General features: G+C 46.3%; 49 protein-coding genes, 5 tRNA genes, 1 other RNA gene and 2 pseudogenes (1 of these 57 running past the window's edge). 28 read left to right on the top strand and 29 right to left on the bottom strand.

All coding sequences use genetic code 11. The annotated features are described in order from the left end of the window. From KV201_RS03645 to KV201_RS03540, 22 genes are all read right to left on the bottom strand, one after another. Nucleotides 1-255, bottom strand: the 5' portion of a protein-coding gene (locus tag KV201_RS03645) for an ArsR family transcriptional regulator (protein ID WP_226058536.1). Its footprint begins 42 nt before the window's first position; only the first 255 of its 297 coding nucleotides appear in the window; the start codon lies at nt 253-255; the stop codon falls past the left edge of the window. Then, on the bottom strand, nt 255-593 hold the full coding sequence (locus KV201_RS03640; RefSeq protein WP_012197073.1) for a DUF2730 domain-containing protein: 339 nt from the start codon (nt 591-593) through the stop codon (nt 255-257). Before KV201_RS03640 ends, KV201_RS03645 begins: the two co-directional genes overlap by 1 nt. Then, nucleotides 590-814 carry a hypothetical protein gene (locus KV201_RS03635; RefSeq protein WP_226058535.1) on the bottom strand — a complete coding sequence of 75 codons (225 nt, stop codon included), beginning with the start codon at nt 812-814 and terminating at the stop codon, nt 590-592. The genes KV201_RS03640 and KV201_RS03635 overlap by 4 nt, the downstream gene beginning before the upstream one ends. 84 nt (nt 815-898) lie before the next feature. Beyond that, the gene (locus KV201_RS03630) at nt 899-1483 is read right to left on the bottom strand and encodes a hypothetical protein (RefSeq protein ID WP_226058534.1); all 585 of its coding nucleotides are present in this window, start codon (nt 1481-1483) and stop codon (nt 899-901) included. Continuing rightward, nucleotides 1480-2046 carry a lysozyme gene (locus KV201_RS03625; protein ID WP_226058533.1) on the bottom strand — a complete coding sequence of 189 codons (567 nt, stop codon included), beginning with the start codon at nt 2044-2046 and terminating at the stop codon, nt 1480-1482. Before KV201_RS03625 ends, KV201_RS03630 begins: the two co-directional genes overlap by 4 nt. Beyond that, the gene (locus tag KV201_RS03620) at nt 2036-2383 is read right to left on the bottom strand and encodes a hypothetical protein (RefSeq protein ID WP_226058532.1); all 348 of its coding nucleotides are present in this window, start codon (nt 2381-2383) and stop codon (nt 2036-2038) included. The genes KV201_RS03625 and KV201_RS03620 overlap by 11 nt, the downstream gene beginning before the upstream one ends. A 75-nt stretch (nt 2384-2458) precedes the next feature. Then, complete coding sequence (locus KV201_RS03615; protein ID WP_226058531.1) at nt 2459-2914, bottom strand: hypothetical protein; 456 nt, start codon at nt 2912-2914, stop codon at nt 2459-2461. A gap of 52 nt (nt 2915-2966) precedes the next feature. Next, a complete protein-coding gene (locus KV201_RS03610) occupies nt 2967-3533 on the bottom strand; it encodes a hypothetical protein (protein WP_226058530.1) in 567 nt (188 codons plus the stop codon). A gap of 43 nt (nt 3534-3576) precedes the next feature. Further along, the gene (locus KV201_RS03605) at nt 3577-4485 is read right to left on the bottom strand and encodes a hypothetical protein (protein ID WP_226058529.1); all 909 of its coding nucleotides are present in this window, start codon (nt 4483-4485) and stop codon (nt 3577-3579) included. 76 nt (nt 4486-4561) lie between these two features. Beyond that, nucleotides 4562-4759 carry a hypothetical protein gene (locus tag KV201_RS03600; RefSeq protein WP_212600751.1) on the bottom strand — a complete coding sequence of 66 codons (198 nt, stop codon included), beginning with the start codon at nt 4757-4759 and terminating at the stop codon, nt 4562-4564. A gap of 231 nt (nt 4760-4990) precedes the next feature. Further along, nucleotides 4991-5446 (bottom strand): Mor transcription activator family protein, encoded by a 456-nt coding sequence (locus KV201_RS03595; RefSeq protein ID WP_226058528.1) that lies wholly within the window; start codon nt 5444-5446, stop codon nt 4991-4993. Continuing rightward, nucleotides 5439-6089, bottom strand: coding sequence for a gp16 family protein (locus KV201_RS03590; RefSeq protein ID WP_226058527.1), 651 nt, complete (start codon nt 6087-6089; stop codon nt 5439-5441). Before KV201_RS03590 ends, KV201_RS03595 begins: the two co-directional genes overlap by 8 nt. After that, nucleotides 6086-6304 (bottom strand): hypothetical protein, encoded by a 219-nt coding sequence (locus KV201_RS03585; protein ID WP_226058526.1) that lies wholly within the window; start codon nt 6302-6304, stop codon nt 6086-6088. Before KV201_RS03585 ends, KV201_RS03590 begins: the two co-directional genes overlap by 4 nt. A 16-nt stretch (nt 6305-6320) precedes the next feature. Continuing rightward, an RNA gene (locus tag KV201_RS03580) (hammerhead ribozyme type II) lies at nt 6321-6393 on the bottom strand. An 11-nt stretch (nt 6394-6404) separates the two neighbouring features. Next, a complete protein-coding gene (locus tag KV201_RS03575) occupies nt 6405-6704 on the bottom strand; it encodes a hypothetical protein (protein ID WP_131525304.1) in 300 nt (99 codons plus the stop codon). Between the two features lie 19 nt (nt 6705-6723). Beyond that, complete coding sequence (locus tag KV201_RS03570; protein WP_226058525.1) at nt 6724-7359, bottom strand: DUF3164 family protein; 636 nt, start codon at nt 7357-7359, stop codon at nt 6724-6726. 1 nt (nt 7360) lies between these two features. Further along, on the bottom strand, nt 7361-7573 hold the full coding sequence (locus KV201_RS03565) for a hypothetical protein (protein ID WP_063884365.1): 213 nt from the start codon (nt 7571-7573) through the stop codon (nt 7361-7363). Nucleotide 7574: 1 nt separating this feature from the next. Further along, a complete protein-coding gene (locus tag KV201_RS03560; RefSeq protein WP_226058524.1) occupies nt 7575-8090 on the bottom strand; it encodes a hypothetical protein in 516 nt (171 codons plus the stop codon). Then, complete coding sequence (locus KV201_RS03555; RefSeq protein WP_226058523.1) at nt 8087-8536, bottom strand: hypothetical protein; 450 nt, start codon at nt 8534-8536, stop codon at nt 8087-8089. The genes KV201_RS03560 and KV201_RS03555 overlap by 4 nt, the downstream gene beginning before the upstream one ends. 90 nt (nt 8537-8626) lie before the next feature. After that, nucleotides 8627-9349, bottom strand: coding sequence for an AAA family ATPase (locus KV201_RS03550; RefSeq protein ID WP_226058522.1), 723 nt, complete (start codon nt 9347-9349; stop codon nt 8627-8629). Nucleotides 9350-9409: 60 nt separating this feature from the next. After that, complete coding sequence (locus KV201_RS03545; protein WP_226058521.1) at nt 9410-11626, bottom strand: DNA-binding protein; 2217 nt, start codon at nt 11624-11626, stop codon at nt 9410-9412. Next, entirely contained in the window at nt 11619-11846 is a 228-nt protein-coding gene (locus KV201_RS03540) for a hypothetical protein (RefSeq protein WP_219233604.1), read from the bottom strand. Before KV201_RS03540 ends, KV201_RS03545 begins: the two co-directional genes overlap by 8 nt. A 289-nt stretch (nt 11847-12135) precedes the next feature. Between KV201_RS03540 and KV201_RS03535 the strand changes: the two genes are divergently transcribed. The 14 genes from KV201_RS03535 to nth all read left to right on the top strand — a co-directional run bounded on the left by KV201_RS03535 (nt 12136) and on the right by nth (nt 24055). After that, nucleotides 12136-12879 carry a S24 family peptidase gene (locus tag KV201_RS03535; RefSeq protein ID WP_012089131.1) on the top strand — a complete coding sequence of 248 codons (744 nt, stop codon included), beginning with the start codon at nt 12136-12138 and terminating at the stop codon, nt 12877-12879. Between the two features lie 1196 nt (nt 12880-14075). Then, nucleotides 14076-14151 (top strand) — tRNA-Asn (locus tag KV201_RS03530). Nucleotides 14152-14209: 58 nt separating this feature from the next. Then, nucleotides 14210-14285: transfer RNA gene (locus tag KV201_RS03525), tRNA-Asn, on the top strand. Nucleotides 14286-14317: 32 nt separating this feature from the next. Beyond that, nucleotides 14318-14393 (top strand) — tRNA-Asn (locus KV201_RS03520). 43 nt (nt 14394-14436) lie between these two features. Further along, a tRNA-Asn gene (locus KV201_RS03515) sits at nt 14437-14512 on the top strand. A gap of 49 nt (nt 14513-14561) precedes the next feature. Continuing rightward, nucleotides 14562-14637: transfer RNA gene (locus tag KV201_RS03510), tRNA-Asn, on the top strand. A 209-nt stretch (nt 14638-14846) separates the two neighbouring features. Continuing rightward, nucleotides 14847-16751 (top strand): GGDEF domain-containing protein, encoded by a 1905-nt coding sequence (locus KV201_RS03505; protein ID WP_226058520.1) that lies wholly within the window; start codon nt 14847-14849, stop codon nt 16749-16751. Nucleotides 16752-16876: 125 nt separating this feature from the next. Then, nucleotides 16877-17455, top strand: a complete 579-nt coding sequence (gene rsxA / locus KV201_RS03500; RefSeq protein ID WP_226058519.1) for an electron transport complex subunit RsxA — start codon at nt 16877-16879, stop codon at nt 17453-17455. Between the two features lies 1 nt (nt 17456). After that, nucleotides 17457-18071 carry an electron transport complex subunit RsxB gene (gene rsxB / locus KV201_RS03495; protein ID WP_006081542.1) on the top strand — a complete coding sequence of 205 codons (615 nt, stop codon included), beginning with the start codon at nt 17457-17459 and terminating at the stop codon, nt 18069-18071. After that, entirely contained in the window at nt 18065-20713 is a 2649-nt protein-coding gene (gene rsxC / locus KV201_RS03490; protein WP_226058518.1) for an electron transport complex subunit RsxC, read from the top strand. Before rsxB ends, rsxC begins: the two co-directional genes overlap by 7 nt. A gap of 26 nt (nt 20714-20739) precedes the next feature. Beyond that, the gene (gene rsxD, locus KV201_RS03485) at nt 20740-21789 is read left to right on the top strand and encodes an electron transport complex subunit RsxD (RefSeq protein WP_226058517.1); all 1050 of its coding nucleotides are present in this window, start codon (nt 20740-20742) and stop codon (nt 21787-21789) included. A 56-nt stretch (nt 21790-21845) separates the two neighbouring features. After that, nucleotides 21846-22484 carry an electron transport complex subunit RsxG gene (gene rsxG, locus KV201_RS03480; RefSeq protein ID WP_226058516.1) on the top strand — a complete coding sequence of 213 codons (639 nt, stop codon included), beginning with the start codon at nt 21846-21848 and terminating at the stop codon, nt 22482-22484. Beyond that, nucleotides 22477-23175 (top strand): electron transport complex subunit E, encoded by a 699-nt coding sequence (locus KV201_RS03475; RefSeq protein ID WP_006081538.1) that lies wholly within the window; start codon nt 22477-22479, stop codon nt 23173-23175. The genes rsxG and KV201_RS03475 overlap by 8 nt, the downstream gene beginning before the upstream one ends. Before the next feature lie 244 nt (nt 23176-23419). Then, nucleotides 23420-24055: an endonuclease III gene (nth, locus tag KV201_RS03470; RefSeq protein ID WP_226058515.1), complete on the top strand. Its 636-nt coding sequence runs from the start codon at nt 23420-23422 to the stop codon at nt 24053-24055. 110 nt (nt 24056-24165) lie between these two features. Here nth and KV201_RS03465 read toward each other — a convergent pair whose 3' ends face one another. Beyond that, nucleotides 24166-27945: an SIR2 family protein gene (locus KV201_RS03465; protein WP_226058514.1), complete on the bottom strand. Its 3780-nt coding sequence runs from the start codon at nt 27943-27945 to the stop codon at nt 24166-24168. A 136-nt stretch (nt 27946-28081) separates the two neighbouring features. Between KV201_RS03465 and KV201_RS03460 the strand changes: the two are divergent. Continuing rightward, nucleotides 28082-28183, top strand: a pseudogene (locus KV201_RS03460) (endonuclease III); the annotation flags it as partial. A gap of 55 nt (nt 28184-28238) precedes the next feature. On the opposite strand, the gene KV201_RS03455 reads toward KV201_RS03460, so the two are convergent. Then, complete coding sequence (locus tag KV201_RS03455) at nt 28239-28496, bottom strand: hypothetical protein (protein WP_226058513.1); 258 nt, start codon at nt 28494-28496, stop codon at nt 28239-28241. Nucleotides 28497-28959: 463 nt separating this feature from the next. On the opposite strand from KV201_RS03455, the gene gloA reads away from it, so the two are divergent. Continuing rightward, nucleotides 28960-29370, top strand: coding sequence for a lactoylglutathione lyase (gloA, locus tag KV201_RS03450; protein WP_006087315.1), 411 nt, complete (start codon nt 28960-28962; stop codon nt 29368-29370). A gap of 158 nt (nt 29371-29528) precedes the next feature. On the opposite strand, the gene msrQ is transcribed toward gloA, so the two are convergent. Both msrQ and msrP read right to left on the bottom strand, forming a co-directional pair. Beyond that, nucleotides 29529-30197, bottom strand: coding sequence for a protein-methionine-sulfoxide reductase heme-binding subunit MsrQ (gene msrQ / locus KV201_RS03445; RefSeq protein WP_226058512.1), 669 nt, complete (start codon nt 30195-30197; stop codon nt 29529-29531). 46 nt (nt 30198-30243) lie between these two features. Continuing rightward, nucleotides 30244-31278, bottom strand: a complete 1035-nt coding sequence (msrP, locus tag KV201_RS03440) for a protein-methionine-sulfoxide reductase catalytic subunit MsrP (RefSeq protein ID WP_226058511.1) — start codon at nt 31276-31278, stop codon at nt 30244-30246. A 264-nt stretch (nt 31279-31542) separates the two neighbouring features. Between msrP and rmuC the strand changes: the two genes are divergently transcribed. The 9 genes from rmuC (at nt 31543) to recD (ending at nt 50593) form a co-directional block, all read left to right on the top strand. Beyond that, nucleotides 31543-33102, top strand: coding sequence for a DNA recombination protein RmuC (gene rmuC, locus KV201_RS03435; protein ID WP_006087313.1), 1560 nt, complete (start codon nt 31543-31545; stop codon nt 33100-33102). Nucleotides 33103-33263: 161 nt separating this feature from the next. Continuing rightward, nucleotides 33264-35189 (top strand): transglycosylase SLT domain-containing protein, encoded by a 1926-nt coding sequence (locus KV201_RS03430; protein ID WP_226058670.1) that lies wholly within the window; start codon nt 33264-33266, stop codon nt 35187-35189. Nucleotides 35190-35428: 239 nt separating this feature from the next. Then, on the top strand, nt 35429-36133 hold the full coding sequence (locus KV201_RS03425; protein ID WP_226058510.1) for an EAL domain-containing protein: 705 nt from the start codon (nt 35429-35431) through the stop codon (nt 36131-36133). 185 nt (nt 36134-36318) lie between these two features. Continuing rightward, nucleotides 36319-37230 (top strand): MoxR family ATPase, encoded by a 912-nt coding sequence (locus KV201_RS03420; protein ID WP_226058509.1) that lies wholly within the window; start codon nt 36319-36321, stop codon nt 37228-37230. An 83-nt stretch (nt 37231-37313) separates the two neighbouring features. Next, nucleotides 37314-38411 (top strand): DUF58 domain-containing protein, encoded by a 1098-nt coding sequence (locus KV201_RS03415; protein WP_226058508.1) that lies wholly within the window; start codon nt 37314-37316, stop codon nt 38409-38411. Beyond that, complete coding sequence (locus tag KV201_RS03410) at nt 38408-40633, top strand: DUF3488 and transglutaminase-like domain-containing protein (RefSeq protein ID WP_226058507.1); 2226 nt, start codon at nt 38408-38410, stop codon at nt 40631-40633. The genes KV201_RS03415 and KV201_RS03410 overlap by 4 nt, the downstream gene beginning before the upstream one ends. 155 nt (nt 40634-40788) lie before the next feature. Next, complete coding sequence (recC, locus tag KV201_RS03405; RefSeq protein WP_226058506.1) at nt 40789-44562, top strand: exodeoxyribonuclease V subunit gamma; 3774 nt, start codon at nt 40789-40791, stop codon at nt 44560-44562. Then, nucleotides 44559-48362, top strand: a complete 3804-nt coding sequence (recB, locus tag KV201_RS03400; protein ID WP_226058505.1) for an exodeoxyribonuclease V subunit beta — start codon at nt 44559-44561, stop codon at nt 48360-48362. The genes recC and recB overlap by 4 nt, the downstream gene beginning before the upstream one ends. Further along, the gene (gene recD, locus KV201_RS03395) at nt 48359-50593 is read left to right on the top strand and encodes an exodeoxyribonuclease V subunit alpha (protein ID WP_226058504.1); all 2235 of its coding nucleotides are present in this window, start codon (nt 48359-48361) and stop codon (nt 50591-50593) included. The genes recB and recD overlap by 4 nt, the downstream gene beginning before the upstream one ends. Before the next feature lie 121 nt (nt 50594-50714). Here the strand turns inward: recD and KV201_RS03390 are convergent, their stop codons facing one another. Further along, entirely contained in the window at nt 50715-51188 is a 474-nt protein-coding gene (locus KV201_RS03390) for a GNAT family N-acetyltransferase (protein WP_226058503.1), read from the bottom strand. 484 nt (nt 51189-51672) lie between these two features. Here KV201_RS03390 and KV201_RS03385 point away from each other — a divergent pair, with 484 nt between their 5' ends. Next, nucleotides 51673-52314, top strand: coding sequence for a GGDEF domain-containing protein (locus KV201_RS03385; protein ID WP_226058502.1), 642 nt, complete (start codon nt 51673-51675; stop codon nt 52312-52314). Between the two features lie 265 nt (nt 52315-52579). Then, a complete protein-coding gene (locus KV201_RS03380; RefSeq protein WP_006087302.1) occupies nt 52580-53593 on the top strand; it encodes a D-alanine--D-alanine ligase in 1014 nt (337 codons plus the stop codon). 219 nt (nt 53594-53812) lie between these two features. On the opposite strand, the gene KV201_RS03375 is transcribed toward KV201_RS03380, so the two are convergent. Both KV201_RS03375 and KV201_RS03370 read right to left on the bottom strand, forming a co-directional pair. Next, the gene (locus KV201_RS03375; RefSeq protein ID WP_226058501.1) at nt 53813-56062 is read right to left on the bottom strand and encodes an EAL domain-containing protein; all 2250 of its coding nucleotides are present in this window, start codon (nt 56060-56062) and stop codon (nt 53813-53815) included. Nucleotides 56063-56211: 149 nt separating this feature from the next. Then, a complete protein-coding gene (locus KV201_RS03370) occupies nt 56212-57426 on the bottom strand; it encodes an RsmB/NOP family class I SAM-dependent RNA methyltransferase (protein WP_226058500.1) in 1215 nt (404 codons plus the stop codon). 175 nt (nt 57427-57601) lie between these two features. Between KV201_RS03370 and KV201_RS03365 the strand changes: the two are divergent. After that, a pseudogene (locus KV201_RS03365) lies at nt 57602-57671 on the top strand (valyl-tRNA synthetase); the annotation flags it as partial.

Below are 57671 nucleotides of genomic sequence, written 5' to 3'. Positions count from 1 at the left end.
GCGGCCTGTCGCCACATCTTGGCCGCGACCTGTTAGCGTGGCCGTGGTCACTTTGCCCACTAACTCGATTTTAATCAGCCCTTGCTCGTTAAGCCAAGCGAGCTGCACCAGCAAGGCATCGCGGCTAATGTCGAGGCCGTAGGCATTTAAGCCATCTTGTAAGATGGACTCATTGAGTGCGAAGGCTCCCGCCTCGGTCAGTAATCGAAGCACCACGAGGCGTTGGTGCTGATTGATAATTTGCTGCATCGCCATTATTGGTGGCCTCCTTTCAGTTCGTTTTCGAGAAGCATGTCGGTCTTGGTTTCTAAGCGCCTAATGCCTTGTTCCATTGCGCCAAAGCGCTCACCTAAACCTGTGAGGGTTTTATCGAGCGCATGCAGTTCGTCACGGGTCGGCATGTACTCCAATTGCATTTCAGTTTCACTAAGGCGCTTGTCGATTTCCGCCACCTTTTGGATCACCTTTTCATGCTCAATCCGTGGGGTAAATCGCGTGCTAAACCACGCCATCAGCAGTGCACAAAAAACGCTAATGACGCTGCCAATGAAGCCCCAATACTTACCGAAATATTCAAATAGCGATTCGATCATAAACGCTTCCCATAGCGCTGCTTTTGGCGCTTATCTTCATCCTGTTGGCAACTAATACAGCGCAACTCGTTAAGCCGCTGTGGCTCATTTGGCTCTAAGCACTCAATGCAAATTCCGTTACCTTGGCGGTATTGTTTGTGTCTAGCGGCATCCCGTACTGCATCAACGCAGGCATCTCGCTCGCGGGTTTCCATATTGCTAGCCCAATCGGGTTTATCCATGGGGTTCCCTATTTTTTTTGGTCAGTTTGATGGCGTTGCCGCCAATCATGCAGGGCTTGCCAGTCGAGGTTGCATTGCCCAAGATCAGTGAGTAGCGAGAGCATTAGCCCCGCTAACTCTTGATTGCTGAGCGGTGGGTTGCGAAGACACACCACCTGTTGGGTTTGCAGGCACTGCAATACCTGTAGTGGAACCTGAGTGACGTTGCACTCGCGCATCAGTACTTCTGGCGGCAACACATATTGGGTCTTGTAAATAGGCACGTAACGCACAGCGGGCGGCGTTGTCGTACACGCGCACAACATCGTTAGGCACACTAGCCACACGCCATGCTTGCGTTTGTTCATCCTGGGCGTCCTCAAGTAACTGGGTGAGTTGATGGTTAAGATCTTGATTGCGGTTGGCTAACGCGGCCTTTTGCTGCTCAACGGTTTGCACCTGTAGGGCGAGGGTTTCGCCTTCGTCTTTTAGGGCAATGCGTTCAACGTTGGCGTCTTGTAGCCATGCCGCTAGCGTATCTGCACTCTGTTTTAGGGCAGCATTATCAGTTAACGCTTGGGTGAGCTGGCTCTTAGTGCTCTGCTGTTGGTGGTACATCAGCCCAATGGTGACTAATGCCAGTGACAAAAATAGCCACTGCACAGTGCTAATGATTTGAGAGGGATTCATTGTGCGCCCCCCTTTGATTGCGAGAGGCCCAGTTCGCTTAGGCAAATGGCTTGCTCTTCGGCGCGGCGTTTAATCAGCCCATTCAGACGCACCTTGACACCTAGGCGGGTGCCATAGGTCCAACCATTGCAGACACGCTCACCCGTTTGAGGATTGGTGGAACAGGCTTGGGTTAGCTCTTTGCACGCGCCCACGCTGTCGCCAGCTAACAGCTTTTTACGCAAGGTTGAGCTGGCAAAGTTGCCGTATCCCGCCCAGTGCAAAAACGATAAATAGGCGGCGTGCTCGCTGTGGGTGAGCGTTACGGGCGCGGTGAGGCTGAGCAGCTGCTTATCTTCCTTGGCGATATCCTTGGCAAAGATCTCCATGCATTGCTGCTCGGTGAAGGTTTGATCAAGCTTTAAGTCTTTGCTCGTATGGCCACGGCAGGCGGTCAGCACGCCCACCGCATCGACATAGACGCTCAGGCTATTGCCTTCCCATTTATCGGTAATGGTAGCGCCCGTAATGGCTGCAGAGCTTAAACCTGCGGCGACTAAAATCGCCTTGAGTTTACTGTTCATTAGGCACCGCCATAGCTTGTGCCTTGCGTTGCTCGCGGGCTTTTAAAACATGGAGGTGAGTGACGGCATGCCAGCCTTGTTCAAAGTAGCTTTGACGGGTGAGACTGTGGCTGTACAAAGGCACTGATTTGTCGAGGGGGACAGGCACATTGCCAGTGAGGTCAGCCGCTAACTCTGCACGAAGGCGAGCATTAAAACCGTCTTTGGCACACTGGCGATAGACTCGGTTTTGTATCCGACAGATGTGAAAGCCAGAGGGGCGAGCATTCGCAATCGGCATGCTGTTAACGCCGCTGCGAACCTTGCATTTACGAGAGTTGGGGGTGACAAAGGCCATAAAAAAACCGAGACAGTGAACATAGGTTCATTGTCTCGGCTTAAGGGTTTGGAGCGGATTGGAAAGGTTTCGGGATTAGGATGTAGTGAACAGTTTAAATAGTTGATTTGCTAATGGAATTAAAAGCTTATCACTAATATGATTGCCTGAATTAAATTGTGGTGGAGGTGATAAATCATCAACCTCTATATCAGCCCAAACAGGTCCAGTAGCATTTAACTCAAAGAAAACATTACCGTTGGAACTGATATATAAATTTTTAAGGTTCTCTCCAGTAGTGCCATCTCTATACATCATAAAAAAACTGACTTCACCATAAATTTCCCCGTTATATATAAAAGGCATTACACGGGTTCCAAAATCAAAACCCATTATCGAAAATAATGCATTTGAGTTTACAGGTTCACTGAAAATGTCATTGATATTTTTACTGGCGAAGTATTCTTTCAATGTATTTTTAAATACATCAAACCTACCATTTATCTTCTTGTAATCTTTAGAAAAAGACCTCATGTTGTTAATGGTATACATATCTATGCTCCCTTATTTTTATGCAAAAAACAGCGTTAAAAGTCATCGATAATTACAGTTGAATATTCCTGATATCGGTGTTGTTAATCAAATTATCATTATTGATTTCTAGATGCTGTGACAGCAGTCCCTGATGGGGTATAACCCTTAGCCACAGGTAGCGCTCGGTTTCCAATCCAACCTGACGTTGCGCCTCAGACAACAGTACAAAGTTATCTAACCGTGAACGGCTAAAGGCAAACTCACCATTTTTATTAGTTTGAATAGTTTGGACTGCAGGCAATTGGATCTCTTTTATCAGAGAGGAAGTTTCACAGGACACAATCAGCTCGTAGTTTGCTTTAGCATTATTTCGGTTAGGGCCGCCATTAAGATAAGCTAATTCGACCTCATTTTTATCAGGCAGTCCCATACACTCTTTATTTGCATAACTTTGTTTATCGAACAGGGCTTTCCTGAATTCTTTGAGCGGGTAAACCTTGATCTGAGTGATAGGTATTGGTATTACATCCACAGCATTAGTTACAACATAGAGGGAGCCAGTCACTTTGACAGGTATGAAGATGTAAGCTAATCCTACAATTAGTATAATTAGTATAATTAGTATGGTTTTTTTCATGTAGAAAATCCCTTTTCTTAAATGAACTGTCGTAGCACTTGAGCTAGTAAGTAAGGATAAATCTTTTACCCGTCTGGGACTCAATAAGCTTTGATGTATTGGTCATCATCAATGTTGCTGTATAGGCATGATGTAACGACAAAACGAGATTTTGTAAATCTTGGTCAGCCTCAAGCAAACTCACTTTTAGCCCTAAATCTTGTGCTTTATCAAAGTGAATATGTCTTGAATGCTCCTTTGTTTCACTTGGATTATTTAGATTTGACATTATTTTATCAATTCTATCTTGACGCACGTCATCATCTAGGTCTGACAGCATTCCAGAATTTAACCAGTTCGGCACTATCGAGTTAGCTAACTCTATTGCTCTTTCACATTGCTCTAAAAATGCTGGAGGGTATCTACTTAGTAAAGCCTGCCATAATGGAATAGTATGAGGCTCTAACTGAATCTGTCGCGCTGCGCGGTTAAACTCATCAAACACTGAAAATGCAGATACTGTAGCTAATTGCGGGTCAAATGGGCCGATACATGATTGATGCCCCATGATGATATTTCTGGCACTACACGCAATCATTGTCCCCGCTGACATGGCCATCTGTGGAATGATAACTTCAATATTGGTGCCAAACTTTTTTCGTAGATAATAGCCAAGAGATTCTGCAGCCGTGATTGAACCTCCAGGTGTATGCAGCACCAAATCTAATCCCTTTGTACAATCCATTTCATAAATAGCGTTCATAAAGCCATTTTTGTCGTTGTCATCAATAGACAGATTCGGTACAGGTTGTCCATTAGTGGTTAGCCAACCAGAATAATAACAAATGACATTTCTGCCTCGGTATTGGGACAACAACTGAATGTATTTTTCCCTTATACCATCTGGACCAAAGACTGTCCCATCCTCGTTAGGTGTATTCATTTCGGCAATAATTGCATTCAAGCCTGGCATTTAACGTCCTATGTCTCTGAAACAAAAAAGACCTACATCATAGCAGGTCTTTTTTGTTAATAAATAGTTTCAATTTTTATATGCGAATAGAAGTAAAATTCGCAATAGAAGGCTGAGCCTTAAGTTTAGTTTTATTCGCAATGCCACTAGTCTTAAACTTCATGCTTAATGCATTAGAAGGAAACCCTCCGAACCCAAAACTAGCAATTGCTTGAACATCCACACTCTTACCGCATATTTGCTCTTGCATTACTTTTAAATTTGTATTCTTCATAACAGCCTCCTTATTAATACCCATATATAGTGCTAAACATCCATGAGCACCACCACATGTAGTATCCCTCACCATTTTAAAACCAAAAAACCTCAATGGAATGAGGTTTAAAATAAAACATCTGTATTTTTTATATCAACATTAACGGGTCTTTAAACCTACCTACAGCTCAAATTTAGCGCAGTTTTAGCCATTAAGTCAAACTCAAAAGTAAAAAATGGGATTTAAATACTAAAACAATCTCCTCTGCTTCCTCGCCACAAATGCCGCCCTTTGCTCCGCGACTATCTGACTGATCCGGCGTTCCGTGAGTCCATAGTCGCGGCTTAACTGCTCTAGGTTATTGCCCTTAAACTCACGCCAAATACGGATATCCCGCAGCGCATCCTTAAGGCGTTCGCCATTAGGGATGTAGATATCGCGCCCGCCTAGATAGGCGCTTAGACTGGTGGCTAAGGCTTCGCTCACATTATCCGCGTTATCAATATCGTATTGCTTTAGGGTTTGGCGCATCACATCGCACAAGCTTTGCAAGGTTGAGGGCCAGCGGCGAATGAAGTCCTCACGTTCATAGGGCTTAAGCGTGGCTAAGGTTTCGAGGGCTTGTTCCAGCTCGGCGGCGCTGGTGGACAATAAATCCAACTGGTTTTCTGGAATGCTAACCGCGTTTAAGATGTTCTTACTCATGGCCATGCCCCTCGTATTGCGCGACGATCACTTCATAGTTTGCGGGACGTGTACCTGCTTCATTCATCTTTAGCCGTTCACCTCGGGCAATAATGCGCTCAATCAACACCCGCTTGTGCCAGTTTTTCAGGCTTTCAAGCACTTTGTAGGCTTGCGGTTCTGTCATCCAAGCGGTGGCATCAACGCCTTGGGTTTGGTTATTAGTAATGCGGCTGCGTAGCGTCATGCGACGCACATAGGCATCGAGCGCCGATTCACTGTTATCCTGGATCACTAAGTGGTGGCCCATGGTGATCCAAATGGCACGTATTTTATCTATGCTGGCCAATTTGCTTTTACCCGCAGCAGGACTTAAACGGCGTTTAACTGCTGTTTTATTGTTGGTTGCCTCTTGTTTAGAGCCTATGGGTTTAAAGCCCTTTTGTTTAAACACTTCTAGCGCCTGTTCAAGCTCTGGCAAGTTCATTGCCCGCAAGGAATCTTTACCCGTGGCATTTTTCAGCATGGCGCGGTAGATGGCTTCATCGAGCTGTAATGATCCCTTAGCCACATTGATTAAGGTGATAAGGCGCTTCTTGTGTTGAGCGACTGGGTGCGCCTGTGCATTAGTCTGCACAGGGGCTTTTTGATTAGTTTCTATCATTCGTCATCCTCATCGGTTGTCGCACTGGATACTATCTTGATGGCTTTAGGCTGACTCTTAAGCTGCTGCCAATTCGGTGTTACTGCATTTAAAAAGTTAACAGCCCAAAGCTCACGATCGGCGAGCAGTTCTGCCTTAGTTTTCCCCTTACGAACGGGCCTAACTGGGCAGTTCGCTATGGCATATTTGAGTAAGCGTTTAGCATAGGGTGTCATTCATCATTGCTCTTTTTGTTAGCTGCTCATCAGTACCCAGCCACTACGCTGGATAGACACTAGCGACCTAGGCCGCCAGTGTTTCGCTGGGTCTTGGGCTCTAGCCCGCTGTTGCTAGTAGCCCTAAGTTGTTGAGTGACTTTTCCATAAAGAAACCGATCACAGCGCGGCGTTCGCCTGCAAACTCTTGGCTTAACTCCTTGAGCGCATTGAGCAGCGCGGCGCACATCATCAAACAGTAATGCGGCCTTTCAGCGGCTAGGCCACTGAGCTCGCTGCGCAGATTGTCAAAGCTGGCTTCAAGTAAGGTCGCTTGGCGTAATTGAAACGCCACCCGATCGAGTGCTGCTTGGTTGTCATCGAATAGGTGTTGAATGCCCGATTGTGTGCTGAGTGTCATGATGTGCTCCTTGCCCACCCTAAAGGGTGCTGATATCCAATGGTAGTTGGGTGTATTTGCCATTAGGCTGACGCTCATATAGGCGCAAGTACTGGCTAGTGCCTGTGATTTGAATCGCGTCGGCTATGGCGTCCATGGCCCGTTTCCAGTTGGCATCGTCGATATCCAGCTGGCGCAGACTGAGCACTTGGTTAACGTCAATTCGGCCTTGCTGGTTTACCCGAAAGGCATGCTCAACCATCGCCATCAGGCGGGTATCCGCGCCACCACTCCAGCTTTTAATGCAATCATCAATCAAGGTTTTAGCGGTTTGAATGCGCTCATCAAACACACGGTGTTCACCCACTGCACGGCGCACTTGGTACTTGCCATCAAAGCTAGTAAGTAAAATATTGCCCTTACTGCCACCGACCTTAACGCCATATTCACTGGCCGATAGTTCGGCAAAGCCATCAATTTTCGCCATAGTCATCAGTTTGAAATTAAGCATCTGTTCACGCAGTTCCTTAGCAGAACCGACAATAGCCAACACTACTTCATCGCGCAGTTTGTCCACGGGCTTGATACGATCTTCATGCACCAAATCGCCTACCGCGTTTTTGCGGTAGCCCTGCGGAATAGCAGCTTGGTTGTGGGTTTGTTCTTGTATGTTCATCTTATTTGTCCTCATTCCAGCGCACTGTCACGCCATGAAATTGCACCGCCATACAACGGCGACGAATGCCTTTTATGTTCTCGATAATCTCAACTGCCATGCGTTTAAAATCACGGCTTGGAACGTCAATTTGGATAACACCGCGATGCTGGCTAACGACCTTCATCCCACGAAGCCTTAAGGCGGCAATCACATTGATAGCTTTTGTTTGCATGTTATTTACCTTTCCATTTGTTATCCCAAAGGGCGCTATTTAGGCGGTTAGCCACCTTTTGCAATTCCCTTTCGAGTAGTTCGATATGCTGTAGTTGATCGCCCTGGGCGAGTCGGCGACAGAACGCGAGCTGTTCCTCAACGTTGTAACGACTGTCTGTCGCCGATTGCACATCGATCCTCTGTGTTACTGCCGACTGCTTTAACTGCGAATGTGGGCAGCCACCGCGACAGGCGCGATAGAGCCGGACGCGTTGCGGATTGGTAGAGCTAAAAGGCCGTTCTTGATTGTCGCGGCAGGTATCAACGCTGATTTGTCCTGCAACGGGGCACTGTACGTGGTGACGTAAGTAGCGCCCTTCTACACGATTTTTAATGGTGTCGATATTGCCTTTGTACTTGTTCAGCAGGACCTGATTAAGCATGGTCGGACTGACACCTAGCTCTCTGGCAATCTGCGCTTGGCTGCTCTCACTGACTTTTAACTCAAGCACTTGGAACCATTTTTCCTTGTTCATAGCGCCTCCCTATAGGGATAAAACTTCGATTTGGTTGGGGCATAAATACCGTCATCGATTAGCTCTGGTGCTAAAGCGCCACAGTCAACGTTGAGGTGATAAATGACCATTTCCTCCTCAATAGCTCTGATGCGGATCAAGCCTGCCCGTTGCAGGGCGTTGAGGTAACGCTTTACGGTTGAGCGCGCCACCCTGGCTGTGACCATGATTTCTTCAATCGAAAAATTGCGCATGATGCGGCAGCTGTTCCAGATCCGTTGATTCGCCTTAATCTTGGCGAACTGAGACTGGCGCTTTAACGGGCTGTCATCGTTTAACCAGTAGCGGTTTGTCAGCCCTGTACGCCCTTTCCATTCGAGTGTTAAGCGCCCTTCTCGATACAAATCACGTAAAGCGATTCGCGAGGCACTTGGGCATTCCCGATGCATCGCCAACTTGTTCAGCACTAAAACTGACTTTTCGATTGCGACAGCAGCACATGAATAACCATGCGCTGTGCCTTAACGGGGTTGAGCGTTTGACTTGTGCCATAACGCTTAACCCACAAGGCTTGGACGTCGAACACCATGGAATGGCTGTGCCCCCCAGTGTTCTGCTGTGACGTAATCAAGTTCGTTCATTTTGGCGAGACGTTCGATTTGATTAAGGCCAATGACAATGCGACGAGCCTCACCACTGCTGGCTTTGCGCAGTTCATCAAGGAGTTCTGGTTCGACTTTGATGTCGTTGTCTAAGAGGGAATCCGCCATCACCATGACGTCATCTAAGTCGGCTGGTCGAAACTCAACCCACTCTGAAATACGGTTAAAGAACTGTTTGCGTGTGCTGATACGGCGGGCGATTTGGTCCATACCAATGAGGATCACTGGGACTTCGGTGTTGTCGTAGAGATCGCGCACGGTTTCAAGCATACGAACGTCCGACATGAGGTAGTCGGCTTCATCGATAAACAGCGGGCGTTCGTACATGCTCATTTGCTCGATAGTGAAATCGACCATCTTATTAATGCGCCACATGCCGCTCGATCCGAGTTCGCCGACAATGCGGTTCATTAGCGTACTGGCACTGTCTGTGGCCATAGCCCGAACATAGATACCGTTCACTTGGTTAAACAGATAAGTGGTTGCAGTTGTTTTACCAAAGCCACTTGGGCCATGGTACAAACCGAGACCTGGTACACCTATGCCTCGGGTACAAAGGTTGTCGAAGGCGTCTTGGGCTGACAGGACATTTTTTACAGGTGCGATCACTGCTTTCATTTTGTATACTCCATTTGCTTTAGTTTTATGGCCTTCATGGCCGTTGTGGGTCATAAGTGCTCAGTTGGTCGCTCTGCGCTTATGGCCCATGATTTCATCAATGCGTTTTGCCCCTAACTTGTTGTGCTTTTTGTAATCCTTTAGGAATGCATCCTCCTTTGGCGTTAATTCACGGTTGAGTGATTCAGCGGCAAGCAAACGTGCCTTTTCGTGCTCATTACGCACTAAGGTTGCATGCTGTTGATTAATATTGTTTTTACGTTCTTCAATCGCTTTACGCTTCTGGCGTAAATGCTCAATTTGTTGGTCGCTATATCCAGGCTTATTAGTTTTAACGAGCTGCTCTGCAGCCTCAGTTAATGCCATTAAGCTGGGGTTTTGATGGGCTATTGGCTGGGTAGGAAACTCGACTAATGACTTAGCCTGCTTGGCATAGTGCTCGATGACGGTTTGATGGATCTCGCCTATGTTGAACGTTTTAGCGAGTTGCTTCATTTCGGCCCTGAAACTACGCAATGCCTTGGCTTCTTCTTTTTTGGTTTGACGATAAGCCGCAGGGCTGATCTCTTGACCTAAAAGACGGCTATCAACAGCTTCGATTCGGGTTTCCCAATTATTGATCGGGTATATAAACGCTCGAGCGACATCCGTTGGATCGAGGAATACTCGAACTCGTTGCCCTTTCCACTCATGCTCCAACATTTCCGGTGCCGTATAACGCAATCCTCCCGCTTTAATAAAGCCCTTAAGGATGGTGTACTCGCCAACGTGGTTAAGCAGGAGATCTAAGGCTTCTGGATGTTCGACTGCCCGCACTTGATATTGAGCTGCGCGATAAACTTCATTGGGTGTTTTACCCTTTAAGCCATCGTGTGCGCGGAGGTGATAATAGGCATCAACCCAATTATCAAGCAGTTGCTGCAATTCCGGTTGCGTCATACGGAGATCGTAATCCGCTTTCTCGTTTTCTTTCTTGTTGCGTTCTTTAAGGCGTACCGCAAATTCTTTTCGAGCCTCAATAGCCTCGCGATCATTGACGTTATGGCCAATGTAGCCTGGCAGTAACTCAATAAGATCATGGCTGAGCGTCTTAAAGAAACGTTCGATAAAGGGCTTTTCCCAACCTGAGTATGGGTTAGCTCGGCTTTGTTCTAAGTCGAGTAAGTGATAGATGCTCGTGGTTCGCTGGCTGACATAATCGCTACCGTTATCGGTACGCATTAAGCCGCCTTGGTTTGGAACTCCCCAAGCCAGTAAGGTCTTGCGCATTAAAAGGCAAATGCCTTCGCTTGATGAAGTAGGCGAAACAAGCAGTTTGACGCGACGTGTGAAGCAGTCGATCACCGCAATAATGGTGTGTCGGCCTTCTTTCAACATTGCATCGACTGGGGTTGAGTCAAATTCCCATACATCGTTTGGCGCAGCCATCCAAGAATAGGTTTGCTCAACCGCTGTCCGGTATTTATCGTTGAATTTTTTAGGGTTTGTAGTGAAAATAAAGGCTGCTTGATTCTGGCTTATCCATTTATTCACCCAGCGGCGAATGCTGGAGATACTTGGGATCTGCCAAGGCATGTCGGTTTTTATTGCATAGATCTCGGCTAGCTTTCTAAGCTGCTTTGCCTTGCCAGCTAGATGCGGTTTGGCAGTGATCAGCCCCTTTAAGAAGTCGGCTAAATCGGGCTCGTCATTCAATAAACATGGACGCTCGACTTTGTATTTACCTGCGAGTGCGCTAACGCCCTCTTTTGTTAATACGTTTTCCCAACGGCGGATCGTGACAACTGAAACGCTGCTAATAACTGAGAATACCCACTCAGGTAGTGCAATCGAACGTTTGGCATACGCTTCGCAGAATGCTTTTTCACCATCAACGAGCTTACGCACCTCAAGGTAAGGCATGCAAAATTTTGCCTTGGCATTGACGATGAGCATCTTTGCATCAGCCCGCTTTTGCGCTTTATCAGGTAGATTTATAAACTGCTGAATGCTCTTGGCTTTTTCTGTTTGACTCACTGCAGGCATTTGCAGTTTGGCAACAGCAGATCCCGCACGCATCAGGGACGATGGAGATTTTGCTATCTGCTCCGCTTCCTGTTTTGCCAGCTTCTGACGAGCCTCAAGGGGTAAACTATTGAGGTGATATTCAAATCCCCCACCTAGCCCTTGTCGCCTTTGCTTTTGCCAGTTCTCATGTTTTGCCCTATCGCGGACGCGTCTATCCCCGACATCCAATAGCTCTGCAATTTCTACAGTGCTAAACCATTCCTTAGTCATGGTGCTCTCCCACTAAATCAACACCAAGGTATTCAGATAAAGCAGCCATGATCTGAATGGCTTTTAAGCGTTTAGGTTTACGGCCTGTATTAGGTGCAAACCATTGAACGCACTTCTGAACCGTCCTTGGGTTGTATCCATGCGTAATCGCCCACGCACGGCAGCTTTGTCCATTTGCGAGCAAGGCTGCATGTATATGACGAGCGCTTTCTATCTTCATAAGAATTACCGTGCTAATATTTTGATTACGTTCGCATTGCGAACGAACGCAGTTTAACTACAATACGTTACGCACTGCGTAACGTATTGCGAATATAGATCCGAGTTAGACACAAATCAACAGGTTTTTGCTTTTTTGCGCAGAAAATTACGCACAGAAGTTATTTTGATGCGTAAAAGATTGATGTGGTTTCGGTTGAATATTCAGTAAACCATTACTTATTCGGTAGTTTTTAAGTAATGACTATTGCTCTCTTGAGCATTAAATAGATTTTGGTTCGAGGAAAACAATGAAGTCGGAAGCCTTACATTCAGATCCAACTTTAGATCCGACTTCCACAACTGAAGTCGGCACTCTTGCTGACCGCATTTCGGAAGCTATTGGAAAAAACAGTATTAGAGAATTCGCCATTAAAATTGGCGTATCTGAAGGCACCCTACGTAATCTAATCAAAGGTGGAGAACCTAAGTTAGATACGGCAATACGTATAGCAGAAGAGGCTGGCGTGAGCATACGTTGGCTTGCAACTGGGAATGGTCCTAAATATCCGAATCGCCAACTCGATGATATTTCCCAGGAAGGTATTGTTTACGTCCATCAAGACCAATTCAATGAAGAGTATTTCTTGATTGAAGGCTATGACGTGGTGGTAAGCACTGGGCATGGTGCGTTTAATGATGAGACTGGTGTACGCAGACGACTTTCGTTTAGAAAGAACTGGCTTAAATACCGTGGTTTAAAGCCTGAGAATCTTAAAGTCGTCTATGCCAAAGGCAATTCGATGGAGCCCGCTATACACAGCGGAGATAGCTTACTGGTTGATATCAGCAAGACTACGCTAGAAGACGGCTGTATCTTCGTATTACGCCTGGGCGACGATCTTTATGCTAAGCGCTTACAGAAACTGTTTGATGGCGGCATAGAGATACTCAGTGACAACAAGGAGTATAAATCTCAGATTGTCTCTGCGGGTGAACTGCCAATGCTGCAAATTATTGGAAAAGTCGTGTGGATGGGTAAAAACCTCGATTAAATCTTTAACAGTTCCGAGTTTATCAATCTTAATGACCTATGACTTTTTTTCAAAGCTGGCGCATTGTTTATGCTCCGGCTTTGTTTTTATCAATCCTAGTGAATCACTTCCGACTTAACGCATCACTCGAATAACTCTTGTACACCAAGGCCTCCCGCCTAGTTTCAACTAATCTCGGCTGTTCTCACTTATTGTCAATCCATTTGACTGGTTACATATCGATTTCACTAACTGCAATTGACCCAGATTCTCACTGTGCAACGCGTCACTCGCTTTTAGCAACAGTTACGGCTAATTTGATAAAAGCTAAATTAAAATCAGTCACATATTACGTGTTGAACTGGACACTTTAACTCTGACAGATAAGCAAGCAGCTAGGACTTCTCGTTTACTAGCTTGTTTGCACTAACGTTAAAACCAGCATAAAACTCAGTGATCAATGCTGTATAAATCACATTTATCTCTAATGAGTCGACATATCGACATTGAGATACGCGTCATCGCCATTAATAGTTCACTTTTACTGTAAAGGTATTCCATATATGCGGCAGAAAGATAGAGCTGAAAGGCAGCTTAACTCTTAACTTACTCACTGTTCGCTGTTGATAGTTGATAGTTGATAATTGATAATTGATAATTGATAGCCAATGATTCATCGGTCATGGTGACTTACCTCAGCACCTAGAAGAAGCTTTACTTAATTGTCTACCTTACGCCAACAAGCCTAACGGTTTAACCCTATCGTCATTTACCGCCGGTTCAATCCCCTTTTTTATGCTGCTCGATAACTTCACACCGCATTGCTATCTCAACTCATCTTGCTTACCCAATGCTTATCGATATGCTAAAAAGATGCGATAAACCCGAAGCGATAGCTGGCGGCACTTCAGCTTTAAGCTGTTTAAGCCTATTCATTGGCCTTTAGCTCGGCTGATTTCTAAAAGTGCTTATTTTTTAACGAGAGATTTCAATTTCATAGAAATTTCACTCCGCAAACGATGGCGTCGTTCAAAGCTATATTGCGAATTGTTAAGTGGTTTTTCACTAAAAATGTCGAATTCTGCATCACGATGCACATTAGATGAGCACTTAACAGCATAATTACACTTTTTTTAGTAACTCGAGTTGACTCATCCCACAGAGCGTTTTACTATGCGCTCCGTTCTCAACGAGTCGCTACGACTGTGTGAAACGATTCCCCTGTAGTTCAGTCGGTAGAACGGCGGACTGTTAATCCGTATGTCACTGGTTCAAGTCCAGTCAGGGGAGCCAATTTCAACACTGAGTAAAGGCACGTAGGACCAAGCAGTAAAGATAAGTTGTAAACGATTCCCCTGTAGTTCAGTCGGTAGAACGGCGGACTGTTAATCCGTATGTCACTGGTTCAAGTCCAGTCAGGGGAGCCACTTACATTATCATGCTGTTGCTTTAAAACGCTTCCCCTGTAGTTCAGTTGGTAGAACGGCGGACTGTTAATCCGTATGTCACTGGTTCGAGTCCAGTCAGGGGAGCCAATTTAAAGCAAGTAATTTAGTCGATAGCCATATCGAACCCGATTCCCCTGTAGTTCAGTCGGTAGAACGGCGGACTGTTAATCCGTATGTCACTGGTTCAAGTCCAGTCAGGGGAGCCACTTTAAAAGCGTTATCTCAGTAAAATCGATAGCAATATCGCACCTCGATTCCCCTGTAGTTCAGTCGGTAGAACGGCGGACTGTTAATCCGTATGTCACTGGTTCAAGTCCAGTCAGGGGAGCCATTTTCTTCTTCGTTTTAATCTCAATTCTTTGCTTCTTCTCGCTTCTAGCTAAGCTATTCTTTTCCGTTTTGTTTTTAAGCAAATACAGTTACACTGTTAGCAGCTTGTTGAACAAATTTATGAGTATCTTCACACAGATAGCGGTTTTTAAGTATTTCTAACTTAAACTTATCTTGTTCGAACTCACCTATATCTAGAGCGGATTTTTTATGACCATGTCAAAATCATATCCAGTTTTTTTACTGCTTATTTTCTTAGGTCTCTTTGCTTGGGTGTATCAAAGCGAAAACAGCCAATTGCAAGTCCAACAGCAGCAAGAACTCGATAGCTTTAAATCTAGCTTAAGCCGCTACCAACAATGGCAGGGTAACGGTGTAGAACTCTTTAAAAAACTTTCTGAAAACTACTCATTCCAGTTCTTCCAATATATTGATGATACCGACGGCCAACTGAGCCATACCGAAGGAAGCTTAGACAGTAAACATCCCCACCCTTTAGCGAGTTTATTTTCCATCGAGCTCAGCCACACACAAAAATTGGCAGCGGGTCGTTTACAGGTCAAGCTCAGTGCAAACCAAGCCATTGATACTGCAATTAGTAACACTGAAAAACTCGGTGCCATGTTGCTAGCGACTTACCTTATTTTGCTGTTAGTGTTTATTCTATTAATGTCGAAGCTTAGGGCTGCAGTACGTTATGCTGCTGATTATATTTCAAAAATACCAGAGTTAGGCTTTTCTGCCGTCGCAGCATCGAAACTGACTGGCGAGCTCACCCCTATTGGTATCTCCCTCGAAGAATGTCGCCTGCAACTTAAAGCCCAAATCGATAAGCTCAATCAAGAAAATGAAAAACTGCATAAGGCCGCCTATCAAGATGCCGTCACAGGTTTTGGTAGTCGCCAACGTTTTACCCAAAAATTAGAAACCATTAGTCATCCCGATATTCCTCAACTTGGGCTGATGGCGATGGTTAAAGCGACCGAGCTGACCCTCATTAATCAAAAACAAGGCCGTTCCGCGGGTGATGATTATCTTTCGAGTGTGGCCAATTGCATCCGAAAAGCCTGTAGCAAATATGCAGATGCTGAATATTTTAGGGTATCGAGTGCCGATTTTGCTGTGTTTATTCCCGATGTCATGCTAAAAGATGCACCGAAATTTTTAGACCAGTTAAAAATTTACCTCGATGAATATCAGCAGATGACCAATGCAGAATCCGTCGCCCATATAGGCTTAGTCCCCTATCGCCAAGGTATCGAAGCGGTTAATTTACTGACAATAGCCGATACCGCGGTCAGCATAGCTCAGACCCTTGGCCCCAATAGCTATCATATCCAAGAAAAACTCAATGGTGATGAGCAGTTTGGTGACGATCGTTGGAAGATGGCGATTCATGATTTAGTGACTCGCCAAGCACTGAAATTCTACCAACAGCCTATTCAGCCTTGTCGTACCGATGTAGAAGTTTACCGTGAGTTGTTGGCGCGTTTTTACAATAGCGAAGGTAAGTTCTTGCCCACCACCACTGTGATTGCCATGGCTGAACGTCACGGTATGAGTTCGGAATTAGATAAACTGGTCGTGATCAGTGCATTAAAGATACTTAAAGAAAACCCGACTATTTCCGGTAACTTTGGTATCAATATCAGCGCATTTTCAGCCCATCAAGACATGTTTGTCGCTTGGCTAAAAGACATACTAGGTAAGCAAAAATACATAGCCTCGCGCTTAGTATTTGAGATCAATGAGTCCGGCATGCAATCTAACTTAGGGGCGAGTTATAAGTTTGTCCGCGAAGTGCACAGTGTTGGTTCGCGAGTGTCGATTGAGCGTTTTGGCATGAGCTTTACCTCCTTCAAATTCTTCAGCGAAGTGCGCCCCGACTACATTAAGCTCGATGGCAGCTACACGTCTAACATCGATGAAGACAGCAACAATAAGTTCTTCGTACGTATGATGGTGGATGTCGCCAGACGAATTGGCATTCGGGTCATCGCAACCAGTGTCGAACGCCAAGAAGAAAAATTAACCCTCGAAAAACTCTTAGTCGATGGATTGCAGGGCTATTACATTGCACAACCCCAAGCCATGGCCATTACAGATCAGATTTAATACTTTAACGGGTTAATTCATCGCCAAAATTTACAGTAAAGATGGTTAACCCTGCATTCTATATGTTGTTTATGCATACGGAAAAGTCGATAATACGGCCAAGATCCGTTTAGAAAAGTATTAGGATGACTGAATATCTCCTCTTGTTGATCAGTACAGTGCTGGTCAACAATTTCGTTTTAGTGAAATTCTTAGGCCTGTGCCCTTTTATGGGGGTCTCCAGCAAACTGGAGTCCGCTATTGGCATGTCTATGGCGACCACTTTTGTGCTGACGTTAGCCTCTATTCTCAGTTATATCGTCAACCAGTATCTGTTATTACCCTTTGACCTGAGTTATCTGCGAACCATGAGTTTTATTTTAGTGATTGCCGTTGTGGTGCAATTTACTGAAATGGTCGTGCAAAAGACCAGTGCCGCTCTGCACCGTGCCTTAGGGATTTACCTGCCGCTTATCACGACTAACTGCGCGGTATTGGGCGTAGCCTTATTAAACGTGAATGAGAAGCACGATTTTATCCAATCGGCTATCTATGGCTTTGGTGCTGCGTTAGGCTTCTCATTAGTGTTAATTCTCTTCTCGGCGATGCGCGAGCGTTTAGCGGCCGCCGATGTCCCCTTACCTTTCAAAGGCGGGGCGATTGCGATGATCACCGCAGGTCTTATGTCCCTCGCCTTTATGGGATTCACAGGATTGGTTAAGTAAGATGTCCGGAATTTTAATTGCAGTCATATTGTTGACCCTATTGGCATTAGTCTTTGGGGTATTGCTCGGTTTTGCCGCCCTTAAATTCAAGGTCGAAGGCAATCCGATTGTCGATGAGCTAGAAGCAATTCTGCCACAAACCCAATGCGGTCAATGCGGTTACCCAGGTTGTCGTCCCTATGCTGAAGCCATTGCCAATGGTGATAAAGTCAATAAATGCCCTCCTGGCGGCACAGCCACCATGGAAAAGCTGGCGACCCTAATGGGCGTCGAGCCAGAGCCACTGAATGCCGAAGCACAATCTCAAGTAAAAAAAGTCGCCTACATTCGCGAAGATGAATGTATTGGCTGCACTAAATGTATTCAAGCCTGCCCTGTGGATGCGATTATCGGTGCAGGAAAGCTCATGCATACCGTGCTGACAACCGACTGCACGGGCTGCGATCTCTGCGTTGAGCCTTGTCCTGTCGATTGTATTGATATGATCCCAGTCACCCCAAATCTTAAAAATTGGAACTGGCGCTTAAATGCTATCCCAGTGACGCTCATCCAAGAAAACAGTATTCAAGAAACCAATATTCAAGAGACAAAGTCTGAAGAGGAAAAGCGGTGTTAACTTTATTAGATCAATTAGATAAAGGAACCCTTTGGCGCTCACCCGGTGGAATACATCCCCCCGAAGTCAAATTCCTCTCCAACGCGACGCCTATTGGCCAACTGCCATTAGCCTCGACGTACTTAGTGCCCGTCCCTCAAGTCGGTGAAAACTGTACGCTTGCGGTGAAGGTTGGCGATAGCGTCTTAAAAGGCACGCCACTAACGCAAGGTACCTCGATTTGGCATTTACCTGTGCATGCGCCAACATCGGGCACTATTGTTGCTATCGAACCAAGGGCGAGCAACCATGCCTCTGCATTGCCGGTTAACACTTGCGTTATCGCAGCCGATGGCAAAGACACCTGGTGCGAGTTGGTACAACATCAACTTGATGACTTAAGCCATCAGCAAATCGTCGATAAGGTTCGCTCAGCCGGCATTGCGGGTATGGGCGGCGCAGCGTTTCCGACTCATATTAAGCTTAATCCGGTCAGTGAAATCGATTTAGTCATCATCAACGGCGTCGAGTGCGAACCTTATATCAGCGCCGATGACAGATTAATGCGCGAATATAGCCAAGATATCCTCGCGGGTATTGGCATAATTCATCGGCTATTAACGCCAAAACGCATTGTTATCGCCATTGAAGACAATAAACCTGAAGCGGCCAAAGCCATGCAAGCTGCTGTCAGCGAATGCGGACTCCCAGCGGGCAGCATTCGGGTCACGGTTATCCCGACAAAATACCCTTCTGGCGGTGAAAAGCAGTTAATTCAGATCATTACTGGCCGCGAAGTGCCCTCGGGCGCCATTCCCGCCAAACTCGGTATCGTGGTACATAACGTCGGTACTGCCTTTGCGATTCATCAAGCCGTCACCCAAGGCAAGCCTTTGGTTGAACGCGTTGTGACTGTGACAGGCAAAAATGTCAGCAAACCGGGGAACTACTGGTTACCGATAGGCACGCCCGTTGATCACGTTCTGACTGCAACTGAATTCACGCCAGAGCCTGACCAAAAGGTGATTATTGGCGGGCCTATGATGGGCCATGCGTTAGCGAATATCCAAGTGCCTATTTTAAAAGGTACTAACTGTATTCTGGTGCCAAGCAGCCAAGAAATTGGTAGCACGCCCGAAGAAAAAGCCTGTATCCGCTGCGGCGAATGCGCCACTGCCTGCCCTGCACTCTTGTTGCCACAACAACTCTTTTGGCACGCCAAGGCCGAAGAATATGATAAAGCCGCCAGTTACAATCTAAAGGATTGTATTGAATGCGGTTGTTGTAGTTACGTTTGCCCGAGTGATATTCCATTAGTCGAGTATTACCGCATTGCCAAATCAGCACTCAAACAAGCCGCCGATGAGAAGCAGCAAGCAGAGCGCGCCAAACAGCGCTTCGATGCCCGCTTAGCGCGTCTTGAAGAAGAAAAACTGGCCCGTGAAGCTAAGGCGAAAGAGGCGTCTGAACGTCGACAAGCCAGCATGACTGGCACAGATAAAAATGCCGTCGCCGAAGCCATGGCACGTATCGCTGCGAAAAAAGCCGCTGCGGCACAAGCTGTCACTGGCGAATCAATTACCGAAGAGTCAAGCGTCACAACAACTGACACCACGGAAGTACCTAAGGGTAAGGCCGCAGTTGCCGCCGCCATCGCCCGTGCTAAGGCGAAAAAAGCTGCGCAAGCAAATGCCGATGGCACTGACACCAATGGTGCTGAAACTGACAGTGCTAAAACAGACAATGCTGTGACTATGGATGCAAACGACTCCATCTCAGCAACAGTTGCGATAGCGCAGGAAGCGCCTTTATCCCAGAAAGACAAAGTCGCTGCGGCAATTGCGCGCGCCAAGGCCAAAAAAGCGGCTCAGCAAACCGATACTGCACCGCTTGAATCTACTGAAACCGCTGATAGCACACCAGAGCTTAGCGCTGCAGATGATAAAAAGGCGAAAGTAGCAGCAGCCGTTGCTCGTGCCAAAGCTAAGAAAGCGGCGCAGCAAGCAGAAACCGCCGCTAGTGATATTGAAGTTAGCAATACTGAAATTAGCGTTAGTGACGTTAATGATGCTGAAGCGATTAAAAAAGCCAAAGTAGCCGCCGCGGTTGCCCGTGCTAAAGCGAAAAAAGCCGCGCAACAAGCTGAGACAAATACTGAAAATGGTTTAAGCCAGACCGCGACTCCAGCAGTTGATTCCGCAGCTAGCGTTCATGCAGATGTGAATGCTGATGCAGAAACAGCTGTTAATGCAGCCGCTACTGATATTGCAGTTAGCAACACTGACGTTAGCGTTAACGACGCTGAAGCGATTAAAAAGGCCAAAGTGGCCGCCGCTGTTGCTCGTGCTAAAGCGAAGAAAATAGCAGCTGCATCAGCAGAGTCTAAAACTGAGTCTGAAATAGAGCCTGTTGACGAGATCCAAACTGAAGCTAACGTGGCATCGCCCTCGATAGCAGCAACGCTTGATACTGCAACAACTGAAGCTGATGCCGTTTTGCCATCGGTGGGATCCACTGCAGAGCCCATTGAAACGGCGCCGTTATCAAGTGATGAACTGAAAAAAGCGCGGATTGCTGCGACCATCGCCAAGGCAAAAGCCAAAAAAGCGGCACTCGCCCAAGAAGCCAACGCTTCGAGCGACTCAAGTGTGACTAATGATTAAGAACAGAATGATTAAAAGGGAACACAATGGCGTTTAAAATAGCCTCATCACCCCATGTAACGCGTAACTTGCATACCTCAACGGTCATGCAAAGGGTGATTTTATGTTTACTGCCGGGCCTTGTCGTGCAATGTGCCTTTTTTGGCTGGGGCACACTTGTGCAAGTCCTGCTGGCGATCCTCGTCGCCTTAAGCTGCGAAGCCGCTGTGATGAAACTTCGCAATCGCAATATCAAAGCAAGCCTTAGCGATAACAGCGCTATGCTGACCGCCATCTTAATTGGTGTCGCCATTCCGCCCCTCGCCCCTTGGTGGATGATCGTCATGGGCACCGCCTTTGCGATCGTCATAGTTAAGCACCTCTACGGCGGCTTAGGCCATAACCTATTCAACCCCGCAATGGCGGCATATGTATTGCTGTTAGTCTCGTTCCCTGTGCAAATGACCACCTGGATAGCACCGAGCACAGTTGCACTACATTCACCCAGCCTTGTTGAAAGCTTGCAGCTTATCTTCAATATTGGCGCCCATGTCAACATGGAGCAATTTCGTTTAGGCATTGATGGCATGACAATGGCGACGCCACTCGATACCCTCAAAACCGATTTATCCATGGGATTAACCACCACAGAAAGTCTCACCAAAGCCATTTTTGATGGCAGTACAGGCGTAGGTTGGTTCTGGGTGAACTTGGCCTATCTTGCTGGCGGGTTAGTGTTACTTAAACTAAAAGCCATTCGCTGGCATATCAGTACTGGCGTGTTATTAGGGCTCTTTTTGGCATCGAGTATCGGTTTCTTACTGTCACCCGATACCCAAGCCAGTCCACTGTTACATCTGTTTTCTGGCGCGACCATGTTAGCGGCGTTTTTTATCGCCACCGATCCCGTTACAGCCGCAACCAGTTCCCGTGGTCGCATTATCTTCGGCGCGTTAATTGGTGTGTTGGTGTATATCATCCGCACCAAAGGCGGTTACCCTGACGCCTTCGCCTTTGCCGTGTTACTGGCCAACCTCTGTGCGCCCTTTATTGACTATTACGTGCGTCCACGCACCTATGGTCATTCAACTAGCTAAGGTCATGCTCAGCGATAACATCATTCTGCGGGCAACGAGAGCTTAAGGATAAAAAGTTGAAAAATCCGATGATTAAAAATGGTTTTTTATTGGCATTGTTTGCTTTGATTTGCACTGGGCTCGTCGCCGCAGTCAATCAACAAACTGTTGATAAAATTAAGCAGCAAGAACAGCAGGAATTAATGCGAGTGTTACATCAATTAATCCCTGATGAGATGCACGATAACGAGCTAACGGCTCAATGTACTTTACTGCTGGATAAAGACGCATTAGGAACCGACAGCCCAATGCCCGCCTATATAGCCACCAGTGCAGGCAAACCTGTGGCCATCGCCATTGAAGCTATTGCGCCCGATGGCTATAACGGCAATATAAAATTAATTGTAGGTATCAAAACAACAGGTGAAGTCCTCGGTGTTCGCACCTTAGCCCACCAAGAAACACCTGGGCTTGGTGATAAAATCGATCTGCGTAAATCAAATTGGGTCACTCAATTTGTCGGCAAAGTGTTAAGCTCGGCAGATGATAAACAATGGTTGGTTAAAAAAGACGGTGGCGATTTTGATCAATTCACTGGCGCAACTATCACCCCGCGTGCTTATGTCAAAGCAGTCAAGAACGCAGTAGGATATTTCAATAATAACCAAGCGCAAATTTTCAGCCAGCCACTAAATTGTGAGGCTAACCATGACTAATTATCGCGAAATTGCTTGGCAAGGTCTGTGGAAGAATAATCCTGGCCTAGTGCAACTATTAGGCTTGTGCCCGCTGCTTGCGGTCACTGCGACGATCACGAATGCGCTAGGGCTTGGCCTAGCGACTATGTTGGTGCTGATTGGCTCTAATATTTTAGTGTCACTGGTGCGCGACTATGTGCCCAAAGAAATTCGTATTCCAGTATTTGTGATGATCATCGCCGCGTTAGTGACCACAGTGCAATTGCTCATCAATGCCTATGCCTACGGTCTGTATTTATCCCTTGGGATCTTCCTGCCATTGATTGTGACCAACTGCATCATTATCGGTCGCGCCGAAGCCTTTGCCTCGCGTAATAACGCCTTTAGTGCTGCCTTCGATGGTTTGATGATGGGACTCGGTTTTACCTTAGTGCTCACAGTGCTCGGCGCAACGCGGGAAATATTAGGTCAAGGCACACTGTTTGATGGCGCCGATCAACTGCTCGGCCCATGGGCAAAATCCTTAACCATCCACTTATGGCAAGTCGACACTCCTTTTCTACTCGCTATGCTGCCACCTGGCGCATTTATCGTGATGGGGCTATTGATTGCATTGAAAAATGTGATTGATAAAAAAGTCAAAGAACGCCAGCCTCAAGTCGCCGCAGAACCCAGTGTTACCCGCGCGCGCATTACTAAGGTCGGTTAGGCTTTCAACCTAACACCTCCTATTCAAGCATCAAAAAGAGTATTATGTTCACCGCTTAATGTGCGCTCAGCGCACATTAAGCGACTGGAATTGAGCCATATAATTTAAAACATACGCATTCAACATAAGCACTCAAAGCATAGGAAATCAGCGGGTCTAGGTTTTAGCTCGTTCAATCAGGATTAATGGCCAATTGACAATAAATGATTAACAGTTGAATCCAACAACCGCGCAGGAATCGTACATGAATCAAGAAAAACGCATCCAGATCCTCACCCGTCTTCGCGATAACAATCCGAAACCTGAAACCGAGCTCAATTTTTCCAGTCCCTTCGAACTTTTAGTCGCGGTGACCTTATCCGCCCAAGCGACGGATGTGAGCGTCAACAAGGCAACGGACAAACTCTTTCCTGTGGCCAATACCGCCCACAGCATTTATGCCTTAGGCGTGGATGGATTAAAGGAATATATCAAGACGATTGGCCTTTATAACAACAAAGCCATCAATGTGATCAAAGCCTGTGAGATCTTGATTGAGAAATACAATGGTGAAGTGCCTGAAAACCGCGAAGCACTTGAGTCCCTGCCCGGTGTAGGGCGCAAAACGGCTAACGTAGTGCTCAATACCGCCTTTGGCTGGCCAACCATCGCCGTCGACACCCATATTTTTCGCCTCGCCAATCGCACTAAATTTTCGCCCGGCAAGAACGTGGTCGAAGTGGAAGAAAAAATGCTAAAAGTGGTTCCCGCAGAATTTAAAGTCGATGTGCATCACTGGTTTATCCTGCATGGCCGCTACACTTGCCTTGCGCGCAAACCCCGCTGTGGTAGTTGTATCATTGAAGACTTGTGTGAATTTAAAGATAAGATTTCAGATTAACTTTCTCGTTAGAACTCATTTAAAATAATACGGGTGCCTGACATCGCACCCGTTTCCTTAATAGATTTCTAGTTCATTAAACTAGCAGATAACTTTAAAATTACTAATTCTTAGTTAAATGGGTTTAAGCTGCTTCCGTATCTTTTCTTTATCCATTTAGCTTGTTTTTCAATCAACACTGAAGCATCAGGATCACTCGGTAGTGGGTAGTTCTCTGGTTTATATCGGCCTAAATTAGGCTGTTCTAACAAAAGAAACTTATGTTGCCAATAACGATAATGATACCTTCTAGTTAATTCTAACCCTTGACTGTACACATCTTCGAAATCTTCGCTAGCTATCAACTTTAGAAACTGAGCATAAAAATAAAGTGCTTGCATATAATAAAATTTAATATGAAATAAGTCAGGCAGTGCTGATTTATAGTAACTATCTATTTTTTCACATAACTCGATATCGTAATTTATTTCTTTAAATTCATATATATGTATAAATGCGTACATCAGTTTTTTCAAACCTCGGGTATAAGGATTTACATTGACTAACTTATCAATAGACTCATGACTAACATGAAAATCACGAGACTTAATATAAGTTAAGCTAATCCTCTCTAAATGTTCATTCTCGTGGAGGTCATTAATAACTTTACATAGTTGACTATGGTCAATGCCCTCATTTGAATAGCTTAATGCCTCAAAGTAATGCAAATCTGGTAACACCACCCCCAATAAAGGCTCAATACTCATTGCCATTTGAACTTTATGCGCACCAACCGAAAGATAAGTATATCTATTGAACTTTATATCATGCAACAGGCTATTGAGAACATCACCTTCCATGCTATATAACTTATTTGCATTGAAATATGCTGAACTATTAATTACGTTCCCCTTATCCCAATTGGCTGAAATTGCCATTAGCGATTCCTTTGAGATGAGTTTATTTAGCTGATTAAAAGCAGTGTCAAATCCCCCATTATAATACATTAAATAAATTTCAAAAATTTCCCATGCCAGACATACTGATTGTTCAGTATTAAGGTTTATTAGGTTCTCTATATTCACATCTCTCATAGCGTTCAAAAAATCAGATGAAAGATTTAAAAAACTCGAAAAATCACATATTGAATGGAACATTCTAAAATAATTTTCGAGTTCCAGTTCACTACTTATAACATTTTTCTTAGCACCATAATTTACAGCTGACAATAAATTATTAAATATTGATAAGAATATTGGAATGGCTTTTTTATTTGTATCACGGAGATCATCTATAAAACACATTAATTGCTGATTATAATTAAGCGCTTGTCTAAACAATTCAAGTTTATCTTTTTCAAGCATATGCTGGTCAAATTGAAAACGAGCAAAACGCTGAATAACTGACTGTAGCGTATAGAATCCATCATAATCCTCAACTAAAGACTTATTGGAAAGGACTAGAATATCTTTATCACTTATCGGTTTATTAAACTTATTTATTTCTTGGTGTCTATTATTCTTTTTACTTTCAGCAACTAAGCGTTTGAAAGTGTCTAGGTCGATACCATCAGGAAATAACGAGAATGACTCAAAAGTTCGTTTTTGACTCTCACTGAGTGTTTGATAGGAGTACAAGATAGAAACGTAAAGCGACTCTTGGCGATTAATATTAGAATCTACCTTGTCGTCAAACATTAAGATTAAATCATCTTCTTTTACTTTACCAAAAAAATCTTCTTCTAATTCACGTTTCAGTTCCTTTAAATTTTTACCTTTTGGCATACCATCACAAATAAGTTTAATTGCTAATGGATTGTTGTTAAGTAGCGGTTCTAAAATTTTCTTACGTGCGAAATCCTGCTCTTCTTCACTGAAATAGCCGTTTTTTGTTAGATTATTAAATAATGCCAAAGCCTCCTCTGACTCCATCTGCCTGAACGGTATTACATCTTCCCATTCTGCATTGATAATCTCTCTTGACGTCACCAACACGCTAGCGTAAATCAAAGTTAACGATAGCAATTCTTTAACTTTCTCTACGAATTGCTTATTCTTATTTTTATCTATTTGTTTTAAATATAATAAGCTTTCTACGTTGTCAAAAATCAGCAAACGACTGCGCTGATCGTGATGCCTTGCCAAGTAACCAAATAAATCGTCGGTATTGCGTAAATTAAAAGCTTCGGCTATATGCATTTCTAGCTGATTAGCACTCGATATGTTTTCACAATCGATAAAGTAGACTCCAGCATTAAATTGTCCTCGACAAGCTAATTCCAATGCTACTTTTTTTGCTATCGTCGTTTTTCCAAGTCCACCACTTCCTTTAATGGTTAATAGCCTCTGAGCATTTTTCGCTTTGGCAAGCTTCTGACTAATATCTGCTAAATCAGATAGTCGACCGGTAAAACCTTTCAGTTCGCTCGAGTTAATATCTCTTGGTATTATAGGTCGATGACTAGTCCAGAGCTGGTAATTTTCAGGATTTAGAGAGATCAACAACTCTGAACTGACTTGCACGGATTGAATTTCTTTTTTATCTATAAAATGCTTTACATCCGGCTTTTTAAATAATTGGTGAGCTAACTTATCTAATATTTTTAACTCGATACTATGATTATTTAACAGTGGTAGAACAAGTAAAGGAAAATTAACTTGTTGCAATTCCTGCTCACTAAGGAATCTATCAGTTATCAATACTGCTATTTTTGCATTTACAGGTAAAATTTCTTCCAAATCGGAGATAGATATATAGTCGCTACAAGCATTATCATCTTCAATCAACAGTCCACTACTCGTTATCTTTGCAAGAAAAAACAAGATTGAAAAATCATCAGCTTCTATTAATCTGCTTGCAGTAAAAACCTCTTGACAAATAGGATGTTTAATTTTTTTAAATTTTGCGATAATCTCTGAATAATTAATCGGTTTATCTAATGGAGAAGCGATAAACAGTCCAATTTTATCGAATTGTTCTTGATTCTGTTTGTGTTCTTGGGGCGAAACATCGACTTTCTGAACTATTTGCTGCAGCTCTTGTTTAACCTTACATTTGACGAATTGACGTACAGCATCAATAAGCGGCTCGCCAAACTCACTGAAAACAATAGTCTTAACATGAGTATCTGCCAACTTGGCCTCAATTGTCTGCTTGTCTCTTTCTCGTACCAACGCATAATGCGGGCCGGTATTACCATCAAATAATTCATTTTGCTTTGCAATTTCAGCCAGTAGCTCAGCATCATCCAGTGAACAGCCAATAAAAAGAAGAGTCTTGCTGCAAATCAAATCTCTAAACTTAGCAAGTGCCGCCTTATAGTGTTCTTCGGCATCTTCCAAATACAGACGATGATATGATTGAGGAGTAAGCACAATATGTTTAGGCACATCGATTTTACCATGCAGGTGCCAAAGCATGTTCTGCTGATTATTTCGCGTAAATTCAACAAGCTTTGCACCGTTTGTATTATCAAAGGCACATATATTTGCTGACTCTATATGTGCCCACTCAAGCACCTTGTCATAATTTAAGGTAACTATTCTGTTACTCAACTGCCAAATAGCGTGAGGAAGTGCTTTATAAGCATCATCCAAATCAGTGAAATCGATAGCAAACTGAGAATTAATGAATTCATACCAACTGCTACCCGAAAGCGCATCATAAGCAGCTTTTGCTGCCTCCTGATACTTATTCAGTTCCACCAGTAAATTAACAAGTTGTGACTCTTTTAGTTGATTTTCATCTGCTAACTTTTTAGCTGCATTGCTTAGCAATTCTGGCCATGAAGGAAAAGCATTTTTCCCTTCCTTGGTCCTGATTGACATCGAAACACCCGCACCAATCAGAGGAATAACATCGCCGTTGGTTAGATGTTGTTTTAATGAATCAGGTAATTGAATGTCGTTCACAAAAAATAAATCCATTTTATTAATAGCTAGTTATACTATGTCACTTCAAAATACTATAAATCAAGTACTTATTCATCCAGCTACTCCATGCGGAACTTGTAAATCAAAGGCTTAAGACAATCTAGTATTCTTGCCCTTCGGTAGGCCTACCATCGCCTCGATCCCCCATATCTTGCGCCTCGCCAATCGCACTAAATTTGCCCCAGGTAAAAACGTGGTCGAAGTAGAAGATAAAATGGATATAAACGGGAGTTTAAAGAAAAAATCTATCCTGAAGAGTAAGCCCAAGCCAGTTAGCCTTGGCTTTTCTTCTCGAGCAAACTGACTAGCTCTTCATATTTTGGCCCTTGCCCAAATTGCGGCAAGGCCACTGCAAACACCACTATTCCAAAGGCCATATAAATGGCGAACTCATTGACCCACAAACCAGATATCGTCAGTCCAGTACCCAGCACGACTAATGCAATCACAGCTAACCGCACTTTCTGCGCCATCTGTACTTTTCGCTTAGCCGATGCAATTAATGCTATTTCAGTTTCGCTAAACAACATTTTCCAATCCTTGTTAAGTTTTACGTGCATTAAATCACAGACAAACAAAAAGCCGCAATAGCGGCTTTTTTGCTTAACTTGGAGCTGGGTTAACTCAAACTAATATTAGTCGTTAAAACATTGAAACAAAGAACGCGCTGAAAAATAAAGCAATTACAACTGTAGTGCCTAAGGCCATTTTAACTTCGGTGTTCATCATTCACTCTCCTAGTTGGTATGGCCATATTATCGTCAACCTCGCGGTAAAATCCCATGTTTGTATCTGTGTTTTGTGAGCGACAGCCAATTTATCGGCAATTTTCTTATCACAATCCGCAAATTCGCCCGTCGACAGCCAGCGTTTTCCTATCCTAACCAATCGAATTGATCAAGTGTGATAAAAACACCATGGATGAGATTTGTGGTCATGCGCAGAGACATTTTTGATATACTCCCCACCGGAATCTATTTAGAGAGAGGACCTATGTCGCAACTATTACACACTATGATCCGCGTCGGTAACTTAGAACGCAGTATTGCTTTTTATACTGAAGTGCTCGGCATGAAACTCCTTCGCACCTCTGAAAACCCAGAGTACAAATATTCTTTAGCTTTCGTGGGTTACGGTGAAGAGTCCACTGGCCAAGCCGTTGTTGAACTGACCTATAACTGGGGCACTGACAAATACGATTTAGGCACAGGCTTTGGCCACTTAGCCATTGGCGATGAAGATATTTACGCCCGTTGTGCTGCTATTGCTGCAGCCGGTGGCAAAGTAACACGCGCCCCAGGTCCAGTCGCAGGCGGCACCACTGAGATTGCCTTTGTTGAAGATCCAGACGGTTATAAAATTGAGTTCATCCAAATGAAATCGGCGACTCAAGGTTTAGGTTAAGTCTTGCCACCTGAGCAAGAAGATTAACTGAGCAGAACAGTTCGCTAAATGAGAAATGCCGAATCTTGATTCGGCATTTTTGTTTTTATAATTTATATATTGCGTTAGGCACAAAGAAACGTAAAACAAGCCAACGATTCACCGCTCGCACTATGCGTTTAAGCTGATTTTATCGACGTTTTATCTTGTCCACTGGTCGTCTTTTTCACGGTTTTACTCATCCCTTTGCGGTTGAGGATGCGCTTAAGCCAAGGCGTGCGCCATAGCAATAACACGCTAAAACCTAAGATATACAGACTCGGCTCAATGATTTCCGATTTTACCGACCAGTAAAAATGGATTGGCGCTAATATCGCGACTAAATACACCCCATTATGCAAGGTCTGCCAACGACGTCCCATCTTACGCATCAAGGCTTTAAACGAAGTTATCGCCAAAGCAGTGACGATAAGATAAGCCACAGCGCCGACTAAAATGTACGGCCGTTTTACCACTTCGCTAAACAGTAATTCCCAAGCAAACAACAGATCTAAACTAAAGAATGCCAGAATATGCAAAGTGGCATAGGCGAACACATATAACCCCACCAAGCGACGAGTCTGCATTAATAGCCCTTGCTTAGTCAGCTTGGCAATGGGTGAGATCAATAAGGTCGCCGCTAAAGCATTTAACGCGCCTATACCTGTGTAGTGAATAATGTGCTGCACGGGATCGCCGCCCGCACGGCCTAACACGACAGTGAGCACCAGGTAGACGATGGGCACTAAACCCAGCAAATGAAATAACGCTTTTAGCCAAAACAAGTGCTTAGCGGTTAATCTCAACATAAGTCATCCCCGCTTAATGGCGTATTTCCAAACAGCAAACCAAGCATCAATAGTTTTTCCTCAGATCCATACCGTCATAGAGTGAAGCCACAAACTCGCCGTAACCGTTGAACGGCAGGGTATCAATACGGGTTGCAGAGAATAGTCCGCCCTCGCCAATACGACGTTCACTGGCCTGTGACCAACGTGGATGATCCACCGCCGGATTGACGTTGGCATAGAATCCATACTCGTGTGAGGCAAGCTGATTCCAACTGGTGGGCGGTTGTTTATCCATGACGCGAATTCGCACTATCGATTTAATGCTCTTAAAGCCATATTTCCACGGTACCACTAAGCGGATCGGCGCGCCGTTCTGCGGTGGCAGGGTCTTGCCGTACAAACCGACCGACATTAAGGTTAAATCGTTCATGGCTTCGGCTATCGTCAGGCCTTCAACATAGGGATAATGAATGCCACCGCCCATTAATCGACTCTTCTGCCCCGGCATTTGCTCGGGATCAAAAGCGGTTTCGAAGGCGACATACTTGCCCTTGCTAGTTACACCCACTTTTTTCAATAATGCCGCCAGCGGGAACCCCACCCAAGGGATCACCATGGACCAAGCTTCAACGCAGCGCAGACGATAATTACGCTCCTCAAGCGGGAACATTTTAGTGAGATCATTAAAATCTAAAGTCATGGGCCGTTCGACTTCACCTTCGATACGCAGTTTCCAAGGATCAACTTTAAAACCTTGGGCATTATTGAAGGGATCTTGCTTATCCGTACCAAACTCATAAAAGTTATTGTGCTGCGTCACCTTATCCAACGGGGTTAACACATCAGCATCACCGTATTGCTTATTGGTTTGAAAGGTCAGTGGCGTGGTGATAAATGAGGACTTAGGCTGATCGCCAAATAGATCGAACAATCCGGCCTGCACGTAACCTGGCACACTGGCGCCGATAGCACCAAGCCCCATGGCTTTCACAATCTGCCGGCGCGAGCGAAACACTGCTTCGGGCGTCACTTGGTTATCTTGCATGTGCCACTGCGCTTTTTTAAGAATACCTGGGGTAAAACGGGAATGTTTAGCCAATTGACACCTCTACCATCTAATGATTAACGCCACCGAGTCGCGATAAAAGCTTATCTGGCGCTCGTCTGTATCGCTCACTTCTATGCTCACTTTAATATAGACAGGTAAAATCCAGAAAAACTTTCCACCCGTGAATAAATTCACCTTAAACGTATAAGACTTGCTCATTCAAGCATTAAGCGCAGATATAGTTGATTAAAGGGCTTGAAGCCTATTGGGCGGCATGCGAACCTAAGCGCCAAAGCTAAAGGAGTGCTATTGATCATGCCATTTTCTCAATCTTTTTCCGTCGCCGAAATCATCGGCCTTCTCGCCATTGCCTTCTTAGGCCTGTTGATCGGTGCTCTGCTTAACCAAAGACTCACCCGCCAACGTTGGCAACAACACAAAGACCAACTTGAGCAAGAGATGCGTCAAGTGAATGAAGATGCTGAATTATCCTTAGCACAACAACAGATTTTGGTTGATGACAAAGAGGCGCAACTGCGCCAATACCAGCAGCGCCTTGAGCTCAAAATTGAACAATTAGGTAAAGCCGAGGCCTTAGCCGAACGTGTACCCACCTTAGAGCAACAATTGAATGACAGCCAGCGCCGTCAGTTAGAAATTCAATTGGCGCTGTCGAAATCCAATGCCATGCAGCAAACTATTCAAGCCAAGGCCGATGCCCAGCAAGAATCACTGCAGGATAAAATCGCCAGCCTAGAATCGGCCGAAGTGCGCTTACAAACTCAATTTGAAAACCTCGCCAATCGAATCTTTGAAGAACGTAGCGAAAACTTTAAGCATCAAAATGCCAGTCAACTCGAAGGCGTGCTTGGACCATTGAAACAACAGCTTGAAGGATTCAGACAACAAATTCGTGAATCCTACACCCACGAACAGTCCGAGCGCAGCGCCCTTAAACATCAACTTGAGCACCTGCGAGATCTCAATCTGAAGATGAGCCAAGATGCAATCAACCTGACCAAAGCGCTCAAGGGTGATAACAAGCAGCAAGGTAACTGGGGTGAAGTGATCCTCGATCGCGTGCTGCAGGAAAGCGGTCTACGTGAAGGCCATGAATACCATACCCAGCAAGATCTCAAGGACGACAACGGTAAGCGCTTTAAGCCGGATGTGATTGTGCATCTGCCAGAAAATAAAGACGTGGTCATCGATGCTAAAATGTCCTTAGTCAGTTATGAGCGTTACTTCAACAGTGAAGATCCTGCCCTACGCCAACAGGCGATTAATGAGCATGTGATCTCGATTCGCAGTCACATTAAGGGCTTGAGTCAAAAGGATTATCAAAATCTGCACGGTCTTAAGAGCCTCGATTATGTGTTGATGTTTATTCCTATTGAACCCGCATTTTTACTGGCGTTAGAGCATGATCCTAGCCTAGTCAATTTTGCCCTTGAGCAGAATATCATGTTGGTGAGCCCGACGAATTTACTGGTGGCCCTGCGCACCATTAACAATATTTGGCGCTACGAATATCAAAACCAACACGCGCAAACCATTGCAAAACAAGCGGGTCGAATTTACGACAAGTTATGTGGTTATATTGAAGACATGGAAAAACTCGGTCGTGCCTTAGATAACGCCGAAAAAACCTATCACAGCGCCATGAACAAGCTGTCATCGGGCAAAGGTAACCTAGTGCGTCAAGCCCACTTAATGCAGCAACTCGGGGTCGATACCAGTAAACAGCTGGATAAAATGCTGCTAGAAAAAGCACTCAATGAAGCCCAAGACGACAACGATACACAGGATGATGACGCTGAGCTAACGCTGCCGCCAACGCGCGATCCTAAGGACACAGAACTCGAACCCGCATAATGCCCAAAATGATAGATTGAGTTGATAATTTGAGTTAATAGACTGATTTGATAAACAAAGTTGATAGACCTAATTGATTGATAGAGTTGAACACTCGCCAATAACCTTGAATCGATACGGACATGTCGATTGATACCTTGATGCCCGGAGGCAAACGCTCCATGTGCAAAGCCGTGATGAATGTGGTTATATCCAGCGCAATATTGCTCGCAGGCGCCTTGAATGCCCCTTCTGCATTCGCGTTAACGCCAACGCAGAAAACCTTCCTTGAGGCCGAAAAAGCCTTAAAGAAACAAGACTATGAAGTCTATAAACCCCTACGGGCAAAATTGGGCGATTATCCGCTGGCAATTTACTTAGACCATGATATCGACATCGGCGATCTCAATGGTTTGCATGGTGCTGCGGCAAAAAACCTGATTGATAAATATGAAACCACACCTATGTACAACAGGTTAAGGTCTAAATACTTAAACAATGCGGGAACCCAAAAACGCTGGAGTGATTATCTTGCAATAAGTCCCGATGTCCCTTCCGACATCCGCCTGCAATGTTATTACTACGAGGCAAAACTCGCCAAGGGCGAGATAAAAACCGCCTATGCGGCGGCGCAATCACTTTGGGTGTTTGGTAGTTCACGGCCAAAAGAGTGTGATCCCCTGTTCAACGCTTGGACCAAAGCGGGTAAACGCACTCAAGATGTCATATGGGCGCGGATGATGCTGAGTTTTGAGACTGGCGAAACCAGTCTGCTGAGCTATTTATCCCAGAAGATCACCACCCATAACAACGAAGCGAAGCGCTTAGTCGCCGTCTATAAAGATCCAAACAGCCTGCGCCATACAGAAAAGTTTAAGGATAAAAATCCGATTGTGGGTGACATAGTCGCGGCGGGATTAAAACGCCTTGCCCGCAAGGATCTCGACCAAGCGATTAATTTGTATGAACGGTATCAAAAGGCTAATCGTTTCACGCCAGCACAAGCCCAACAACTGGATAAATACTTAGTTCGCCGCATCTTAATCGAACAAGATGATAGCCATAAAAGCTATGTCGACAATGTGCTGGCCGAGCTGAAAAGTGACGACTTATTTGAACGCCGGTTAAGATGGGCCATTCGCGATCACGACATGCGCAGCATTGCCCGTTACTTAAATTTACTGCAACCAGAAACCTTGGCTAAGGAGCGCTGGCAATATTGGCTCTATCGCACTAATGCTAAAGATGCGCCAGAAAGTGCCACTAAGGCTCTTGCGACAATCAGCAATGAACGTAATTTTTACGGTTTTGCCGCCGCGCAGTTTTTAAATAAACCCGTCTCGCTGAATCAAAGCCCTGAGCCTATCGTCGACGCCAGCAGCCAAAAATTAACCGATGATGTGGGTTTTGTGCGCGTGCAAGAGCTAATGGCGCTGGATCGTTATTTCGATGCACGTTACGAATGGATGTCGCTGCTCAGACGCAGTGACAACACTATGCGTGCCCGTTACGGCCGTTATGCCCACGAGCAAGGCTGGTATGATTTTGGCGTCGAAGCCAGTATCCAAGGTAAGTTGTGGGATGACATTCCCCTACGCTTCCCGATGGCGCACCAAGAAGGTTTTGAGCACGCCAGTAAAAAACACAAAGTGAACATCGATGAGATTCGAGCGATCAGTCGCCGCGAGAGCGCGTTTTATCTTTATGCGACCTCAGGCGTGGGTGCCCGCGGCTTAATGCAAATTATGCCTGCGACCGCTAAAGCAACCGCCAAGAAACATGGCGCTAAATATAGCGATCCTAAGGATCTTTACAGCGCAGAGCTTAACCTCAATCTTGGCAGTGCTTACTATGCCCAGTTGTTAAAAGAGTTTAACCAGAACCGTATCCTCGCGACCGCCGCCTATAACGCAGGCCCGTCACGGGTGCGTCGCTGGTTGGCAAACTCAGATGGAAAACTCGATGCCATGGGCTTTATCGAAGCCATTCCCTTCACTGAGACCCGTGAATATGTGCAAGCCGTCTTCAGCTATCGATTGATTTATGAGGCGCAAGAGCAAAAAGCGCAGCCATTATTCAGCGAAGCCGAATTGAAGTTTGCTTACTAACTCGCGACATAAAAAGGAACTCGATACTCAGCAGTATCGAGTTCCAACTTTTCAGCATACCCTAAGGTAATGCTCATGCTTTAACCGCCAAAAATTCTGAATGATATTCTCTAAATTCAAATAATTAGCAAAGCGAATAATTATTCAGCAATCACGCCGTTTTATCGTAAACTTGTTTGCACTGCGAGGCATTAAATGCGAATAATTAGTATTAATGCATTAAGACTCCCATTAGGCCCATGATTAACCTTAGTTCGTTAACGCTCAGCTGCGAATACCAACCCTTTGTCGATCCCCATACGTTAGCCATCGACGGCTATGAAGCCTTAGCGCGTTTTTATCTACCTGATGGCGATGCGGTTGCACCTAATATCGTGTTCGAGCAATTGCATGAATCCACAGAATTACTCGCCGCCGTTGAATATCAAGCCAAAGCATTTCAACTCGCTCACGCGCCCAGCCAGCAGCGCATTTTTATCAATGTCGATCCCCATGCTGTCGATGGGCCACATACTGCCAAGCTTATAAAGCTATTATCGCAGTACCAGCAAGTCACGGTCGAAATCATTGAAAATACCTGCATTAACGATGCCCAGCTTGCCAATCAGCTATTCAGCCAATTTAAACAAGCAAATATCAAGGTAGCGCTGGACGATATTGGCGCGCCCCACTCCATGCTTTGTGTCGATTTGATGATGAATGTGGATTATCTCAAGTTCGATCGTCATTGGTTAACCCACATCACGCATCCCGAGGGAGTCCAGTTACTCATAGCGCTGATTTACTTTGCCAAGCAAACCAACAAACAGTGCATTCTAGAAGGCATAGAAACCGAAGCCCACTTGGCGTTTGCGCGAGACATAGGCGTCGACTTAGTCCAAGGCTTTCTGTTTAAATCTTGGTTTATTCGCCCCACCCGCAGTCAAGCGCTGTGTCTTGCATAGATCCACGCGCCGCCCTTTGACTTTGCGCCACCAGCACACGCAAGCCTAAACGTCATTCAGTCGAGTAATTGATTTCGCACTAGAAATGCCACTGGATAAGCAGGCGATGATCCGCCATAGTGGTAAAGCTTGTCTGCTTTCACATGCACCTTCAGTTACGCTTTTAAATGTATTAGGAGTCGCCCGTGGCACAATCTGGGATCAGCGAATTACTACATCAACTCGAACAAGTGTTGCTGGGCAAACCAAGGCAAATTCGGCTTGCTTTGGCCTGCATTCTCGCCCGCGGCCACCTGTTGATTGAAGATTTACCCGGCATGGGTAAAACCAGTATTTCCCATGGCATAGCCCAAAGCTTAGGCTTGAGTTATCAGCGGATCCAATTCACCAGTGACATGCTGCCTGCCGACATTCTCGGCGTATCGATTTTTGATAAGCATCAAGCACAATTTATCTTTCATCCTGGACCGATTTTTAAGCAGATGATTTTGGCCGATGAAATTAATCGCGCCAGCCCTAAGACACAAAGTGCTTTACTCGAAGCGATGGCCGAACAACAAATTTCCGTCGATGGCATCACCCACAGATTGCCCAATCCTTTCTTTGTGATCGCGACTCAAAACCCCACCGGTCAATCCGGCACTTTTCCACTGCCAGAATCGCAGCTCGACCGGTTTATGATGCGTCTATCAATTGGTTATCCGAGCCACGACGCCGAACTTGCGATGCTGAAGAGCAATCATAACCACTTAACCTTAGATCAACTGCCCCAATGCTTGACACCACTGGCCTTAATGCAACTGCAAGAACAGTGCGACAAGGTCAGCGCTTCCGATGCCTTACTCAATTACATTCTGGCCTTAGTGAATTTTTCTCGCAGCCAAAGTGACAGCGTGGGTTTATCGCCTCGCGCTACCAAAGCATTATTGCAAGCCGCTAAGGCATGGGCTTTTTTAGAGGGGCGACATTATTTAGTCCCTGAAGATGTGCAAGCGGTATTTTGCTGCGTGGCGGAACATAGACTCAGAACCAGTAGCCAATTACAGGGTGAAGCCTTATCCGAGCGAATTCTGGCGAGCGTTAACCCCATCATGTAGCGAGCCACTGTCATGAACGATATCGCTAAGGCATACAGTTAAGGTGTTCAACTAAATAATTCAACCAAGGAAGTGATGCAGAAGTGAAACGACTGATACGCCCTACTTTCATTCCGACTCTAGTGCCGATTTGGCAACGTTGGTTAGCAAGGCGTTTACCACCAAGCCCTGAAATCACCTTAAGCCATCGCAGCATTTTTATTTTGCCGAGCGGTTTTGGCTTAGTTTGGCTCGGGTTAGTTTTACTCTTATATCTTTTTGGCACTAACTATCAAAATAACTTAGTCATTGGCCTTAGCATCTTACTCCTAAGCCTATTTAATACCTGTATTCTCTACAGTTACAAAAATCTGGCGGGTCTACATTTACGCGCCATGACGCCGCCCGAAGTCTATGCGGGAGAGACCTTAACCTTTCCGGTCCTCATCAGCACCCATCACAGTGGCCATAATATTCAGCTTAACTATCCGCATAATCGCACTTATACGGTGCAGAACGTCGGCACAGATGAACAGCAAGCGCTCGTGCCCTTCGAATATCATCAGCGGGGCCAAGTGTCACCGGGTCGGCTCAAAATTGAATCCTTCTATCCCTTAGGGCTGTGCCGCGCGTGGTCCCATGTGGATTTGGCTATTAGTCACTTAGTCTTTGCCCAGCCGATTGAAGCGCCGCTGCAGCTTGAGGCTGATCATACTCAGTCTGAGCAAGATCCCCTGCTACTGGCGGGTAAACATGTGTCAGGCATCGATGAGTTTAAAGGACTTAAACCCCATGTGCTCGGCGAGTCCCTCAAGCAAGTGGCATGGAAACAGTGGGCACAAGGTCGCGGTATGTTGAGTAAAGAGTTTCAGCAGCCCCAAGGCGATCCCGTTTGGTTAAGACTCAGACCCGATGCTAAACGGCTCGAAACCCAGTTGAGTCAATTAAGCTGGCAAATCAATAAACTCACTCAACTCGAGCAATATTTTGGCTTACATCTGCAAACACCAATGGGCGAGGATATATTGATCGCGCCCTCTATCGGTCATAACCATAGAATCGCCTGCCATAAGGCCCTTGCCTTGTATCCACAGCTAGCGCCGTCAGCCGTTAATTCGTCATCAGCGGCAAAGCACTCAAATAAAACGGCTAAAACCACCAGCAAGAAACGTCATATCCCGACCTCGAGGGAACAGGCATGACATTAACGGCCAGCAGCACGACACCGCAAATTGGCGATAACATCAGCCGTCAGACTTTATTTTGGTTATTGATCACCAATATCGCCGTACTGAGCCCGCTATTTGATAAGACCACGCCTTGGACCTTAGGCATTTGCGCAATTTGTTTGCTGTGGCGTGTGGGAATTTATGTCGGCAAAGTGGCAAAGCCGCCGCGTTTTCTGGTCACCAGTCTTGCGATCGGCGCCGCAACCACACTGGCACTCGTTTCAAAGGAAATAGGCTTACTCAATGCGCTAGTGAATCTGCTGCTGTTAGGTTATGCCTTAAAATACATTGAAATGCGTAACCAAAGGGATGTGCGTGTTGTCGTCCTCGCGGGCTATTTTATTATCGCGCTGACCTTTATTGATCACCAATCCTTGCTCAATACCGCGCATTTACTCGTGGTGACGCTGATCAACACCTGTGTGCTCGTGACTCTGTATCAAGATAAACACTCCCTAAAACATACGGCATTGCTTGGTAGTAAATTCTTGCTACAGAGTGTGCCCCTCGCACTGCTGTTGTTTTTAGTGTTACCGCGTTTTGCGCCGCTCTGGTTAGTGCCCAACATGAAAGAAGCGCAAACGGGCTTGTCCGATAGTCTGGCCATTGGTGATATCGGCAAGCTCACCCGTTCGACCGAACTGGCCTTTAGGGCGAGTTTTACCAATGCGGCGCCCATTAATGCTGAGTTATATTGGCGCGCGCTGGTGATGGAAAACTATGACGGTATTACTTGGCGTCAGGAGGAAGGCATTAAAAAGCTGCAAAAAGATGCGCTGCTGTTTCCGCCCACTCGGCCCAGCCCCGCCTTGATGCTTAATAGTCCAGCTTTGAAGGTCACCAGTCCTGAAGCTATGACCAGTAATGCTGATTTAATGACCAATGATCCTGATTTAATAAAGAGCCCCGCTTCGATAGACAGCGAAGGTCAAGATACTGCAAAACAAGGCAAGCAAAACAATAAGCCGAGTCTTCGTTACCAAGTGATTGCTGAGCCGAGCCACCAGCCGTGGTTATTTGGTCTTGATGTCGCCTACAGCCAAGATGATAACGTGGTCAATATGCCCGATTATCGGCTGTTAGCACTGCGCAATGTCGATCAGCGAATGAGTTATCAAGTAGAGTCTTGGCCCAAGGCGAAGATGGATCTCAGGCTTTCAGCGCGGCAAAGGCAGATTAACCTCGAACTGCCGAGTAATCGTAATCCACGAACTTGGGCGCTGGCCGAGCAATTCAAGACTCAGTATCCCGAGCCTAAGCCACGATTGTGGGCCATGATGCGCCACTTTAATACCGAGCCTTTTTTCTACACTCTCACGCCGCCTCCCCTTGGGCCGCAGCAAGTGGATGATTTTCTATTTGAAAACAAAGCCGGATTTTGTGTGCACTATGCCGCAGCCTTCATTGTTATGGCGCGGGCCACAGGCTTACCCGCACGTATGGTCACAGGCTATCAGGGCGGCGAATTTAATCCGCAAGCGGGTTACTACAGCGTGTATCAATATATGGCCCACGCATGGGCTGAGGTTTGGCTCGAAGGTGAAGGTTGGGTACGTTTCGACCCGACCGCTATGGTAGCCCCCGATCGAATCGAACAAGGATTCGACGCCCAGTTTGATCCCGCGCTGAGTTACCTGCAGGAAAGCCCTTTTAGTAGCTTACGCTTTAAATCCATGCCTTGGCTCAATGAGTTAAGGCAACGTTTTGCCAGCATAGATTATTACTGGAGCGTGTGGGTACTGGGTTTCAATCAAGATAGACAGAATCAAGTGCTCAGCGGCATTTTAGGTGATGTGACAAACACTAAAATCGCGGTATTTATGGGGCTGTGTATCAGCCTTATCGTGCTCTATATCGCCTACAGTGCGGGGCTATTACATTTTAGCACTCAGGGCGATCCCATCAGCGCTCGCTATCAACAGGTCTGCAATCGCCTCGCCCGCCATGGTATTAAGCGTAATGACAGTGATGGGCCAAACCAATTTGCGCAGCAGATTATCGGGCAATACCAACACAGAGCACCACAGCTTTGTGCGCTAATGCACACCTTGACCCAAAGTTATGTGGCGCTGAAGTATCAAGATTTGCCGAATGATGACTATCAAGCGCATTTAACCGAATTTAAAGCGGCGGCGAAGCAACTGAATTGGTTATTGCTCAGGGCTAAGGTGAAAAAGAAGTTCACGCTAGCCTAGCATTTGTAAACTGAGTATTAGCCAGCCAAGTTTCATCGGTTCAAGGCTCAGTAAACGCCTAAAATTGCGGGTTAATTCCACAGAAGCAGTAATAGTGTTGAATCTTATAAATCAAACACATAGAATTGTTTTACTGTCACCATGCCGAGTTGCACATGCTAAAGTTAATCCAGTCCAATCAGATGGAAGTGCTCTGCGCCCATTTAGCCGCTTACCTGACCCAGCCCCTTGCTTTTGCACGTCTACTGAGTAACGAGCATATTCTGGTGCAGAGTCCTGGCATGTCGACTTGGCTGCGCCTCGAAATCGCCAAACAAAATGGGATTGCCGCCGCATTGGAATTCCCGCTGCCATCGAGCTTTACCTGGCAGTTGTGCCATGACTTATTACCCGATGTGCCCAAGGACAACGCCTTCACTAAAGCGGCGATGACGTGGAAGCTGATGCAACTCTTGCCGCGCATGTTACAAGATGACGCCTTTGGGCCATTGAGACACTATCTAGGTAATACCCTAGAAAATACGCCCACCATAAATGCCGCCGACACGAGTGAACATCTCAACACCAGAGATATGACGGCTGACGACATTAAGCTGTACCAACTCTGTGGCCGGATTGCCGATATCTTCGACCAATACTTAGTATATCGCCCCGATTGGATTTTAGCGTGGGAGCAAAACGAGCATCCCGAATCACTTACCAAGCCGCTGAATGAAGACCAACGCTGGCAACCCATTTTATGGCGCGCACTGATTGCCTTTAACCGCGATGAGCTTAATCAAAGCCATTACCACAGGGCCAATCTGCACAGCGACTTGATTGCCGCGCTGAATAATCCCGACACGTCACTCGCCAAATTGCCACAGCGCTTATTTGTGTTTGGCATTTCCTCGATGGCGCCGCAAACCCTTGAGGTGCTTTACCATCTGGCAGGCCGTATCGATGTGATCGTGCTGGGTTTAAGCCCGTGTCAACACTATTGGGGCGACATTGTTGATCCCCGTAATCGTGCCCGCATGGCGGTGCAATATGCGGGTAAACGCCAATTAGCCGAACTGTGGGAAGATAAACTCGAAGTGGGCAATCCGCTGCTTGCCAATAACGGCAAGATGGGCCGTGAATTACTCGATATGCTGCTTGAGCTCCCCGCCGAACACTGCGACTTTGGCGACGATGTGTATTGTGAGCCCTGTGACGATCCCAACTCGCCACACAGTCACGCCAGCATGCTCCACGGGGTGCAATACGATATTTTAGAGATGCAAACCTTAGACAGAGTACTAGGGCCAGATGCCGAGCTGTACCAAAATGTCGAGAACAGACGCCTGCTTAAGCGCGACGATCAATCCATTCGAGTAAAGAGTTGTCACAGCCCATTGCGGGAAGTCGAAACCCTGCACGATCACTTGCTTGCGTTACTCAGCAATGATGTCGACCTGACACCCAAAGACATAGTGGTGATGATGCCCGATGTAGCCGCCTACGCCCCCTATATCGATGCCGTCTTCTCGGCGAAGCAAGGTCTGCATTACATTCCCTACGCCATTGCCGACCGCGGCGCAGCGCAGGAATCACCTCTCATCAATAGCTTTTTGAATTTACTCGGGATTAATCAGAGCCGTTTTGGTCTGACCGACATTTTGAGCATACTCGAAGTACCCGCCATTTTACGCCGTTTCCAGCTCGATGACGATGAATTGCAACTGATCCGCCGCTGGTTAGATGAAGCGGGCGTGCGTTGGGGCCGCGATGAACAAAGCCGCCTTAAACAAGGTGTGCCAGCGTTTGAGCAAAACTCCTGGGCCTTTGGTATTAAAAGGCTGATTTTAGGCTACGCCTTGAGTGACGATGCGCCGCTGTACCAAGACCATCTGATCGTGACTGGTATCGAGGGCCAATCGGCGCAGGCGCTAGGTAAGCTACTCAATTTTATTGAAGTACTCGATGAAACGGCGCAAATACTCGCCCTGCCGCAAGTGGGCGCCCTGCGTTTAGCGGAATTAACTGATTTGCTGGATGCCTTCTACGACACAGATGAAGACGAGCGCGAGCAGTTACAGGAAATCCGCGATGCCATCGCCGCCCTAGAGCAAGAGTTACTATCTGCGGGTAAGCCATTGGATACAAACTCGTTAGATACAAGTATGTTCGAGACGCTAGCCAAACAGAGCATAAGCGGACTGAGCCTCAGTATCGAAGTGCTGCAGCAATGGTTTAATCAACGCTTAACCGAATCTCGGGTCGGCCAGCGTTATCTTGCGGGAAGCGTGAACTTTTGTACCTTGATGCCGATGCGCTCGATCCCCTTTAAGGTCGTGTGTTTACTCGGCATGAACGATGGGGTTTATCCTAGGGTTCAGCATCCTGTCGGCTTTGATTTAATGGCGCACTTTGGTGCCCGTAAAGGCGATCGCTCCCGCCGCCTCGATGACAGATATTTGTTTTTAGAAGCCTTATTGTCGGCGCGCGAGCAACTGTATATCAGCTATATCGGTCGCAGCGAACGGGATAACTCTGAGCGTATTGCCTCTATGCTCGTCTCTGAACTGATTGAATATTGTCAGCTGTGCTATTTGCCTGAAACGCTAATTGCTCAATCGCAAAAAGCTTCAAGCCCCATAGACCCAGAGGATGCTGAAAAAGCCCTCTATAACGCGATTGTCAGCCACCAGCCGCTGCAACCCTTCGATCCTAAGTTGTATCAAGCCGCAGTACAACGTGATGACAAAGATGGCTCAAACATAGGCCAAAGTTACAGCCAGCAATGGTGTCCGCCCAATGCCGACGCCGCGGGCACACATGCAGGCCGCTTTATCGGCGCGCAAACTCGCATCATGCTCGAAGCGGATGAGCAAGACTCAATGCCAGATACAGAGGCACAGCCCGCTTCTGTGCACGCAACGCAAAGCAAGCAAGTGGATGTGTCTGCCCTGATCCGTTTCTTTCGAAATCCGGCGCAGTACTTCTTCAACCGAACGCTTAAAGTCGACCTTAGCCTTAATATTCAGGCCGATGATAATGACGAGCCCTTTAGCTTGAATGCCCTAGAGCGCTATATGTTACAGGCCCAGTTACTCGACGATGCCATAGGCCAAGGTCTGACTGAGCCCGATATCGAGCTGATTAAACGCCTCAAAGCCAGCGGCAGTTTGCCGATGCAGCCCTTCGATGATTTGCTGCTACGCCAATATCAGCACGATATTAAGCCTTTGATTGGCCGAACCTTGTTCCTCAAGGGAGAACAGGCCAGCAGTCATGCGGATATTAAACTCCTGTTTGACTTACCCATCACGGCGGGTAAATCCCAACAAGTGTTACTGCAAGGCCGTATTGATGACATCAGCCCTAAGGGATTAGTGAATTATCGTCCCGGTAGCGCCCACGGTCGCGATGTGCTGAGGTTATACCTTCGTCACCTGTGTTTAATGGCAATGGGCCACACACATGCAAGTTATCTTCTCGACATGGGGCATTTCCACGCCTTAGCGCCAATCACTGCTGAGCGCGCCCATGCGTTACTGGCCGATTTGCTGGTGCTGTTTTATCAAGGTCAGCAATACCCACTGTGTTTTATGCCGCGCACCTCACTGGCCTACGTCAGCTGCGAGGGTGAGCACGATGAGCGTTTGCAGCAAGCGTTACCTGAATGGCTGGATGAGCAGAGTCAATTAGGCGAAGGGAACGAACCCCATTACCAACGCTTATTCAGTTTTCCGCGGGATTTCTCTGAGGATAGCTTTGGCGCATTAGCCGAGCGCATCTATCGCCCTATGGTGAGTTTATATCTCAAAGACACACTGGCTCAGCTTGAGGAATTTGCGCTGAACGATGGCATGAGCCAAGGCCAGACTCCCGATGTACAAGCGACTGAAACACAAGCGACTGCAGCACATTTAAACCGCGATAGCGCACAGGGAGAGCAATCATGAGTGAACAGATGCAGTTAAACGCAGCGGCGTTACATTCAGCGGTGCAGGCGCTTGATCCACTCACATTGCCCTTTGGTGGTAGTCGTCTGATTGAGGCCAGCGCTGGCACAGGTAAAACCTACACCATTTCAGGTCTTTATTTACGCTTATTGCTTGGTGATGGCATTCCTGCGCCGCTGACCTGCGAACAAATTCTCGTGGTCACTTTCACCAATGCGGCCACCGAAGAGTTAAGGGATCGTATTCGCCGGCGTATTCAAGTCGCCTTTAAGTGCTTCTTGGGTTTAACGATTGCCGATCCCTTTGTGCAGGCGCTGTATGACAACACTCCAGAGAGTGAACGCGCCATTGCCCTGAGGCGATTCGATCTCGCCCTAAAGTCCCTCGACGAAGCGGCGATTTTTACCATTCACGGTTTCTGTCAGCGAATTTTATCGGATCTCGCCTTTGAGTCTTCCTTGCTGTTCGAATCGGACTTTACCTTGGACGACAGCGAATTTTTGCACCATGCGGTGCGGGATTTTTGGCGTGAGGCCTGTTATCCGCTGCCCGATTACTTAGCGCAAATCATTGCTAAGGAATTTGGCGAGCCCGATGGTTTGGTCAAACAGTTGCGACCGCTCCTTGGCGCCAGTCAAGCAAAGCCCCTAAAACCCGCGCTTAAATTTGATGCCTTAGCCCTGTCACTGCGCCAAAGTTTAGAGCGCTTTAAATTAGCTTGGCCGCGGGGGCGCGATGGCTTATTGGCATTGCTACACTGTTTGCCACTGAATGGCACCCGCTTTGGCAAAGCAACGGATAAGTACCCCAAGCTCGCCGCCATGTTCGATGCGCTGGATAACTGGCTCGCCTTCGGTCATGGGTTGCCGCCACTGAAAGAGTTAGAAGCCTTGTCCTTGTCTGAGTTAAAGCTCAACAAGGGCGGCGTGATCCCAAGCGCGAGCGAAGCGCCGCTGATGGATCATATGGAACAGCTCGCTACATTGATTGCCGCTATTAAACCGGCGTTTTTACATAGTGCGAAACTTGGCATAAGCGAGCGATTTGCCCAGCAAAAGCAGCAAAAAAACGTGCTGACTCCCGATGACTTGCTCACAACGTTAGCAAGCGCGTTACATGCCAATAATGAAACCTTGCCCAAAGCCGTGGCGACACGTTTCCCCGTCGCGCTTATCGATGAATTCCAAGATACCGATCCGCTGCAATTTGCGATCTTCTCTGGCATCTACCAAGACAGCTACTCGTTTGAACAAGGCAAAAACGATACAGAAAATAAGCTCAGCCTGTTGATGATTGGCGATCCTAAACAGGCCATTTATGCCTTTCGCGGCGCCGATATCCATACCTATATTGAGGCCCGTCATCATACGCAGGCCCACTATCATCTGGATACCAACTACCGCTCAAGCGCAAACATGGTCGCTGGGGTTAACCATCTGTTTAGCCAGCATCACGATCCTTTTATCAGTCAGTCGATCCCCTTTGATAGCGTGAAAACGCCCAGCAGTGCCAAGGGGAAAAACCTCACTGAAAAAACAGCTAATCCTGCGGCCCTAAGACTAAGACTCTTAAGCGAAAGCGCAGAAAACGGCCTCAACAAAACCACCGCCAGACACTTGCTCGCCGAAGATGCCGCGGCGGAGATCACCCGTTTACTGACAGATGCGGCCAATGGCGAATGCCACAGTCCAAACGGACCTTTAATTGCTAAAGACATCGCTATCTTAGTGCGGGATCGCAACGAAGCGGCTGTGATGAAAACCGCACTGAGTAAACGTCACATAGGCGCAGTGTTTTTAAGTCGCGACAGTGTGTTCGATACCCTTGAAGCGCGGGAAATGGCGTTAATTTTACGATCTCTGGCGAATCCTAAGGATGAAAGGGCATTGCGCAGCGCCCTTGCCACGGCATTATTAGGCTATAGCGCCGAGCAAATTCATGCCTTTAACCAAGATGAAGAGCACAGACAACTGTTATTAGAGCAGTTTTTTAACTTGCACCAAGTGTGGCAAAAACGCGGCATCATGCCCGCGCTACTCAGCCTTGCCAATAGCACTAAGCTGATTGACCGTTTACTGCACACCGCCAGTGCCCAAACCGATGCACAGGAGCAAGATGCCACGAATGGCGAGCGCCGTTTGACAGATTTTCGTCACCTTGCCGAGCTATTACAGCAAAAGGCCACCGAGCTTGATGGTATTAGCGCCCTGCTCAATTGGTATGAACAACAACTGATTGATAACACGGGAACCGATGAACAGCAGCTGCGCCTTGAAAGCGAGCAGAATCTGGTGCAGATCGTCACTATCCATAAAAGTAAGGGCCTTGAGTACCCCGTGTGTTTTGTGCCCTTTGTCAGCCTAGCCCGCGACAATCGTCGCCGCCCAACGCCTATGCTGTACCACAGAACCAACGATGCAGGTGAGCAAGAGCTAGTATGGGATATCGAAGGCACGGATGAGGGTTGGGATCGCGCCAAACAAGAAACCTTGGCCGAAGACTTGCGCTTGCTATATGTGGCGCTCACTCGCCCTGTGTATTTGTGTTACTTGTATATCGCCAATCACAGTCGTCAACTTAAAAATGGCCTTAAAAGTCAGCTGCATGAAACCGCCATCGGCTATCTGCTCGGCATAGGCGACTCAGAATGTGACTTTGCCCGTATCTGCAATGCTGCGCAGCAGCTCGCACAAGATGTGGAAGCCATAAGTATTGATAAGGTGCCCGATGACATAGACGAGCGGCCATTGCCCTTAAGCCAAGACATAGCACAAATACTGAGCGCGAAAACCTTAACCCGCCAATACAGCACGCCATGGCGAGTCGGCAGTTATTCAGGCCTAGTTAAAAATACCAGCCATGGTAAAGCCGCTCCGGGCGCCGATGATGAAGCATTAGGCACGCTTGAATATATGGCTGCGCAAACACTCTCTATTCCTGATGAGCCAAGTCATGAGCTGCAGGATGGCATGCTCAATCGATTTAACTTTGAGCGCGGTGCTAACGCAGGTAGTTTTATGCACTTAGTGCTAGAAGAGATTGATTTTACGCAGGCAGACAGAGACTTACCGCTACAACTGCCTAAAGCTATGCTGAAATACGGTATCGCGCCCGAGTGGCAAACGGTATTGCACACTTGGTATCTAGATGTGCTGCATGCGCCGCTTGGGCTCATGCCATCAACAGTGCCAACGACAATGCCTTCAACATCGGCCTTAGAGAATAATTCCAAAACGCCCAAACCTGAACATCCAGATCTGTGCTTAGCCAAGTTATCGCCGCAGGATACCTTAGTCGAAATGGAGTTTTATTTACCCTTAAGCGAGCTTAAGGATACTGAGCTCAATGCGCTACTGCAGCAGTTTGGCTATGAGTCGACACTTAAGTTTGATGAACTCAAGGGCATGCTCAAGGGTTTTGTCGACTTAACCTTTGAATACCAAGGAAAATATTACATCGCCGACTATAAGTCGAATCATTTAGGCGACAACATCAATGCCTATCATCAGAGCGCGCTACAAAGTGCCATAACCGATCATAGGTACGATTTGCAGTACATCCTCTACTCATTGGCGCTACACAGATATTTGAGTTTACGCCTGCCAAGTTATGACTACGACAGCCATATCGGCGGTTGTTATTACTTGTTCTTACGTGGAATGTCGGCTCAGTATCCCGGCTACGGTATTTACTACGACAAGCCGCCGAAGGCACTTATTCTCGCGCTGGATTCACTTTTTAATGACAATTTATTTCACAGCAGATTAGCTGGTGCAATCGATACAGGAGTCACGGCATGATGCGCTCAACCCAAGGGCTAAATGCACATTCACTCACTGCCGCGAAATGGATAGATCATGGCGAAATCCAGCTTAGCGCGCCGCTACCAGAGCTGTTGAAACTGTGGGAACAGGAACGACTGCTCACACCGCTCGATCGACATTTCGCACTCGAGATGAGCCACTTGCATCCAAGTGACAGCCAACAACCCTTGTTTATGTTGCTATGTGCGCTGTTGAGCCAGCAATTATCTTCACAGCACAGTTGCCTAGTGCTCGCCCATATCGTGCCGCTTAATCCCATGGCCGAGCAAAATAGCCATTGTAAAATCACCTTAAGCCTAGAAGCGCTCACAGAGACTTTGCAAACCTTTGATGCCGTCGGCCAAGCAGGAAGCAACAAACCACTTATTTTTGATAATGGCAGACTCTATCTACAACGTTATCATCAATTTGAAACCTCAGTGGCCGCTTCTTTAATCCGCCTATCAGGCAGCGTATCTAAACACTCTGAAGACGTAAGCCACCAAGAGCAAACTCAAACCGCTAAATTGAGGTCGCTGTTAGATCAACTGTTCCCTGCCAATGTGAGCGATCCCCATTCACTCACTCGCAATGCACTCACTACCAATGTACTGACTAACAGTGAAGGCACACAAAGCACAGCACCCATTGATTGGCAAAAGGTCACCACAGCAACCGCACTGGGTAAAAAACTGTCGGTGATCACTGGCGGCCCAGGCACGGGCAAAACCACCACTGTGACTAAGCTTCTGTTATTGTTACAAATGGAGTCCATGCAGGAAATCCGTTTAGTCGCACCCACGGGAAAAGCGGCCGCTCGGTTAAGCGAATCAATCAAAGCCTCGAAAGCGCGTCTGGCGAAGGAACTCAGCGCCCATACTGATGTTATTGATGAAGCTCGCAATAGAAATAACCAAGATTTTTTAACGGCATTGGGGCGTATTCCAGAGGAGGCATCAACCCTACACAGACTGCTCGGAGTGATCCCCAACTCGCCGCACTTTCGCCACCATCAAGGTAATCCGCTTAGGCTCGACTTATTGATCGTCGACGAAGCCTCTATGGTTGATTTACCCATGATGTATAAGTTACTGAGCGCCTTGCCCGAGCACGCCAGTTTGATTTTACTCGGCGATCAAGACCAACTCGCCTCGGTTGAAGCCGGCGCTGTGCTCGCCGATATTTGTGCTGGCCTAAAAATGTCAGTTGTTCCCAATAATTTTGCTCAGAACAACTTAGCGTCAAACAGCCCTGCTCTGTGGCAAATGCGCTATTCCAAGGAGCAAGCCGAGCGCCTGAGCGCTTTAACGGGTTTTGAGTTGACACCCTATATCAGCGACGCGCCTAAACTTGGCGATAGCTTGTGTATGCTGATGCACAGCCACAGATTTAAAGGCGATGCGGGGATTGGGCTGCTTGCTAGCGCCGTCAATCGCGCGGATCTTCAAGGCATATTGCAAGTATGGCAACAAGGCCTTGCTGAATTGAACTGGTTAGAACACAGCATGGTCGTAAGCCAAACCCAAGCCAAAGTGAGCGAGCCGGCTAATAATGTGGGACTCAATTTACTGCTAGAGCAAGCCTGTCAACAATATGGCATTTATCTCAGTGCCTTGAATAGCCTTGCAAGTAACAATGATGTAAGTAATAGTGATCTAGACACACGTCCAAGCACGGCTGACATCATAGAAAGCTTTAACCAGTACCGCATTTTATGCGCCATGCGCTCGGGCGATTATGGGGTCGAAGGCATCAATCAATTTGTGACTCAAGCACTGGCCAATGCCAAGCTGATTAAACCGCTACAGGAGTTTTATCTGGGTCGGCCGATTATCATCCAAAGCAATGACTATAACTTAGGCCTGTTTAACGGTGATATCGGATTGATTTTGCAGGATGAAGATAAACCCGAACGTTTAATGGCGCACTTCATCAAGGCCGATGGCAGCCTGCTAAAAGTCTTGCCAGCCCGTTTGCCCAGCCATGAAACCTGTTACGCCATGACAGTACACAAAAGCCAAGGCAGCGAATTTAGCCGCGTGGCCTTAGTGCTGCCACCTAACCCCAGCCTAGCGCAGTGGCAACTGCTGACCAAAGAGTTGATCTACACCGCCATCACCCGCGCTAAAGTCCACTTTACCTGCTTAGGCACCCAGCACGTATTCGAGCGGGCCAGTAGCCAAGCAACCCAACGCGCATCGGGTCTTGCCGACAGGCTTTGGGGTTAAGTTAGCGGTTATTATTGAACTGAACTTTCTCATGAACTTTCTCATGAGCTTTTTTATGGGCTTTTTCTTATGAACGTTAGTGCTGAACTTAACAATGCGCTATGCATTTGATTAGGCTCATTTAGCCCAAGGCTAAGCTGTTGCGGAAGGAGGTTTTGGTAAACCCTATGCTTTCATAGTATTGCTGAGTGGCGATGCGCTGGGTCGATGTGGTGAGTTCGAGTAACTGACAGGCTTCTTGCCTTCCGCGCGCTTTAGCAAAATCGATCAGCAGAGTGCCTATGCCCTGACCCCGCATGTCGGCATTCACAACAATTGCGGTTATACGACAGATACGACTCAAGGCGGGGAAATAATCAAAGAACATTAAGGCCATCACAGCGACAACTTGCGGCTCACCCTGTGTATTGGGTTGCTCACATACTAATAGCTCATCACTGCGGGACTGGGGATTATCTTGGTACTCGGTTAATGTCTGGGCTAACGCGGCGACAGGCAAAGCATAACCTAGCTGCTCAAGTAGCAACTGAATACTCTCTGCATCGTGTAACTGAGCTAACCGAATGTTTTTATTCTCCATATCTATACTCGCCATATCGCCCGTTCTCCGTATATTAATTCGCCCTTAGTCTGTTTCGCATTTTGAGTCGCTACAAGTTTTAGTAAAAAATGCCATTATATGCTCTGTAATAATGACTTGTGAGCTAAACTAGCCTCATCAATGCTTACTAACGGTAGTAAATATGGAACTAAAGGAACAGTATTCTATTCCTCGTATCCCAGCGATACTTTTTATGCTTGCCTCAATACTGACACTGTGCACCTTCGTTATTTACCGTTACATCCACCAAGACTACATCCTTACTTTTGTCTTTGGCATAGCCTTATTACCCTTATGCATTACATTAATCTTAGAGATAAGGCGTAAATCGAATTTATTCCAGAAGCAACTGACGCTACTCATAATCTGTGGGGCCATCATTTTTAGCTGTTATGAAATAGGCTATAAAGGATTAATTTATATTTCTCCAACAGTATTTATCTTCTTTTTCCTTTTCAATCTAAAATCAAGCCTAATATTGAGCACCCTCTATGCCTGTATCAGTTTAGTGAGTGCATTACAGGTAGAGTCAGTCGAGTTAGTTCTGAGGTTCTCAGTCGCCACCTTTGATTGCATTATCTTTGCCGCTATTTTTGCGCATATCATTAATAAACAGAGACAAGCTCTAGTCCATTTAGCCAATACGGATGAGCTCACAGGAGCACTCAACCGCAAACAACTCAAAACTAAGCTTGAACTGAGCGTCTATGAGTATCAGCAACAGCAAATCCCTGCTAGTTTACTCTTGATAGATATCGATTTTTTCAAAATGGTGAACGATAATTTTGGTCATATCATGGGCGACCAATTACTCAATAAATTCAGTCAACACATCCAAAAAAAGATCAGAAAAGACGACTTATTATTCCGTTTCGGCGGAGAAGAATTTCTGATCTTGCTACCCAATACTCAATTTGAGTCGGCTGCCATTGTCGCCGAAGGCCTTAGACGAAGTATTGAAGAACAACACTTTCTCGACCAACACACCCAAGTCACTTGCAGTATTGGAGTTGCTGATTTACGTCAAGCTGACACCTTAGACACTTGGCTTAAAACCTGCGATAACCTGCTGTATAACGCTAAAAATGCAGGACGCAATTGTGTTGTCGCTCGCGCGTAATCATCCGTCTGACTATAGCGACGAATGAGTGATGCAAAGAATCACTATCCAAGCCCACAAAAATCAAAATAAACTCGCAAATGCACAAGCCCTTATTTGCAATGCGATTAAATGCGTTAAAATTCACCACTTAATAGCCGTCAGTCAGCAAAACCTTGCACTCATAGGGACAAGAAAACTAAGATGACAGCGGTTGTACTATAGGATGATGTTCGTATTGCCACAGGCCGATATCATCCGATTTTGCTCACTTTGAGGAATCACAATGTCTAAGATCAATCTGCTTTTGCTGTGCGGCGGCGGAAGTGCCGAACACGATATTTCATTAATGTCGGCCAACTATTTTGAAACCTCACTGGCAAAATCTGAGCAGTTTTCCGTGTTGCGAGTCGAGCTGGATAAATTCGGCCAGTACCGCACTGCCGCTGGTGACGACTGTGAGCTGACCAATAGCCGCGAGATTCGCTTCCGTGATGAAAGCAAAACGCCATGGCCAGTCGATTACGTCATTCCTTGCATTCATGGCTATCCCGGCGAGACCGGCGACATTCAATCCTATTTTAATCTGATCCAACTGCCCTATTTTGGCTGCGAATCCGAAGCGAGCAGCAACTGCTTCAATAAGATCACCGCTAAAATGTGGTTCTCGGCCTTAGGTATTCCTAATACGCCGTATATTTTCCTGAATCAGTTCGATGATGCGGCGATTGAGCAAACCCAAGCGGCTTTAGCACAATGGGGATCGATCTTCGTTAAAGCGGCCTCGCAGGGTTCCTCTGTTGGTTGTTACAAAGTGGATGACAGCGATAAAGTTGCAGGCGTGCTTAAGGATGCTTTTGGCTATGCACCCTATGTGATCGTTGAAAAAACCATTAAAGCCCGCGAGTTAGAAGTGGCAGTCTACGAGTACAACGGTGAAGTGGTGGCGACAGTGCCAGGTGAAATCATCTGTGATACCAACACCTTCTACACCTTCGATGAGAAATACGCCAAAAACAGTAAAGCGCGCACCGATGTGGTCGCGCAGCATGTTTCAGCAGAGATCAGCGAACAGATCCGCGCCTATGCAATCAAGGCATTTAAAGGAATGAAGCTGCGTCACCTGTCACGCATCGACTTTTTCTTAACCGCGGACAATGAAATTCTATTGAATGAAATCAATACCTTCCCAGGTTCTACGCCGATTTCTATGTTCCCTAAAATGCTGCAAAATCACGGTCATGACTTTACTGAATACTTGAGCCTAGTGATTAACGGTCAGCTAACCGCTAAATCTTAAAATTCATCAATCTGACTCAGTGTGCACGCCTATACTCAGTGCAACACCCGTTTTCAGTAATAAAAAGAGCGCCGAGGCGCTCTTTTTATTTTTTATTTCAATTGGTTATATTTAACTCTTGATTCTAACCTTACATCTAAACCCGATATCTTAATCAAACTGTCGCTGATTAAGCCGCCCTCACATCTAGGTCAAACATCAAGGTCCAACGTCAAGACCCTAATGCAGCTCAGCTTGCTTTGCCAACAGCGCAAAGAAGGCGGCTTTAGGCATAGGTTTATAGAAAAGATAGCCTTGAATTTCTTGAATATGATTCGACATCACAAACTTGAGTTGGGACTCAGTTTCCACCCCTTCTGCCGTCACGGTTAAATCTAACGCATGGCTTAACCGCACTATGGCCTCCACCAACGCTTCGTGGCGCTTGCCTTCGTCTAATCGGTCGATAAAGCTCTTATCGATTTTAATTTGATCGATAGGGAAATTCGCCAAATAGGACAAGGACGAGTAGCCAGTACCAAAGTCATCCAAGGAAATTTTGATCCCCTTAATCCGCAGACCATTAAGCACATCAATAAGATGCGTATGTTGCTTCATCAGTAAAGACTCAGTGATCTCAAGGGTTAACCTGTCATAGGGGAAATCTGTTACCTCAAGTTGCTCGGTAATCGCGGCAAAGGACTCCACAAAGGCATCTTGCAGTTCATGGGACCAAAACTCAAAGGTCGACACATTCACCGACAAGTTAATCGGCCAATTGTGAGCCTGCATTTCTAAGATAGTTTGCATAGCGCCAAGGCGCACATCTCGACCAATATCAACGATTAAGCCGCTGTTCTCCGCGATGGGAATAAACTCATCGGGGGGAATGAATTGCCCTTCAAGCTGCCAACGAAGTAAAACCTCGGCGCGAACAATCAAACCTGTGGTCGCATTCACTATGGGCTGGTAATAAAGCTCGAAGGTCTGTTGATCGAGTGCCTGCTTAAGTTGATTATGAAGGCTGGCAATACGCTCGGCATTGAGCTGCATTTGCTCAGTAAAAAAATGATAACGATTACGACCATTAGCCTTTGAAATATACATGGCCTGATCGGCGCAATTTAACAGCTGCTCGAGATCGAGGGCATCTTCAGGAAAACGCGCAATCCCTATACTGACCGAACTATAAACACCTTTGCCATCGGCAAGCACATAACGTTTAGCCACATGCTTATTAATTGTTTCAGCGAGTTGCGCCAACTCTTTCTGATTAACTATCCCAGGTAACAGTAAGGCAAACTCATCACCGCCGAGGCGCGCAAACACCATAGTGTCATTGAGGCACTCGCAAATCTGCCGCACCACTTGCACTAATAACGCATCACCTTTGTCGTGGCCATGGGTGTCGTTAACTTGTTTAAAGTTATCTAAATCCATCAACATAAAACTAAAGCCGGGCGTCAGACTGTCGGAGGTAATTAAAGATTGGATCAGTTTAAACAAGGCATTGCGGTTAGCAAGCCCAGTCAGCGAGTCATTATTGGCCTGATACTTAATCAGCTGCGCCGCTTTTTTACGTTCGCTAATATCGGAAAATAACCACGCAAAACACGGCTGTAATCCATTAGGCTCTCGAAATGTGCTGACGATAAGATCTAGATAAAACTCCTCGCCATTGCCCCTTAAGCCAACCAATTCCCCCTGCCACATTTTATCCTGCGCTAAATGCTCAAATAGGCCAACTATCTCATTCGATTGAGACGCAGATAAAAACATCTTGGGGTTAAAGTTCGCAATATCAATATCTTGTGGAAGAACGATATGTTTAAAAGCGGGATTAGCATAGAGAACGGAATCATCGGAATTAGAGATAACCAGAGCTAAAGGTAAGCGGTCAAAAATTTTCACTGCTAAACGCTGAAACTCCATTGCTCGACTGCGTTCAATGGCCAAACTGGCTAATCGTGCAGCCTCTGAAATCAGCTCCAAATCAAGCTCTGTTGGGGACTTTATCGTATCGTAGTACATGGCAAATGTGCCGAGCACTTTGCCTTGAGTATCTTTGATAGGTTCAGACCAACAAGATTTAAGACCGGCGCGTAATGGCAGTTCTTTATAATTTTCCCAATAAGGATGTGTAGCGATATCTTCAACGATAACCCGCTTTGCGAAATACGCCGCTGTTCCGCAGGAGCCAACATTTGGGCCAATCTCGACCCCATTAATCGCTTGGTTGTAACTGTCGGGCAAATGGGGCGCAGCACCTAACAACAAACGTTTGCCATCACCGCTGAGCAGTAATATAGATCCACGAGTGCCTATCTTTTGCGCTTCGATTTTTAGCACTAAGGCGTGCAAGATTTCATGTAGCGGTGCGCCATTAAGCAGCATAGAGAGAATACTGCTATAGCAAGCTATGCTGACATTGTGGGCGAGTTTAACGTCAGCATGGTCGAGCAGATCTGGAAGATTAACGCCGTACGCCATAATTCCCTTAGAAACAAAGTTGCAATATAAATACACATTCACAATGTTAAAATATTTATAACTTATAGGAAATTCTAGGCACTAATGTTAACTAAGTAAACCCTGTATCAATTCAATAAAGGGCTTACTTTAGTCTTAACTGCAAGGCTTTATTCTTGAATACGTTCAAGTTTTGCAAGGTAAAAACCATCAAATCCGCTATCGGCTGGGCTGATACTTTCATCCTCAATCAGGCGGAAATTAGGATTCTCGGCTAAAAACGCATCGACTTGACCGCGGTTCTCGCAGGGGAAGATTGAACAGGTCGCATAAACCACTATGCCACCAACCTTCACCATGCGGCTGTAGCTGGTTAAAATGTGCTTTTGAAGCTCCATTAACACAGGTAAACGCTCAACAGTATCGCGCCATTTTGCATCTGGATTACGCTTTAATACGCCCAAACCTGAGCATGGCACATCGAGTAATACCCGATCGGCACTCAGTTTTAAGCGTTTAATGGTTTTACTGCTGGCGATAACGCGGGTTTCGACATTGTGCGCGCCATTGCGACGGGCACGCTCTTTGAGTTTGTCGAGTTTCCATTGCTCCACATCCATGGCCAACAAGCGCCCTTTGCCCTGCATTTGCGCGGCTATGTGTAAGGTTTTGCCACCCGCGCCTGCGCAAGCATCAATAACTTTCATGCCTGGCTTGGCATCAAGCGCCGCCGCCACGCGCTGAGAGCCCGCATCTTGCTGCTCGAATAAGCCATCTTTAAAGCTTTGGGTACGGAACAAGGCAGAATCGGAGGTCACTTCAAGGGCAGAATCGACCCCATCAACGCTCAGCGTGCTCACAAACTCAGCGGCAAGCTTAGCGGCCAATTCATCACGCGTCACTTTAAGGCCATTTGCGCGTAAAAAACGCTTCGGCGCTGTACTTAACGCGGCACGCTCTTTTTCCCAAGACTCGCCTAATTGCTCACGGCCCATCGCATCGAGCCACTCAGGGCAACCGTCCCACAGTACTGGCTTAGTTTTCGCCTGCTCGGTGCGCTCGGCTAAACGCGCCTCATCGACTTGCAGCGAATATTGCATTTTAGGCAGTTCAAGCCCGTGGAATAAATGCCACGTATTAAGCAATTTAGAGCCAAAGCGCTCCATCTCATCTGGACTGATTTCCGCCAGATAACAATATAAATTTAAGCGACGTAGGATATCACCCGTCGTTAATGCGATACGCGCCTGTTCGGCGGGTACCAATTGCAACCCAGAAAAATGCTGAGAATAGGCCCGATCTAAGGGTTTTCCTTGGCTCAGCACCATAGTTAAGATACTGATCACTAATTCGTTCGAGCTGGCAGAAAGCGGAGAATTCAACATTTAAAAGGTCACCATGAATGATAAAACCGGAGGATCATAGGAGGTCAGGCCCTAATACGCAAGCACGCTGGCGCTGAGTTAAGGTTAAAGCCATAAAAAAAGCGATCCAAAGGGATCGCTTTTTAGTTTAAGCCTGTCCCGTCCTGAAATACGTTGACATAAAGAGGACTTCTTTATGACAACATCAAGTAACTCAAGCCGTAAGCGTACTCAACGCGATTACACCTTAGCTTTTAAATTAGGCG

This window comes from Shewanella sp. SR1, assembly GCF_020447145.1.
In the GTDB taxonomy this organism is placed as follows: domain Bacteria; phylum Pseudomonadota; class Gammaproteobacteria; order Enterobacterales; family Shewanellaceae; genus Shewanella; species Shewanella baltica.
The sequence above is the reverse complement of the archived record's forward strand: the minus strand, read 5'-3'. Positions and strand labels throughout refer to the sequence as shown.

Coding starts and splice junctions, on each gene's coding strand:
- KV201_RS03585 (WP_226058526.1), bottom strand. CDS start 6,304: ATGACACCCTATGCTAAACGCTTACTCAAATATGCCATAGCGAACTGC.
- KV201_RS03575 (WP_131525304.1), bottom strand. CDS start 6,704: ATGACACTCAGCACACAATCGGGCATTCAACACCTATTCGATGACAAC.
- KV201_RS03540 (WP_219233604.1), bottom strand. CDS start 11,846: ATGAAGATAGAAAGCGCTCGTCATATACATGCAGCCTTGCTCGCAAAT.
- KV201_RS03425 (WP_226058510.1), top strand. CDS start 35,429: ATGATTAACCTTAGTTCGTTAACGCTCAGCTGCGAATACCAACCCTTT.
- KV201_RS03390 (WP_226058503.1), bottom strand. CDS start 51,188: ATGGCGAGTATAGATATGGAGAATAAAAACATTCGGTTAGCTCAGTTA.
- rsxB (WP_006081542.1), top strand. CDS start 17,457: ATGTCCGGAATTTTAATTGCAGTCATATTGTTGACCCTATTGGCATTA.
- KV201_RS03535 (WP_012089131.1), top strand. CDS start 12,136: ATGAAGTCGGAAGCCTTACATTCAGATCCAACTTTAGATCCGACTTCC.
- KV201_RS03610 (WP_226058530.1), bottom strand. CDS start 3,533: ATGAAAAAAACCATACTAATTATACTAATTATACTAATTGTAGGATTA.
- KV201_RS03600 (WP_212600751.1), bottom strand. CDS start 4,759: ATGAAGAATACAAATTTAAAAGTAATGCAAGAGCAAATATGCGGTAAG.
- rsxA (WP_226058519.1), top strand. CDS start 16,877: ATGACTGAATATCTCCTCTTGTTGATCAGTACAGTGCTGGTCAACAAT.
- recD (WP_226058504.1), top strand. CDS start 48,359: ATGATGCGCTCAACCCAAGGGCTAAATGCACATTCACTCACTGCCGCG.
- KV201_RS03455 (WP_226058513.1), bottom strand. CDS start 28,496: ATGTTGTTTAGCGAAACTGAAATAGCATTAATTGCATCGGCTAAGCGA.
- KV201_RS03560 (WP_226058524.1), bottom strand. CDS start 8,090: ATGAACAAGGAAAAATGGTTCCAAGTGCTTGAGTTAAAAGTCAGTGAG.
- KV201_RS03375 (WP_226058501.1), bottom strand. CDS start 56,062: ATGGCGTACGGCGTTAATCTTCCAGATCTGCTCGACCATGCTGACGTT.
- KV201_RS03410 (WP_226058507.1), top strand. CDS start 38,408: ATGACATTAACGGCCAGCAGCACGACACCGCAAATTGGCGATAACATC.
- recB (WP_226058505.1), top strand. CDS start 44,559: ATGAGTGAACAGATGCAGTTAAACGCAGCGGCGTTACATTCAGCGGTG.
- KV201_RS03595 (WP_226058528.1), bottom strand. CDS start 5,446: ATGAGTAAGAACATCTTAAACGCGGTTAGCATTCCAGAAAACCAGTTG.
- KV201_RS03380 (WP_006087302.1), top strand. CDS start 52,580: ATGTCTAAGATCAATCTGCTTTTGCTGTGCGGCGGCGGAAGTGCCGAA.
- KV201_RS03605 (WP_226058529.1), bottom strand. CDS start 4,485: ATGCCAGGCTTGAATGCAATTATTGCCGAAATGAATACACCTAACGAG.
- rmuC (WP_006087313.1), top strand. CDS start 31,543: ATGCCATTTTCTCAATCTTTTTCCGTCGCCGAAATCATCGGCCTTCTC.
- KV201_RS03630 (WP_226058534.1), bottom strand. CDS start 1,483: ATGAATCCCTCTCAAATCATTAGCACTGTGCAGTGGCTATTTTTGTCA.
- msrQ (WP_226058512.1), bottom strand. CDS start 30,197: ATGTTGAGATTAACCGCTAAGCACTTGTTTTGGCTAAAAGCGTTATTT.
- KV201_RS03475 (WP_006081538.1), top strand. CDS start 22,477: ATGACTAATTATCGCGAAATTGCTTGGCAAGGTCTGTGGAAGAATAAT.
- gloA (WP_006087315.1), top strand. CDS start 28,960: ATGTCGCAACTATTACACACTATGATCCGCGTCGGTAACTTAGAACGC.
- KV201_RS03430 (WP_226058670.1), top strand. CDS start 33,264: ATGTGCAAAGCCGTGATGAATGTGGTTATATCCAGCGCAATATTGCTC.
- KV201_RS03565 (WP_063884365.1), bottom strand. CDS start 7,573: ATGCAAACAAAAGCTATCAATGTGATTGCCGCCTTAAGGCTTCGTGGG.
- nth (WP_226058515.1), top strand. CDS start 23,420: ATGAATCAAGAAAAACGCATCCAGATCCTCACCCGTCTTCGCGATAAC.
- KV201_RS03550 (WP_226058522.1), bottom strand. CDS start 9,349: ATGAAAGCAGTGATCGCACCTGTAAAAAATGTCCTGTCAGCCCAAGAC.
- KV201_RS03635 (WP_226058535.1), bottom strand. CDS start 814: ATGGATAAACCCGATTGGGCTAGCAATATGGAAACCCGCGAGCGAGAT.
- KV201_RS03625 (WP_226058533.1), bottom strand. CDS start 2,046: ATGAACAGTAAACTCAAGGCGATTTTAGTCGCCGCAGGTTTAAGCTCT.
- KV201_RS03545 (WP_226058521.1), bottom strand. CDS start 11,626: ATGACTAAGGAATGGTTTAGCACTGTAGAAATTGCAGAGCTATTGGAT.
- KV201_RS03615 (WP_226058531.1), bottom strand. CDS start 2,914: ATGTATACCATTAACAACATGAGGTCTTTTTCTAAAGATTACAAGAAG.
- recC (WP_226058506.1), top strand. CDS start 40,789: ATGCTAAAGTTAATCCAGTCCAATCAGATGGAAGTGCTCTGCGCCCAT.
- KV201_RS03570 (WP_226058525.1), bottom strand. CDS start 7,359: ATGAACATACAAGAACAAACCCACAACCAAGCTGCTATTCCGCAGGGC.
- KV201_RS03620 (WP_226058532.1), bottom strand. CDS start 2,383: ATGGCCTTTGTCACCCCCAACTCTCGTAAATGCAAGGTTCGCAGCGGC.
- KV201_RS03505 (WP_226058520.1), top strand. CDS start 14,847: ATGACCATGTCAAAATCATATCCAGTTTTTTTACTGCTTATTTTCTTA.
- rsxD (WP_226058517.1), top strand. CDS start 20,740: ATGGCGTTTAAAATAGCCTCATCACCCCATGTAACGCGTAACTTGCAT.
- KV201_RS03370 (WP_226058500.1), bottom strand. CDS start 57,426: ATGTTGAATTCTCCGCTTTCTGCCAGCTCGAACGAATTAGTGATCAGT.
- KV201_RS03590 (WP_226058527.1), bottom strand. CDS start 6,089: ATGATAGAAACTAATCAAAAAGCCCCTGTGCAGACTAATGCACAGGCG.
- KV201_RS03640 (WP_012197073.1), bottom strand. CDS start 593: ATGATCGAATCGCTATTTGAATATTTCGGTAAGTATTGGGGCTTCATT.